Origin of the sequence: Actinacidiphila bryophytorum (assembly GCF_016916835.1) — a bacterium.
Lineage (GTDB): Bacteria > Actinomycetota > Actinomycetes > Streptomycetales > Streptomycetaceae > Actinacidiphila > Actinacidiphila bryophytorum.
This window is the reverse complement of sequence record NZ_JAFFIX010000005.1, coordinates 286277-342233: the sequence shown is the minus strand read 5'-3', so window position 1 is coordinate 342233 and position 55957 is coordinate 286277. Positions and strand designations below refer to the sequence as shown.

The following is a 55957-nucleotide window of genomic DNA, read 5'->3' as shown; positions in this document are numbered from 1 at the left end:
TCCCGCTGTCGGCCGTCGTGATCCTTCGCGACATGGGCCCGCTGCCGCAGGACAAGCTCAGGCACACCGCCTGGGCCAAGGGCAAGGCGCTGATCAATCCCAACACCAACAAGCCGTTGCGTCCCGAGGACATCCCGGTCGGCTCGCTCACCTTCGCCCAGCCCGAGGGGCTGAACGAGGAGGACGAGGACTTCCAGCAGCAGATCGCCAAGGCTGCCCTGATGGTGGTCCGGCTCAAGCCGGAGGACATCAAGGACAAGAAGGAACTCGACTGGTCGCACCAGGGCATCGTGGCCTTCTCCAAGATCTGCACGCACGTCGGCTGCCCGGTCAGCCTGTACGAGCAGCAGACACACCACGTACTCTGCCCTTGCCACCAGTCGACGTTCGACCTGTCCGACGGGGCCAGGGTCATCTTCGGCCCCGCCGGACACCGGCTGCCGCAGCTTCGGATCAGCGTCAATGGTGAGGGCAACCTCGTTGCGATGAGCGACTTCGAGGTTCCCGTCGGTCCGGCCTTCTGGGAGCGCGGATGAGTACTTCGACAGAGACCTCGACGACCACTCGGCGAGGCCCCAAACACCCCGGACAGCGCGTAGCAGAGTGGACTGACAGCCGAGTCGGTCTGTACAAGCTCGGCAAGTCCAACCTGCGCAAGATCTTCCCCGACCACTGGTCGTTCATGCTGGGTGAGGTCTGCCTCTACAGCTTCACGATCCTCATCCTCACGGGTGTGTATCTGACGCTGTTCTTCCACCCGAGCATGAACGAGGTCGTCTACAACGGCCCGTACGCGCCACTGCAGGGCGTGCGGATGTCGGACGCCTACGCGTCCACGATGCACATCAGCTTCGAGGTCCGCGGCGGTCTGTTGATCCGGCAGATCCACCACTGGTCCGCGCTGATCTTCATCGCGGGCATGATCGTGCACATGATGCGGGTGTTCTTCACCGGCGCCTTCCGCAAGCCGCGCGAGCTGAACTGGCTCTTCGGCTGGACGCTGCTCTTCATCGGCATGTTCGAGGGCTTCACCGGCTACTCGCTCCCCGACGACCTGCTGTCCGGCACCGGTGTCCGCTTCACCGAGGGCGCGATCCTCTCCACGCCGATCATCGGCACCTACCTGTCGATGTTCCTGTTCGGCGGGGAGTTCCCCGGCCACAACTTCGTGCCGATCTTCTACTCGGCGCACATCCTGCTGCTGCCGGGCATCATGGCGGCACTGCTGGTCACCCACCTGATCCTGGTCTTCTACCACAAGCACACCCAGTTCCCGGGTGCGGGCAAGACCGAGAAGAACGTGGTCGGCATGCCGTTCTTCCCGATCTACACCGCGAAGGCCGGCGGCTTCTTCTTCCTGGTCTTCGGTGTCATCGCGGCCATCGCGGCGATCGCCACCATCAACCCGATCTGGACCATGGGTCCGTACCGGCCGGACCAGGTGTCCACCGGTGCGCAGCCCGACTGGTACATGGGCTTCTCCGAGGGCCTGATCCGGGTGATGCCAGGCTGGGAGATCAACGCCTGGGGCCACACCCTGGTCCTCGGCGTGTTCATCCCGCTCATGATCTTCCCGCTGGTGCTCGCGGCCATCGCCGTCTACCCGTTCATCGAGTCCTGGGTCACCGGTGACAAGGGCGAGCACCACCTGCTGGACCGCCCGCGCAACCGCCCGGTGCGCACCGGCTTCGGTGTCGCCTGGCTGACGCTGTACTTCACGCTGCTCATCGGTGGCGGCAACGACCTGTGGGCCACGCACTTCCACCTGTCGATCGAGACGATCACCTGGTCGGTGCGGGTCGGCTTCTTCGTGCTGCCGACGCTGGCGTACTTCGCCACCAAGCGGATCTGCCTGGGCCTGCAGCGCCGGGACCGCGACAAGGTGCTGCACGGTCGCGAGACCGGCATCATCAAGCGGCTCCCGCACGGCGAGTTCATCGAGGTCCACGAGCCGCTGGACCAGGAGCAGCTGCACGTCCTGACCGCGCACCCGCAGCCCCAGCCGCTGGAGATCGGCCCCGAGGTCGACGAGAACGGCGTGGAGCGCAAGGTCAACCCGGTCACGAAGGTGCGGGCGAGGCTGTCCCGCAACTTCTACGGCGAGCACAGCCAGATCCCGAAGCCCACGGTCGAGGAGTACGACGAGATCACGAGCGGCCACGGCCACCACTGACTCGCCGTCCTGGCGTTGCACCTACGCCCCCGGGGCCGGCCGGTCACCCTTCGCAGGGTGCCCGACCGGCCCCGGCGGCATTTAAGGGGCGCGGGGAACTGCGCGCTCAGCCCCCACCGGCCGGTGGTCCGTCTCCGACAGAAACAGCCCCTTCGGGTCGGTGACGACCCGCGCCCCGGTGGGGGCTGGGCGCGCCGTTCCCCGCGCCCCTGGTGGTTGCCCCCTTGCGTAAGGGGAGCCGCGGAACCATCGCGCCCCCGACGGCGGCAGCCGACTAGGCTGGGGCCGCTGAGACCCTTACACACACCAGGAGGGTGGACCATGAGTGGTGCGGACCCCGCGGGCAGCGGTGGGCTGCGGACGTGGCCCGATGTGCTGTCGATGCTCATTGCGGGGCGGGACCTGGGGGTCGAGGACACGGCATGGGCGATGGACGCCGTCATGCGCGGGGCGGCCACCGACGTGCAGATCGCCGGATTCGCGGTGGCGCTGCGGGCCAAGGGCGAGACCGTCGAGGAAGTCACCGGCATGGTGCGGGCGATGTACGCGCACGCCAACACCATCGACGTGCCCGGCGAGACCGTGGACATCGTCGGCACCGGCGGCGACCGGGCCAAGACCGTGAACATCTCCACCATGTCCGCGATAGTCGTCGCCGGCACCGGCGCGAAGGTCGTCAAGCACGGCAACCGGGCGGCGTCCTCGGCCAGCGGGGCGAGCGACGTGCTGGGCCACCTCGGGGTGAACCTGGACCTGACGCCCGAGCGGGTCGCGCAGGTCGCGGAGGAGGCCGGCATCACCTTCTGCTTCGCGGTGCGGTTCCACCCGGCGCTGCGCCATGTGGCCACCGCCCGGGCCGAGCTGGGGGTCGCCACGACCTTCAACTTCCTCGGCCCGCTGACCAACCCGGCCCGGGTGCGTGCGCAGGCGACCGGTGTCGCCGATCCCCGCATGGCCCCGATCATGGCGGGCGTGCTGGCCGAGCGCGGCTCGTCCGCGCTGGTCTTCCGCGGTGACGACGGCCTGGACGAGCTGACCACGACCGCGACCTCGCAGGTGTGGGTGGTGGGCGACGGCAAGGTCACCCAGCACGCCTTCGACCCGCGGGACATCGGCATCGACCTGGTGCCGGTCGAGGCTCTGCGCGGCGGCGACCCCGCCCACAACGCCGACGTCGCCCGCCGGCTGCTGGCCGGCGAGACCGGCCCGGTACGGGATGCGGTGCTGCTGAACTCGGCCGCCGCGCTGGTCGCGCTGCACCCGGGCACGGGCACCCTGGAGGACCAGCTGGCGGCGGGAGTTGCCCGGGCGGCGCAGTCCCTGGACTCCGGCGCCGCCGCGGCCGCGCTGGAGCGGTGGGCGGCCGCCACCAACGCCTGACCTGCGGGCCTTCGCACCGCAAGGCGCCGTCCGCACTGCGGACGGCGCCTTGCGCATACGGCGGCCTGTGGCAGAATCCTTCCCAGGTCACGAGTGACAGCGCAAAGGCCCCGGCTCGCTGTCCGGCAACCCTCCGTCCGAGGCGGGGTGCCCCGGGTGATGACCGGGCTGTGGGCAGCAAGGCTCGCAGCAAGCCGGACTCGGGAGTTCTTCCATGCGCAAGCGAATGCGATAGGGCCTTTCGGCCCCGGTTCCGCCGTACCGCGGTGCCGCAGTGCACCGGTCCTTTCCCACTCCGCTGCCGTCCGACCGCCCCGTAGCGCCGCTGCCGGCGCACGCCGCTGTCGCCTGCCTTCGTGCCAGGAGCCCGCCATGACCGTTTCCCTCGCCGGCAACCCCGTGACCTGCGACCTCCCGCCGCTTCCGGTGCTCGGCCGGGACGTGACCGTGCCGCTGGTCACCGGTGGTGAAGTCACCTACGCCGCCCTCGACTACGCCGCCAGCGCGCCCGCGCTCCAGCGGGTGTGGGACGACGTGGCCGCGTACGCCCCCTATTACGGCAGCGTGCACCGCGGTGCCGGGTACCTGTCGCAGCTGTCCACCGAGCTGTTCGAGCAGAGCCGGGCCACCGTCGCCGGCTTCCTCGGCTGCCGGCCCACCGACGAGGTGGTCTTCACCCGGTCCACCACCGACTCGCTGAACCTGCTGGCCGCCGCACTGCCGGAGGGCACGCAGGTCTTCGTCTTCGAGACCGAGCACCATGCGGCGCTGCTGCCCTGGCAGCGGGCGAAGGGCGCCCGGGTGACCTGTCTTGCGGCGCCCCGTACGCCGGAGCAGGCGGTCGCCGCGCTCGACGTGGCGCTGCACGGGGCGCCCAAGGGACCCAAGCTGGTGTGCGCCACGGGCGCGTCCAACGTGACCGGGGAGCTGTGGCCGGTCCGTGAACTGGCCGCGGCGGCGCACCGGCACGGCGCCCGTATCGTGCTGGACGCCGCACAGCTCGTACCGCACCGGGCGGTGGACATCGGCGAACTCGACGTCGACTGGGTTGCCTTCTCCGGCCACAAGCTCTACGCGCCCTTCGGCGCCGGCGTCCTCGCGGGCCGCCCCGACTGGCTGCGCGACGCCGAGCCCTACCTGGCCGGCGGCGGCGCCACCCGTACGGTGGTGCGCCGGGCCGACGGCGAAGTCGAGGCCGAGTGGCAGGAGTCGGCCGCCGCCCGGCACGAGGCCGGGTCGCCGAACGTCATCGGGGCGTACGCCATCGCCTCCGCCTGCAAGGCGCTGACCGAGGCGGGCTTCGACCGGCTGGACGAGCACGAGGCGCAGCTGCTCACCCTGCTGCGGGACGGGCTCGCCGAGATCCCCCAGGTGCGGGTGCTGTCCCTCTTCGGCGCCGACGCCGACCGGGTCGGGGTGCTCAGCTTCGTCGTGAGCGGCTGGAACAGCTCCCATCTGGCGGCGGCGCTGTCCGCGGAGCACGGCATCGGTGTGCGCGACGGGCTCTTCTGCGCGCACCCGCTGGTCAAGCACCTGCTGGGCGGCCGTCCCGAGGACCCGGGGGCCTGCGGTTCGCCCGAGGACCTGTCCTTCAACGCCGTCCGCATCAGCTTCGGCGCCGGCACCCCGCCCGAGCACGTCACGCGCTTCGTCGAGGCCCTGGCCACGCTGGTCCGCGAGGGCGCCTCGTGGACCTACCACACCCGGAACGGCCGCTGCGTGCCCGCGCCTTCCGCTTAGGGGAGCAGGCGGGCCAGGAGTCTAGGAGTCCAGGCCGATCGCGAAAGCCGCCTCCAGGTCGTGCTGGGAGTAGGTGCGGAAGGCGACGTGGGTGTCGGTCACCTCGACGCCGGGGATCTTGCTGATCCGGCCCGGGATGATGTCCGCCAGGTCGTCGTGCCGGGCCACCCGCACCAGGGCGACCAGGTCGTAGGTGCCGGTCACCGAGTACACCTCGCTGACGTGGTCCAGCGCGGCGATCGCCTCGGCGATCTCCGGGATCCGGTCCACGGTGGTCTTGATGAGCACGATCGCGGTGATCACGGCTGAGCGTCTCCTTGGGTCGTCCCGGCAACGACGCCCAGCTTAGACCTGGGGCGATAGCAGGCCCACGCCCAGCAGAAGCCGAAGGCGAAGCCGACCACGTGCGCCAGGTAGGCCACCCCCGGGCCGCCGGCCGCGGTCTGCGCGGCGAACCACTGCAGCACGAACCAGAAGCCGAGTACGAGCCACGCGGGGAAGCGCAGCGGGACGAAGAAGAGGAAGGGGAAGAGGCTGGTCACCCGGGCCTTGGGATAGAGGTAGAGGTAGGCGCCGAGCGCCCCGGAGATCGCCCCCGACGCACCGACCAGGCTCTGCGTGTCGTCGGCGTGCGCGAAGGCGAAGCCGTACGTGGCGAGGCACCCTGCGGCCAGGTAGAAGAGGGCGAAGCGCACCCGGCCCATGCGGTTCTCGACGTTGTCGCCGAAGACGTAGAGGAAGAGCATGTTGCCGATCAGGTGCAGCCAGCTGCCGTGCAGGAACATCGAGGTGAGGACGGACAGGAAGGGCACCTTGCCGTAGGAGGCGGGCGCGTGGCACCCGGCGGGCAGCGGCAGGCCCGCGGGCGGGAGGCGGCCGTGCACCAGCTCGGCGGGGATGACGCCCCAGCGGTCGAAGTACAGCGCCTGCTCGCACGCCAGGCGGTGCCCGGTGCCGTACACCGGGGTGAAACCCGACAGCGGCCCGAGCAGGAAGACCGCGGTGCACACGGCGATCAGCCCGTACGTGACGACCGGCGTACGGCGGACCGGGTTCTTGTCGTACACCGGGATGACCATGCACTGATCATGACGCAGCGGTCGTAACGGACATAGGCCGCCTCGCCGCAGCGCGCCGGACCTCCGAGGCCTTAGGGTGACCGGGACGCACGTCCCACGGTGGACCCCAGAGGAAGAGGTACCCGCGATGCCGGTTCCGCTGCCGACCGCGACGACGCGATGGCGCTGCACCCTGTGCGGAAACCTGACCCGTTTCGACGTGACCCGCTCCTCGCGGGTCGTGGAGTACGTCCACCTCGACCTCGGCGGTGAGCCGTCGGTCGAGGAGACCGAGGTGCTGGCCGAGACCGTGGAGTCGGTGCGCTGCCGCTGGTGCAACGCGGTGGACCGGATCGAGCTGGTCGACCGGCCCGGCGCCGGCGGCGACCAGAACGGCAGTGCGGAAAGCGCCACCGGGAGCGGTTCCGCGTCGGGCTGACCGCCGGGCGGGGACAATGGAAGCAAGCAGGGCGGCGGGCCGGAGGGATCGAAGGGGGCCGGGAGGACGCCGAGGAACCGGACGGGAGTGACTGGTGGACGGTATCGGCGGTTTTCCGCATGCCGGGGCGAGCGGCGCCGCGGCGGAGCCCGCCGGACCCCCAGGCCCGGCCGGCTCGGAGGACGAGGCCCGGGGTGAGGCCCAGGACGGGGCTGACGACGCGGCGGGCGCGGAACCCGCGCTGGACCGGCCGCTGCCCGAGGGCGTACGCCACCGGGTCGTCGCCATCGCGGCCGAGGCCTTCGGCGGCTTCACCTACCAGGAACTCCCGGTCTCGCTGCGGCCCTACGCCCGTTTCACCCCGACCCGCCGGGTGAAGTACGCGGGCACCGCGCTGGCCGCGGCGCTCGAACACGACCCGGCCTTCCGGCAGAAGGTCGCCGGGCGGCTGCGGGAGACCCAGGCGGAGCTGGCCGGGGCGCTGGAGGGCGGCACCCCGCCGCCCGCCGCCGACCCGCTGGACGTCGCGGCGGCCGCGTATCTGCTGCGCCCCGCGGGCTGGGCCAAGCTCGTCGCGACCGCGGGCGAGGAGGCCCAGCGGGCCGACGCCGAGCGCGCCGACGAGGAGGCGCTGCGCGAACTGGCCGCGCTGCGCGACGAGGTGGCGGCCCTGCACGAGCACGGCAGGGCCGAGGCGGCCAGGGCCAGGGCCGAACTGGACGCGGTGCGCAAGGAGGGCGACGCCCTGCACCGCAAGCTGCGCAGCGCGCTCAGCGACGTCAAGCGGGCCGAGGCGGCGCAGCGCCGACTCCAGGCGGAGGTCGAGGAGTTGCGGTCGGCCGCCGCCCACGACAAGGCCGCTGCCGACAGCGAGGCGCGGCGGCTGCGCACCCGGCTCGCGGAGGCCGAGGCGGTCATCGAGACCGGGCGCAAGGCGGCCCGCGAAGGGCGCAGCATCGAGGACGTACGGCTGCGGCTGCTGCTGGACACCGTGCTCGACGCGGCGTCCGGCCTGCGCCGCGAACTGGCCCTGCCGCCGCGGGACACCATGGCGGTGCGGCCCGCGGACACCGTGGACGCGGTGGCGCCCGGCGCCTTCAGCGCCCGCGACATCGCCACCCGCGCCCTGTCGGAGACCGACCCGGCGCTGCTCGACCAGCTGCTGGCCCTCCCGCAGGCGCATCTGGTGGTCGACGGCTACAACGTCACCAAGACCGGTTATCCGGCACTGCCGTTGGAGAAGCAGCGGCTGCGGCTGCTCGGCGGGCTCGCGGCGCTGGCCGCGCAGAGCGGCGCCGAGGTCACCTGTGTCTTCGACGGCGCCGACCTGGACATGCCGGTGCTGCTCGCGCCGCCGCGCGGGGTGCGGGTGCTGTTCAGCAAGGCTGGTGAGACCGCTGACGAGTTGATCAGGCGGCTGGTGCGGGCGGAACCGCCCGGCCGGCAGATCGTGGTGGTCTCCGCCGACCGCGAGGTCGCCGACGGCGTTGCCAAGGCCGGCGCCCGCCCGGTCGCCTCGACGCTGCTGCTGCGCCGCCTCGCGCGCGTCTGACGGCCCGCCGCGGCAGGGCAGTTCGGCCGTTCGGCACCCGCGCATGCGTTCACTAGCGCACACGTGCGCACGCAGCGTGCGGTGCTCATCACTGCACGTATGAAGCGTGTAAAGAAAACCCGAACCGGTCGAGATTTTGCCTTCAAGGATTTGAACCGATCACGGAAAGGTCACTAGGGTCAGGCCTCGAACCTCCGCGCAGTCGATCATCCAATCCGGATGGCGCGTCGGGGGCCGCCCACCAGTGGTCAACCGGTAGGCGGCTGAAGGAAGAAGGAGCTCGCCTTCGTGGCGTCCCACCGTCGTCCCAAGCCGGCAAGCCGCACGCGCGTGACCGTGCTCACCGCGACCGCCGCAGCCGCGGTCGCGCTCTCCGCCCAGGCGGCCAACGCCGCCCCCGCCAAGCCCAGCAAGCCCACCTCGGTCAAGGACGCCAAGGCCCAGGTGGACGCGCTCTACACGCAGGCGGAGCAGGCCACGGAGAAGTACAACGGGGCCAACGAGAAGCTCAAGTCGCTGCAGACCGAGGCCGGCACCCTGCAGGACCAGGTGGCACGCCAGCAGCAGCACCTCAACACGCTGCGGGACAGCCTGGGCACCATCGCGGCCTCGCAGTACCGCACCGGCGGAATCGACCCGTCGCTGCAACTGTTCCTGTCCTCCAACCCGGACAGCTACCTGGACCAGGCCACCGCGCTCGACCAGATCAGCTCCCTGCAGGCCAGTGCCCTGCAGCAACTCCAGGACGCCAAGCGGACCCTGGACCAGGAGCGGGCCGAGGCCACCGCCAAGCTCGCCGAACTCCAGGCCACCAAGACCGAACTGGGCAACCGCAAGACCGAGGCCAAGAACAAACTGGCCCAGGCGCAGGCGATCCTGAACTCGCTGACCGCAGCCCAGCGCGCCCAGATAGCCGACGACGCGGCCCGCGCCAACCGCTCCACCGGCCGCGCCCCGATGGGCGGCAGCTCCGCCACCGGACGCGCCGCCGCGGCCTTCGCCGCCGCCAAGACCAAGCTCGGCAAGCCGTACGTCTACGGCGGCTCGGGCCCCAGCTCCTTCGACTGCTCCGGGCTCACCTCCTGGGCCTACCGCCAGGCCGGGGTCAGCATCCCCAGGACCGCGGCCGAGCAGGCCAACGCGGGCACCCACCTCAGCAAGTCGGAGCTGGCGGTCGGCGACCTCGTCATCTTCTACGGCGACCACCACCACGTCGGCTTCTACGCCGGCGACGGCATGGTGCTGCACGCCCCGAAGCCCGGCACCGTCGTGCGCTACGAGTCGATCGACAACATGCCCTTCCAGTTCGGCGTCCGCATCTGACCCTCCCGGAGGGCGCGGGACTGCCGGACCGCCGGACACCGGAGAATACGGCGTTCGGGTGGTGCCGCGGGCCGCACCGCAGCCGCAGGGCACCGATGACCTGCGGCGGGACCATGGGCGCGCACGCGTACGGATCAAGACGTCTTTGAACTGAGCGTGCCCGGCTGGCTACTGTCGGCGGCTGTGGCATCCCATCGACGTGCACCGCAGCCGGGCCTCGCCGTCCGCACCACCAGGGTCACCGTGCTGTCCGCGGCGGCCGCGGCGACCGCGGCACTGTCCGGCGGCACCGCCCAGATCGCCGCGGCCGACCCCGCACCCGCCGCGGGCCAGGACACCGCGACCCGGCTCGACGCGCTCTACCAGCAGGCCGAGCAGGCCACCGAGCGCTACGACGCGGCCCAGGAGCGCGCCACCCGGCTGCGCGCCGACCTCGCCACCCTCCAGGACCGGGCCGCCCAGGGCCAGCAGCGCGTCAACGAACTGCGCGACGACCTCGGCGCCCTCGCAGCCGAGCAGTACCGCGGCGGCGCCCTCGACCCCTCGCTCGCCCTGCTGCTGTCCGACGACCCCGAGCGCTCCCTCGACCAGGCCGCGGCCCTCGACCGGCTCGGCGCACGGCAGACCCAGCAGCTGCACCAACTCCAGGCAGCCGAAAGGGCGCTGGACGGGCAGCGCAGCCAGGCCGCCGGCAAACTCGCGGAACTGACCCAGACCACCGCCGAGTTGGGGCGGCGCAAGGCCGCGGTCCAGCGGGCGCTGGCCGCCGCGAACCGGGCGCTGACGGCCCTGTCGCCCGCCCAGCGGGCCGGCTACACCCCCGGCGCGGGCGACCGCGCCTCCCGCGACCGCGCCCTGCTGCCCGACCTGCCGGACCTGCCCGCAGCCTCGGGGCGGGCCGCCCTCGCCGTCGCCGCCGCCCGCCAGGTCCTCGGCGCGCCCTACGTGTGGGGCGCCACAGGCCCGCACGCCTTCGACTGCTCGGGCCTGATGCAGTACGCCTACGGCCGCGCCGGCGTCGCCCTGCCGCGCACCTCCCAGGAGCAGATGAACGCAGGCCGCCGCGTCCCCCTCGACCAGGCCCGCCCCGGCGACCTGGTCATCTACCGCGGCGACGCCAGCCACGTCGCCATGTACGTCGGGGGCGGCCGGGTCATCCACGCGCCCTACCCCGGCGCCCGGGTCCGCTACGACCCGGTCGGCATGATGCCGATCACGGCGGTCACCCGCCCATAGGGCTGCCCGCGCGCCCGGGCCGTACGATCGGGCGCATGACCGCGGTGCACCCACGACGCCCGACGCGCGGCGCGCTGTGCGCCGTCCTCGCCCTCCTCGGGCTGCTCGCCGCGCTCACCGGGTGCGGAGCAACCGCGCCCAAGGCCGCCAAGCCCGCCGCCGACACCGCCGTACAGCAGCTGCTCGACCGGCAGGCCGCCGCGGTGCGTGGGCACGACCAGCAGGCCTACCTCGCCGGGATCGACCCCCGCTCCACCCGCTTCCTCGCCGCCCAGCGCAAGACCATCGGCAACCTCGCCCAGGTGCCGCTCGCCGACTGGACCTACCGCCTGGTGCGTACCGGCGCCTTCCCGCTGCCGCCCGAGGCCGCCGCCGACGGCACCCGCAGGACCGCCGCCGAGGTCCAGCTGAGCTACCGGCTGCGCGGCTACGACGCCGAGCCCGTCGTCTCCACCTCCTACCTCACGCTGACCGAGCGCGCCGGGCGCTGGTACGTCGCCGCGGACGACGACGGGGCGTCCGCCGGGCGGCGCAGCGCCGTCCAGCTGTGGGACCAGGGCAAGGTCACCGCGGTGCGCGGCGCGCACAGCCTGGTGCTCGGCCTCGGCGACAGCAAGACGCTGCACGGCTACGCGGCCGACGCCGACGCGGCGGTGCCGCAGGTCCAGCACGCCTGGGGCCGGGCCGGCTGGCCCGGCAGCGTCGTCATCGAGGCACCCGCCACCCTCGACCAGCTCGGCGCGCTGCTCGCCGCCGACCCCGCCGACTACAAGGGCATCGCCGCCGTCACCACCGGCGAACTCGGCGGCAGCGCCCGGGCACCCGCCGACCGGGTCATCGTCAACCCGGCCGCCTTCGGCGAACTGTCCGCCTTCGGACGGCAGGTCGTCCTCACCCACGAGACCACCCACGTGGCCACCCGGCTCGCCACCACCTCGCACACCCCGTTGTGGCTGTCCGAGGGCTTCGCCGACTGGGTCGCCTACCGCGACTCCGGCCGCACCGCCCCCGAGGTCGCCCCGGAACTCGCCCACGACGTCACCGCGGGCCACCTCCCCGCGGCCCTCCCCGCCGCCGCCGACTTCCGCCCCACCGCCCCCGCCCTGGCCCAGGCCTACGAGGGCGGCTGGCTCGCCTGCCGCATGGTCGCCGACCATTGGTCGCCCGCCACCCTCACCGCCCTCTACCGGGCCGCCGGCACCGGCACACCGCTCGACACCGTCCTGCGCACGACGCTGCACCTCTCCCTCGCCGACTTCACCGCCCGGTGGCGGCAGTATGTCCAGCAGGAGCTGGGGTGAAGGGGGACGGCATGAGCGGGACCGCGGTGGACGAGGAGGACTTCAGCGCCGAGTACGTCGCCCGGGCGCGGGCGCTGCGGCAGGGGGTGTGGCCCGTCGCGCTCGGCGGGCGGGCCGCGGGGCTCGCGCTGCTGCTCGCGCTCGGCCTGACCCACGCGGGCGCCGGGCTCGTCGCCGGCTTCGGGGACACCTGGGCCGGGCGCGTCGCAGGCGGCGCCCTCACCCTCGTCCTGCTCCCGCAGCTGCTCGCCCTGCCCTTCGCCGCCCGCACCCGGGTCGTACGCTCCCGCTTCGGCCTGGTCACCCAGGGCTGGGGAGGCTGGGCCGCGGACATCGCGCGCGGCCTGCTGATCTCGCTGCCGCTCGTCGGCGGCGCCCTCTTCGCCGTCTACGCCCTGGCCGGCGTGACCCGCTGGTGGTGGGCGTGGGCCGCGCTCGGCGCCGCGGGCGCCACGGTCGTCCTGTCCTGGGCCGCGCCCGTCCTCTTCGAACCCCTCTTCAACCGCTTCACGCCCATGCCCACGGGGCCGCTGCGGGACGCCCTGCTCGCGCTGGCAGAGCGCGACGGCGTCACCGTACGGGACGTCCTCGTCGCCGACGCGTCGCGGCGCACCACGGCGCTCAACGCGTACGTCTCCGGCTTCGGCCGCACCCGGCGCATCGTCGTGTACGACACGCTGCTCGACACGGCCGAGCCGCGGGAGGTCGAGCTGGTCGTCGCGCACGAACTCGGGCACGTCGTGCACCGCGATGTGCCGCGCGGGACCGCCCTCGGGGCGCTGGGGGCGGCGCTCGGGGTGTGTGTGCTCGCCGCGGTCGTCAGCCGGCGACCGCTGCTCGACCTTGCCGGCGTCGGGCACGTCGCGGACCCGCGGTCCGCGTGGCTCCTCGCCGCGGTCGCCTCCGTCGGCGGGGCGGTGGCCGGGCCGCTCGGTTGCGCCGTCAGCCGGCGCGTGGAGGTGCGGGCCGACCGGCACGCGCTCCTGCTCACGCAGGACCCCGGGCAGTTCGTCGCCATGCAGCGGCGGCTCACCGTCGCCAACGTCGGTGAGCCCAGCCCACCGCGGGCGTTGCACGCCCTCTTCGGCACCCACCCGACTCCCGTCGAGCGCATCACCATGGCCCGGGGGGCCACCCCCCACCCTTGACCCGCCCCTTGCGGTGGGCGGTCGCCTTTCCCCCGGCGGGGGGGGGTGGGCCAGGTGATTGCCCCTTGCGGTGGGCTCGCACCTTCCGGTGCGTTGTGATTGGCCGCGCAGTTCCCCGCGCCCCTGGGTGATTGCCACCTGCGGTGGGCTTGCACCTTTCGGTGGGTGGGTGGCTGGTCGCGCAGTTCCCCGCGCCCCTGGTGGTTGCCCTCTGCGCGCAGAGTCGGCGCTTTCAGGCGGTGCCGTCTGCCTGCGGGGGTGAGCGTTTTTCTCAGGGGCGCGGGGAACTGCGCGACCAGCCACGATGCAGCCGCAGCAAGCAACGCACCGCAGGTGGCAATCACCCAGGGGCGCGGGGAACTGCGCGACCAGCCCCCACCGGGGGAGAGGTGGGCGTGAGGGGCACAGGGGCGGACGCGGTCCACAAGCGGTGGGAGGCGAGGATGGCGGAGGTCAGGAGGAGGGCGTTGCGGGTCAGGATGAGGGCGACGCCCAGAAGGTCACTGCTCACGACGTGGGCGAAGTAGACCGGGAACTCCAGCGTCGTCAGGAGCGCCGCAGGCAGCAGAAGGAGGACCGGGAGCCGCATCACGCTCTCCCGCCTGGACAGGCACACCGCCCCGACGCCGACGAGCCACACCAGGTACTGGGGGCTGATCACCCGGCTCGTGGTGGTGAAGAGCAGGACGCCGGCGAAGCCGGCGTCGTATGGCGTGGCCGCCGTGAAGACCCGCGCCCGTACCCGCCACAGCAGCAGCCAGCCGAAGGCGAGCAGGCTCAGCGCCAGCGCAGTGTCGCTGACCGCCTCGACGCCGGGGCCGAGGAATTCGATCGAGCCGTAGTGGAGTGCGGTGACGCCGTGCCAGCCGGTGTGCCGGGCGAGGTGGAGGGCGAGTCCGCCGAGGGACTCGATCTCGGTGCCGCGGTCGCGCTGGAAGGTGAGGAAGGAGAAGGCGCCGGGCATGGCGGCCAGGAAGAGCAGGGCGCCGCCCGCGACGGCGGCACCGGCCGCGGTCCAGGCGCGGCGGGTCGCGCGGCCGGGGCGCGTACCGATGAGCAGGAGCAGCGGCCAGAGCTTGACCAGGGCGCCGGCCCCGGCGGCGATCCCGCCGGCGGTGGGGCTGCGGCGCAGGAGCAGGAGTGCGGCGACGCCGACGGCCGTCGCCATGATGTCGTAGCGGGCGTAGACGATGGGGCCGAGCAGGGCGGTGCCTGCGACCCACACCCATGCCCCGTCGAGCCGCCAGGAGCGGCGTGCCGCGTCGTGCAGGAGCGCGGCGAAGACGGCGGCGTCGGCGAGGAAGGCGAGCCAGAAGAAGGCGGCGGTGTAGTCGAGGAAGGGCAGTGCGCCGGGCGCGACGAGGACGGCCGCGGCGCCCGGCGGGTACTGCCAGGTCACGTCGTGTGCGGGGAAGGCCCCGTGCAGCAGCGTCGGGTACCAGTGCCGGTAGACCGCGGACACGTCGTAGACGACGGCCTGCCCGGGGAAGGGGACGAGCCCGAAGACGAGGAGCAGCAGCATCGTGCGGCTGAGCACCCACACGACGGCCACCGGCACCGGACCGCTGATATGCCGACATCTCACGTCTTGCATCTTGCGGCCCGCGGCGGCCCGCGGGCGGGAGGGACGCGCTGGGAGGGCCACGTGCCACGTGGGGAGGGGCGCGCGGCGGAGTAGTCTCGGCGGCGATGGAGAAGACCTTGATCGTCACCAATGACTTCCCGCCGCGCCAGGGCGGTATCCAGTCCTTCGTGCACAACATGGCGCTGCGGCTGGACCCGGACCGGGTCGTGGTCTACGCCTCGACGTGGAAGGACGGCTCCGCGGTGGCGCGCTTCGACGCCGAGCAGCCCTTCACCGTGGTCAGGGACCGGACGAAGATGCTGCTGCCGACACCGCGGGTGACGCGGACGGCCGTGCGGCTGCTGCGGCAGTACGGCTGCTCGTCGGTGTGGTTCGGTGCGGCGGCCCCGCTGGGCCTGATGGCGCCGGCGCTGCGCAAGGCGGGCGCGCTGCGTCTTGTGGGCACCACGCACGGCCACGAGGCGGCCTGGGCGCAGCTGCCCGCGAGCCGGCAGCTGCTGCGCAGGATCGGCGAGGGCACCGACACCCTCACCTATCTGGGTGAGTACACGCGGTCGCGTATCGCCTCGGCGCTGACCGAGCGGGCCGCGGACCGGATGGAGCAACTGCCGCCCGGCGTCGACGAGAAGACCTTCCACCCGGGGTCGGGCGGTGCGGTGGTACGGGCGAGGCTCGGGCTCACCGACCGGCCGGTGGTGGTGTGCGTGTCGCGGCTGGTGCCGCGCAAGGGGCAGGACACGCTGATCCTGGCGATGCCGCGGATCCTGCGCGAGAAGCCGGACACGGCGCTGCTGGTCGTCGGCGGGGGGCCGTACCGCAGTGAGCTGGAGGCGCTCGCCGAGCGCACCGGTGTCGCGGGTGCGGTCCGCTTCACCGGTCCGGTGCCGGAGGACGAGCTGCCGGCGCACTTCGGTGCGGGTGACGTCTTCGCGATGCCGTGCAGGACCCGCAGGGGCGGTCTGGACGTGGAGGGCCTCGGCATCGTCTACCTGGAGGCGTCGGCGACCGGGCTGCCGGTCGTCGCGGGCGACTCGGGGGGCGCCCCGGACGCGGTCCTGGACGGCGAGACCGGCTGGGTGGTGCGCGGCGGCTCTCCCGAGCAGGCGGCGGAGCGCATCCTGACGCTGCTGCGGGACGCCGACCTGCGCCGCCGGATGGGCGAGCGCGGGCGGGCGTGGGTGGAGGAGACCTGGCGCTGGGACCTGCTGGCCCAGCGGCTGCGCGACCTGCTCTGAGCCCGCGGGGGCCCGGGTCCGCGGGCCGGGTCAGGCCGTGGGGACGCGCAGGGCGGCGAGCACCGGCAGGTGGTCGGTGGCCGCGTGCAGGTCGGCGTCGGTGACGCCGGGGAGTGCGTGCGGCACCCCGCAGCCCAGCACCTCGACGGACTCGGTCGTGAAGACCGCGTCGATGCGCTGGAAGGGTGCCCGCACGTTGGTGACCTCGCCGCCCCAGGGGGCGACGGCGAAGCCGTCCTGGAGGTGCTCGGCGATACGGGCGAAGCCGGGGCGGTCGGGCGGCTCGTTGAAGTCGCCGCCGACCACCACGTTCTGCTCGTCCATCGCGGCCACCCGGTCCAGCAGCAGCCCGGCCTGGTCGTACCGTTCGGCCGGGCTGAGGCTGAGGTGGGTGCTGATCACGCCGAGCCTGGCGCCGCCGATCCGCAGCACCGCGGTGGCGAAACCGCGCTGGTGCAGCGGCGGGTGGTGCGGCAGCAGGACGTCCTCGGTGCGTTCGACGTGCGCGCGCAGCGAGGACAGGACCATCGGCCCCGCCGCGGTGGCGCCGCCGGTGACGTGGACGAGTCCTGTGGCGTGTGCGAGGCGGGCCGCGGCCTTGCGCCATCGGAAGAACCGCGGGGCCTCCTGGACCAGGACGAGGTCGGGGGCGCAGGCTCGGATCACCCGGGCCAGCGCCGCCGTGTCGTCCCGCATCGAGCGGATGTTGTAGCTGAGCACGCGGACGACCGCCGAGGCCGGCTCGGTGCGTGAACCCGGCAGATCCTCCACGGTCATCGTCGCCTCAGCCCTGTCGTGCCAGGTCGGCCGCGCCGACGAGTCCCGCCTTGCCGCCGAGCTGCGCGGCGAGGACCTGGGCGTGCGGCCGCCACTCGCCGCCGATCAGCCAGCGCCGGAACGACTTGCGGATCGGGTCGAGGACCAGTTCGCCCTCGTCGGCGACGCCGCCGCCGACGATGAAGGCGGACGGGTCGAAGAGCGACGCCAGGTCGGCGAGCCCCGCACCGGCCCAGCGGGCCAGTTCGCGGAAGGAGTCGACGGCGACCGGGTCGCCCTGCCGGGCGGCGGCGCTGATGTGCCGGCCCTCGATGCCCTCCACGGTCCCGTCGCCCAGCGCGAGCAGCGCCTGTGCGTTCTCCGGTGTGGCGTTGGCGCGCTGCTTGGCGTAGCGGACCAGGGCGCGCCCGGAGGCGTACTGCTCCCAGCAGCCCTGGCTGCCGCAGCCGCACAGCAGGCCGTCGGGCACCACCCGGATGTGGCCGAACTCGGCTGCGACGCCGAACCGGCCGCGGCGCAGCTTGTTGCCGATGATGATGCCGCCGCCGAGACCGGTGCCGAGCGTGATGCAGATCACATCGGAGTGACCCTGCCCGGCGCCGAAGCGGTACTCGCCCCAGGCCGCCGCGTTGGCGTCGTTCTCCACGACGACGGGGAGTCCGACGCGCTGTTCGACCTTGTCCTTCAGTGCCTCGTGCCGCCAGTTGATGTTGGGCGCGAACAGCACGGTGGCACGCTTGTCGTCGACGTAGCCGGCGGCGCCGATGCCGACGGCCTCGATCGTGTGACCGGTGCTGACCTGGCGCACCGCCTCCACGATCGCGTCCACGATGCCTTCGGGAGTCGGCGGCGTCGGCACCTTGACGGTCTCAAGAATCGAGCCTTCCTCGTCGACCACTCCGGCCGCGATCTTGGTGCCGCCGATGTCGACGCCGATGGTGAGTCCCATGTGTCCCTCAGTTTTCGGTCGATCCCCGCTAAGAGAACCGTACCGGAGAGGGGGTCAGTCGAGGTCGATGTGTTCAGCCGTTGAACGCGCGGAGCCCTCGCGCGAGGTCCAGCGCGATTCCGCTCCCGCCACTGCGGACCGGTATGCCGCCAGCAGTTCGGCCCCGGCAGCCGTCAGGTGGTCGAAGACGTCCGGGTTCCGCTCCTTGATGGGTTCGACAACGGAACGCACCTGGGACAGGACGCCCTGCGCGGCGAGCTGCACCGCGGGGTTGCGCAGCGCGGCGAGCCGGTCACCGACCGCGTCGCCCACGGCCTCGGCCAGCCGCCGCAGTTCCTCGCCGGGGCTGGGCTGGCCCGCCTGTTCGCGCCGCCTGGCGTGCTCCGCGGCGATGTCCTCCGCGCTGGCCTTCGCCCATGCGTCGGCGTCGGGACGGTCGGTGGCTTCGCTCATGGTCGGCTCCAGGAAGGCGCGGCAGTCGGTCCTTACGACGGTACTCGAACGGCCCGCGGGAACGTCCGGTCAGCGCGGCCAGAGCCCGGGGTCGGGCGTGAACCGCACCCGCAGCGCTCCGTCGCGCAGCGCGGCACCCTCCACCGTGCAGCGCCGCAGCGCCGACGGCAAGGGCAGGATGCGCCGGAAACCCCCGGCGTCCACCACGAGTTCGTCCCCCCGCCGCACCAGGTCAAGACCGTCCTTGGCCGCCCCGGGCAGCGGCAGCGACCACACGAAGTGGCCCTCGTCGCGCAGCCGGTCCTCCACCGACCAGGGGTCGCCGCCGGCCGCGGCGGGCAGCGCCTCGTGCGGCACCGCGAGCGCCTCCTCCGGCAGTTGCGGCTCCCGCCCCAGGTGCGGGAGTTCGTGCAGCGCGGCACCGTCGGCGGCGCAGATGTCGGCCAGCGCCTTGAGGTGGTCCTGCTGGGCGCCGGACAGGGCGGCGAGGAAGGGGTCGGCGGAACCGGTGGGCAGCAGCCGGTTGGCGACCAGCGCAGCGGGGGCCAGCCCGTGCAGCGCGAGACCCGTTCGCGCGGTACGGACGACGTCCGCCGCGTGCGCACCCGGCTCCACCACGACCGCCACCGACGTGCCCGGGTCGTGGACCACCGCCTGGACGGCGGCCAGTTCGCGGTCCGCGCGGGCGGCCGCCTCGTACGCCCACTCGGTGGGCATCGGCACCCCGGCCAGCTGCGCCAGCACCGGCCGCAGCGCGCGGGCCGCCTGCCGGTCGGCGGGCAGCAACCTGCCCAGGTAGCGCCGCAGTTGCTCGGGCAGCGCCAGCAGCGCCACCGCCTCGCGCACCGGCGGCAAATCCACGACCGCCAGCTCCCACGTGCCGTCGTGGGCCGCGCGCACCGCCCGCAGCAGCGCGAGCGCCTCCGCGCCGGGCAGCGGCGTCAGCTCCTCCGGGTCCAGCGGCGCCGCGCCGAGCAGCGCCAGCAGGGTGCCGCCGCGGCTCTGCAGGTCCAGCAGCGCGTCCTGGAAGGCGGCGCCCGGGTCGACGGAGGCGACCCCGAGCCCGGGGACGGCGCCGGCCAGCGCGGCGGCGGCGCCCCGGTCGTAGGTGAGCAGCAGGGTGCGGGTGCCGGCCCTGGCGGCGGCGGCCGCGGTGGCGGCGGCGACCGCGGTGCGCCCGGCGCCGCCGGCCCCGGTGATCAGCAGCGTGCGTACGGGTGCCGCGGGCATCAGCCCGCGGTCTCGGCGTCGGCCCCGCCGGCGGGCGCGGCCTCGACCCGCTTCTTCAGCCCGGCGAGCGCCCGGTCGATGATGACCTTCTCCGCCTTGCGCTTGATCATGCCCAGCATGGGAATCTTGACGTCCACGGTGAGCTGGTAGGTGACCTCGGTGCGCCGGCCGCCCTCCAGCGGGGCGAGCGCGTAGGAGCCGTCGAGGGTGCGCAGCATCTGCGACCTGACCAGCGACCAGCGCACCTCGTCGGCGCTGATCCAGGTGTAGGCCAGGGTGTGGTCGTCCTTGATCGCGCCGGCGTCGAGCAGCAGCCGCACCTGCTGGGCGCGGCCCTCGTCGTCGCGGGAGAGCACCTCGGCCTCCTTGACCTCGCCGGTCCACTCCGGATAGCGGTCGAAGTCGGCGATGACGCCCATGACGGCGGCCGGTGCCGCCTCGATCGTGATGCTCGACCGTGTGTGTTCCGCCATCGCCGTGGCCCTCCGGACTACTGGTGCAGGATGCTGCGTGACGTGTGCGCAGGAGTGTGCTGAGAGGCTATCGCGCCCAGGTGGCGGGGCCGTCACCACGGCGGGTCGGGATCGCTGCGCGCCTCACCACTCCAGTACCCACGGGGTGCGGGTGTGGTTGAAGTGGCCGACGTTGACGCATTCGGTGCGGCCCACCCGGGTCCGGGCGATCAGCGGCTGGTGGACGTGGCCGAACAGCGCGTACTTCGGCTGGATGCTGCGGACCGCGTCCAGCAGGGCCTGGCTGCCGCGTTCGAAGCGGCGGGCGGTGGTGTCGTAGCACAGCTCGGGGATGGCCGGCGGGATGTGCGAGCACAGTACGTCGACCGGGCCGAGGGCTGCGACCTTGGCCGCGTAGTCCTCCTCGCTGACCTCGTAGGGCGTGCGCATCGCGGTGCGCAGGCCGCCGCCGACGAAGCCGAAGACCCGGCCGCCGATCTCCGCGGTCGTCCCGTCGAGGACCGTGGTCCCGGGAGCCGCGTACTCCTGCCACAGGCCGGGGACGTCGACGTTGCCGTACGTGGCGTACGTAGGGGTCGGGAAGGCGGCGAAGAGTTCGGCGTACTGCTTGCGCACCGCGCTCTCGATGGCGCCGCGGCGGTCGATGCCCTCCCACAGCTGCCGGTCGAGGATGCGGGCGTCCTCGAAGCGGCGGGCGGTGCGCAGTTCGACCATGCGGTCGGCGTTCTCGACGCCGAAGAGGTCGGGGAAGATGCCGCGGGAGTGGTCGGCGTAGTCGAGGAAGAGCACCAGGTCGCCCAGGCAGACCAGCGCGTCGGCTCCCTCGCCGGCCCTGGCCAGGGCCTCGGCCGCACCATGGACGTCGCTCACCACATGCACCCGCATACGGTCACTTTATAGCGCCGTCCGCGGGCCGCCCCGCGCGCGGGTCACCTGCGGACCGGCCGCGCTCTGGTCTAGTCTTCCGGGCATCGGTGCCCCGGCTCCGCCCGATGTGTGATGCTTAAAACATCTTGTCGTGCCCCTCTACCGCCGGAGCTTTACCGATGGGTAACGTCCAGCCCGTCCATCACCTTCCCTCCGGGTGCGCCGCGGCACCGATGAGGAGCAGTCGCCTTGCGTGAGTTCAGCCTTCCGGCCCTGTACGAGGTCCCCGCTGACGGCAACCTGACGGATCTGATCCGCCGCAACGCCGCCCAGCACCCGGACACTCCGGTCATCGGCCGCAAGGATTCCGCCGGCCACTGGCAGGACATCACCGCGACGCAGTTCCTCGCCGAGGTGCGCGCCGCCGCCCGCGGACTGGTCGCCGAGGGCGTGCAGCCCGGCGACCGGGTCGCCCTGATGTCCAGGACGCGCTACGAGTGGACGCTGCTGGACTTCGCGATCTGGAGCGCGGGCGCGGTCACCGTGCCGATCTACGAGACCTCCTCCGCCTCCCAGCTCGAATGGATACTCGCCGACTCCGGCGCGGTCGCGGTCGTCGTGGAGTCCGGCGCGCACGAGACGTCGGTGGAGTCGGTACGCGAACGGCTGCCGCAGCTCAAGCACGTGTGGCGGATCGACACCGGCGCCGTCGAGGCGCTGGTCTCCGTCGGCGGCGACATCTCGGACGCGGTCCTGGACGAGCGCGGCGCCGCCGCGAACGCCGACTCCCCGGCCACCATCGTCTACACCTCCGGCACCACCGGCCGCCCCAAGGGCTGCGTGCTCAGCCACCGCAGCTTCTTCGCCGAGTGCGGCAACGTCCTGGAACGCCTCGCCCCGCTCTTCCGCACCGGCGACTCCTCGGTGCTGCTCTTCCTGCCGCTGGCCCACGTCTTCGGCCGGCTCATCGAGGTCGCCAGCGTCATGGCGCCGGTCCGGCTCGGCCACGTCCCCGACATCAAGCACCTCACCGACGACCTCCAGGGCTTCCGGCCCACCCTGATCCTCGGGGTGCCGCGGGTCTTCGAGAAGGTCTACAACACCGCGAGGGCCACCGCGCAGGCCGGCGGCAAGGGGAAGATCTTCGACCGGGCCGCGGCCACCGCGATCGACTACAGCCGCGCCCTGGACACCCCGGCGGGACCCTCGGTGCGGCTGCGCTTCACCCACAAGGTCTTCGACCGGCTCGTCTACGCCAAGCTGCGCGCCGTCCTCGGCGGCAGGGCCACGCACGCGGTCTCCGGCGGCGCCCCCCTCGGCGAGCGCCTCGGCCACTTCTACCGCGGCATCGGCTTCACCGTCCTTGAGGGCTACGGCCTGACCGAGTCCTGTGCGGCCACCGCCTTCAACCCCTGGGACCGCACCAAGATCGGCACCGTCGGCCAGCCGCTGCCGGGCTCCACGATCCGGATCGCCGACGACGGCGAGGTGCTGCTGTACGGCGAGCACCTCTTCACCGGCTACTGGAACAACGAGCAGGCCACCGCGGAGGCCATGGCCGACGGCTGGTTCCACACCGGCGACCTCGGCACCCTCGACGAGGACGGCTACCTGTCCATCACCGGCCGCAAGAAGGAGATCATCGTCACCGCGGGCGGCAAGAACGTGGCGCCCGCGGTGATGGAGGACCGGATCAGGGCCGACGCGCTGGTCGCCGAGTGCATGGTCGTCGGCGACGGCCGCCCCTTCGTCGCCGCGCTGATCACCCTGGACGAGGAGTTCCTGCCCCGCTGGGCCGAGCAGCACGGCAAGTCCGGGCGCACGGTCGCGGAACTCGCCGCCGACCCCGACCTGCTGGCCGCCGTCCAGCACGCGGTGGACGAGGGCAACGCGGCGGTCTCGCAGGCCGAGTCGGTCCGCAAGTTCCGCATCCTGCCCGCGCAGTTCACCGAGGAGTCCGGACACCTGACGCCCTCGATGAAGCTCAAGCGCAACGTCGTGCTCGCGGACTTCGCCGCCGACGTCGAGGCGCTCTACACGCGCTGACCCGCCCGCGCCCGGCCGCCCGCCAGGGAGGCGCCGCCACCCCTGGCGGGGCTCAGACGACGGCGCCGCGCCCCGGATCGTCGTCGTCGTCCTCGTCACCGGTGCGCATCCGCGCCACCAGCGTGGCGAAGCCGCCGAGGAAGCCGCCCACGCCCACCGTGACCGCCCACCAGGTCAGTTCGATCTGCAGCAGCACGAACGCGAGCAGCAGCAGCGGCCCGCCCAGCACCGCGATCCAGGCGAACTTCGTCGTCACGTCCGCCTCGGGCAGCGGCGGCGGCTCGGGCGGCACGAAGTGCGCGTCCTCGTCGTCCTCGACCAGCTCGTAGTCCCGCGGACCGCTGATCACCGGATGGATCACGATCGTGCGGTCGGCGGGCGGCGGCGCCGTGTTCACCGCCGCGGGATCGGTCGGGTCCGGGTCCGGCGGCTGCACGGGTACGTTCTCGGCCTCGGGCCAGGCCGCGGCCGTACCCGGGTCCACCTCGTCGTCGTAACCGGCCACCAGCGCGGCCCAGGCCGCGTCCTCGTCCAGCGGCGGGCGCGGCGGCTCCTCCTCGTGCGGGGCGGTGCCCTCGTCCTCGCGGTCAGCCACCGGCCGTGCCCTCCTTCACCGCGTCTCCCGCCAGGCCCGCACCGGCCGACAGCCGCCGGACGAAGGCGTAGGACTCCTCGAAGATCCGCTCCGCGTCGTTGTCGAGCGTGGCCACGTGGAAGCTGCGCTCCAGCACCTTCTCCGTGACGTCGGTGGACGACACGGAGCCCAGCACCACCGCCGAGTTCGACGGGTGCACCACATGGTCGACCCGGCTGTGCAGCAGCAGGATCGGCTGCGTCACCTGCGGCAGCCCCGCCCGCGCCACCTGCCACAGCTTCGTCAGCGAGTGCACCGCGTGCAGCGGCGTGCGGTCGTAGCCGATCTCCGCACCGCCCTCCTTGGCGATGTCGCTGGCGATGCCCTTCACCGACGGCACCGCATGGCGCAGCACACCCACCGCCTTCAGCGCCGGGCTGTCGGCCTTCACCGACGGGTTGACCAGGACCAGGCCGCTGATCTGCGCTCCGTGCCGCGCCGCCAGCCGCAGCGCCAGGGTGCCGCCCATCGACAGGCCGCACACGAAGACCTGCGAACAGGAGTCGGTCAGCTCCCGCAGCGCCCGGTCCACCTCGGCGTACCAGTCCTGCCAGCCGGTGACCTGCATGTCCTGCCACCGGGTGCCGTGCCCCGGCAGCAGCGGCAGCGACACGGTCAGGCCGCGCTCGGCCAGATACTCGCCCCAGGGGCGCATCGACTGCGGCGAACCGGTGAATCCGTGGCAGAGCAGCACGCCGATCTCGCCGCCGTCATGGCGGTACGGCTCGGCTCCTGGCATGAGCGGCACCGTGGGTCTCCTGTTCGGGGGCGTGGAACCGCGTACGCGGGTACACGAAGTACACGGAGGTCGGACGTTCAGCGTACGCGGCTGCGATACCAAGCGGTAAGCCCCATCGGAACCAGCCTGAGCGGTCCGCTGGCGTTAAGGTCGGTGCGTCGGCTACAGGAGGTCCGAGGTTGTTCTACGGCGCGATGAAGATCGCCATCGGCTCGCCCCTCAAGGCGGCCTTCCGACCCTGGGTCGAAGGCATCGAGCACATCCCGAACGAAGGTCCCGCGATCCTCGCGAGCAACCACCTGTCCTTCTCGGACTCCTTCTTCCTGCCCGCGGTCCTCGACCGCAAGGTCACCTTCATCGCGAAGGAGGAGTACTTCACCTCGCCCGGGGTGAAGGGCAAGCTGACCGCCGCCTTCTTCAAGGGCGTCGGGCAGCTCCCCGTCGACCGCTCCGGCGCCCGCGGCGCCGGTGAGGCCGCCGTCAAGAGCGGGGTCGCCGTGCTGGAGCGCGGCGAACTCTTCGGCATCTACCCCGAGGGCACCCGCTCGCCCGACGGCCGCCTCTACCGCGGCAAGCCCGGCGGCCTCGCCCGGGTCGCACTGGCCAGCGGGGCGCCGGTGATCCCGGTGGCGATGATCGACACGGAGAAGGTGCAGCCGGTGGGGAAGGTCGTGCCGAAACTGTCGATTCGGCCCGGCATCCGGATCGGGCGCCCGCTCGACTTCTCCCGCTACCACGGGATGGAGGGCGACCGCTTCATCCTGCGGTCGATCACGGACGAGGTCATGTACGAGATCATGAAGCTGTCGGGGCAGGAGTACGTAGACATCTACGCGACGGCGGCCAAGCGGCAACTGGCAGAAGCGGCCAAAGCGGCGGCCGACCCCCACTGACCCCCGACCGCCCGGGTAGGGCGTTCCCGCTTGCGCAGGGGGGCGACCCCAGGGGCGCGGGGAACTGCGCGCGCAACCCACCACCCGCCGGTGGTCCGGCTCCGGACCGAACAGCCCCTTTCGGACGGTGACGACCCGCGCGTGGTGGTGGGCTGGTCGCGCAGTTCCCCGCGCCCCTGATGTGGTGGCGGTCCGTCGCCACGTGACGGTGAGTGGTGGGTTGCGCGCGCAGTTCCCCCCGCCCCCATGGGCTCGGCCCTGCCGAAGGGGCACTCCGGCGGCCGATAAGGGGGCGCCCTGCGGGCGCAGGGTGCGGGCTAGGCTGGCGGCGGCCGGGAGGAGGGGGCGCGGATGCGCATGTCCGTTGAGCAGCCGCTGTGGCGGGCACTGGTGGCGTACCGGGTGCTGACGGCGGGCTACGCGGTGGCGCTGTACTGCTACGCGTACGACGAGCTGCGGCACCCGCTGCTCGGCGGCGTGTACGTGGGGACGCTCGCGGTGTGGACGCTGGCCACGCTCGGCCGGGTGATGTCCGCCCGCCGGTGCACCAAGCGCTTCCTGACCGCCGACCTGACGCTGGCGATCACCGGCATACTGCTCACCGCGGTCGTCGACACCCAGGCCCGTATCGACTCGGGCAACTTCACGCTGCCGTCCATCTGGACGGCCGGTTCCGTGCTGGCCTTCGCGATCAAGGGCGGCTGGCGGTGGGCCGCCGTCGCCTCCTCGCTGGTGGCCGCGGCCGACCTGGTCGAGCGGGGCAGCGCAGGGCGCGACACCCTGCACAACGTGCTGCTGGTGTGGGTCGCCAGCATCGGCATCGGCTACGTGGTCGAGGTCGCCAGGATCAGCGAGCGGACCCTTGCGCGGGCGCTGCAGATCGAGGCGGCGACGCGGGAGCGCGAGCGGCTGGCCCGGGACATCCACGACGGTGTGCTCCAGGTGCTGGCGATGGTGCAGCGGCGCGGAAACCAGGCCGGCGGCGAGGCGGCGGAGCTGGGCCGGATGGCGGGTGAGCAGGAGGCCGCGCTGCGCACCCTGATCAGCGGCGCCCCGATCCCGGCGCCGCGCACCGCCGAGGAGGACGGTCCGCCGGGGCCGCACGACCTGCGTACGCTGCTGGCGCCGTACGCCTCGGCCCGGGTGACGCTGTCCGCGCCGGGCACCCCGGTGCTGCTCGGCCCGGCGGCGGCGGGCGAGGTGGCGGCCGCGGTCGGCGCGGCCCTGGACAACGTGCGGCGGCACGCGGGCGACCGGGCGCACGCCTGGATCCTGGTGGAGGACGAGCCGGACGCGGTCCTGGTGACGGTGCGGGACGACGGCCCGGGCATCGCCGAGGGCCGGCTGGCCGCGGCGGCGGACGAGGGGCGGCTCGGGGTGGCCCAGTCGATCCGCGGCCGGCTGCGCGACCTCGGCGGTTCGGCCGAGCTGCTGTCGCTGCCCGGCCAGGGCACGGAGGTGGAGCTGCGGCTGCCCAGGGCCGCGCTCGTCAAGGACGCGGCGGCGCGGGCCGCCGGCACGGAAGGAGGCACCGCATGACGGTCGGCGACGACCAGGCGGCCCGGCAGGCGGTCACGGTGATGGTGGTCGACGACCACCCGATGTGGCGTGACGCGGTGGCCCGCGACCTGGCCGAGGCCGGTTTCCGGGTGGTGGCGACCGCGGGCGACGGCCCCGAGGCGATCCGCCGGGCCAAGGCCGCCCGCCCCCAGGTGCTGGTGCTGGACCTCAACCTGCCGGGCGCGTCCGGGGTGCGGGTGTGCAAGGAGGTGGTGGCCGGCGACCCCGCGGTGCGGGTGCTGGTGCTGTCGGCCAGCGGCGAGCACACCGACGTGCTGGAAGCGGTCAAATCCGGGGCGACCGGCTATCTGCTGAAGTTCGCGGCCCGCGAGGAGCTGGTGGACGCGGTCCGCAGGACCGCGGTGGGCGACCCGGTCTTCACTCCCGGCCTGGCAGGGCTGGTGCTCGGCGAGTACCGGCGGCTGGCGACCGTGCCGCCGCCGGCCGCCGAGGGCGGCGCCGCCGCGCCCCGGCTGACCGAGCGGGAGACCGAGGTGCTGCGGCTGGTCGCGAAGGGGCTGAGCTACAAGCAGATCGCCCAGCGCCTGGTCATATCGCACCGGACGGTGCAGAACCACGTGCAGAACACCCTCGGCAAACTCCAGTTGCACAATCGCGTCGAGCTTGTCCGATATGCGATTGAGGCCGGGTTGGACGGGGATCCGACCAACAGCACAGGCGGCGACATGTGACCCAAGTCACGCTAGCTTGGCGGAGGTTGCACATCCGGCACAGCTGGCTTGCGACGAAGGGAAGAGTCCATGCGAGTCGGAGTTCTGACCGGCGGCGGAGACTGCCCCGGCCTCAACGCGGTCATCCGCGGCATCGTACGTAAAGGCGTCCAGGAGTACGGCTACGACTTCACCGGCTTCCGGGACGGCTGGCGGGGTCCCCTGGAGGGGGACACCGTACGGCTCGACATCCCGGCCGTCCGCGGCATACTCCCGCGCGGCGGCACCATACTCGGCTCCTCGCGCACCAACCCGCTCAAGGTCGAGGGCGGGGTGCGCAGGGTCCAGGAGAACCTGGCGGCGGAGGGGATCGACGCGCTGATCGCGATCGGCGGCGAGGACACCCTCGGCGTCGCCGCCGCCCTCCACCAGGAACACGGCGTAAAAGTGGTAGGTGTCCCCAAGACCATCGACAACGACCTGTCGGCGACCGACTACACCTTCGGTTTCGACACCGCGGTCAACATCGCCACCGAGGCCATCGACCGGCTGCACACCACGGCCGAGTCGCACATGCGGGTCCTGGTGGTCGAGGTGATGGGCCGGCACGCGGGCTGGATCGCGCTGCACTCGGGCCTGGCCGGCGGCGCCAACGTGATCCTCATACCGGAACAGCGCTTCGACCTCGACCAGGTGTGCGCGTGGGTCGAGAGCCGCTTCAAGATCCGCTACGCGCCGATCGTGGTCGTCGCCGAGGGCGCGATGCCGAAGGACGGCGACATGGTGCTCAAGGACGGCACGCTCGACTCCTTCGGCCACGTCCGGCTGTCCGGCATCGGCGAGTGGCTTGCCAACCAGATCGAGAAGCGCACCGGCAAGGAGGCCAGGACCACCGTGCTCGGCCACGTCCAGCGCGGCGGCACCCCCAGCGCCTTCGACCGCTGGCTTGCCACCCGCTTCGGGCTGCACGCCGTCGAGGCGGTCAGGGACGGCGACTTCGGGAAGATGGTCGCGCTGCGCTCCACCGAGATCGTCCGGGTGCCGATCGGCGACGCGACCGCGCGGATCAAGACCGTCGACCCGTCGCTGTACGAGGAGGCGGGAGTCTTCTTCGGGTAGCCGCCGCAAGACGCACCCCGAGAGCGCTTGCCGCAGGTGAGCCCGGCGACCTATCCTCCCTCCACCCGGCTTGTCCGGCCGCTTCGTTTCCCCCTGTGAGCACATGAGGAGCGCCCGGTATGAAGGGTGTGGCGAGCGGGCTTCGCGTGCCCGTACTGGCGGTCGCCGGCGGCACCGCTTCCGGCAAGTCCACCCTTGCCGAAGCGCTGGCGCTGCACCACCCAGAGACCGTCGGACTGATCCACCTCGACGACTTCTACGTTCCCGCGCACGATCCGCAGCGCGGGGTCAGGACGCTCAGCGCTACCGGCGCGGAGACCCTGGACTGGAACCACCCGGGGTCCATCGACGGGACCGCGGTGACCGCCGCGATCGACGCCGCCGCCGGGTCCGGACGGCACCGCCTGGTGGTGGTCGAGGGCCTGTTCGCCCTGACCCTGCCCGCGGTCGCCGCCCGGGCCTCCTGGCGGGTGTACGTCGACACCCCCGACGACATCCGGCTGGCCAGGAAGATCCTGCGCAAGATCGAGGTCCAGCGCCAGGACCCGGCCCTGTCGCTGCGGAATTATCTGCTGTCCGGGAGGGAGCGCCATGCCGCGCACGTCGCCCCCTCCCGGTCGCTGGCCGACCTCGTGGTCGACGGCACCGCCGACGAGTACACGATGATCGCCGAGGTGCTGACCCTGATCGGTCCGCTGCTGGCCGAGCCGGTGCTCGCCGACTCGGCGCTGGACGCCAGCTACTACGGCGAGACGGCCTGAGGCCCGCGCGGCTCAGCGCACCGGCGCCAGCACCTGCGCCAGCAGATCCGCCGCGATCTGCGAGCCGTTCAGCGTCAGCACCGACTCCGGATGGAACTGCACACCCGCGAAGCCGGGGCCGCGCATCGCGTGGACGTCGCCGGTGCCCGGGTCGCGGCTCAGCTCGACCCGGTGCATCGCCAGCTCCTCGGCTGCGGTGTCGTCGCAGCGGGCGGTGAAGGAGTTGTAGAAGCCGACGGTCTCCTGGCGGCCGAAGAGGTCGATGGTGCGCTGCGCGCCCTGGAAGGGCTCGTCCTTGCGCACCAGGTCCAGGCCCAGTTCCGCCGCCAGCAGTTCGTGGCCCAGGCAGACCCCGAGCAGCCCGCGCCCGTGGTCGCGGACCAGGTCGGCGGCGAGCCCGCGCAGCAGGCGCATCTTGGGGTCGGCGGTGTCGGCCGGGTCGCCGGGTCCGGGGCCGAGCACCACAGGCCCCTCGTGGGCCAGTGCCGCGGCCCGCAGCTGCGGGTCGTCGTAGCGGCGTACCGTCACCGCGTGGCCCGAGGAGCGCAGCAGGTGGGCAAGCATCGCGGTGAAGGTGTCCTCGCCGTCCACGACCAGGGCGTGCGCGGTCGGCCGCGGGTGCTCGACCTGCATCCGCAGCCAGAAGGGCGCGAGCCCCGCCCGGCGGGCGTCGAGTGCGGCCCGCACCCGGATGTCGTCGGCCAGCCGGGGCCGCGGCGCCCCCGCGGCCCCGGCAGGCGCCGGGCGCACCCCGAGCGCGGTGAGCACACCTGCGGCCTTGGCGTGCGTCTCGGCGACCTCGGCGCGCGCCCTGGAGTGCCGTACGAGGGTGGCGCCGACCGGGACGCGCAGCGCGCCGCCGGGGGAGATGTCGGCGGTGCGGATCAGGATGGGCGAGTCCAGCGTCTGTGCGCCGCCCGCGTCCCGGCCGATCAGGGCCAGCGCACCGGCGTAGTAGCCGCGCCCGCCCGGCTCGTGGCGCTCGATGACCCGGCAGGCGTTCTGCACCGGTGAGCCGGTAACGGTGGCCGCGAACATCGTCTCGCGCAGCACCTCGCGCACGTCCAGCGTGGAGCGCCCGCGCAGTTCGTACTCGGTGTGCGCCAGGTGCGCCATCTCCTTCAGCCGCGGGCCGACGACGACCCCGCCCAGGTCGCAGACGGTGCACATCATCTTGAGTTCCTCGTCCACCACCATGGTCAGCTCCTCGGCCTCCTTGGGGTCGGCGAGGAAGTCCAGCAGCCCGGCCGCGCTCGGGCCTTCCGCCGGGTAGCGGTAGGTGCCGCTGATCGGGTTCATCACCACCGCGCTGCCCGACATCCGCACGTGCACCTCGGGGCTGGCGCCGACCAGGGTGCGCTCGGGGGTGTGCACCACGTACGTCCAGTAGGCGCCGCGTTCGCCGCGCAGCAGCCGGGCGAAGAGGGCCAGGGCCGCGGCGGGCCCGTAGCCGGGGATGGTGCCGCGGAAGGTGCGGCGGATCACGAAGTTGGCGCCCTCGCCGCGGCCGATCTCGTCCTCGATGACCCGTCCGACGATGCCGGCGTAGGCCTCGTCCGAGACGTCGAAGGCGCCGCCCTCGACGGTGACGGGAACGTCGGGGATCGCGTCCAGCAGGTCGGCGAGCGGGAGTTCCGCGGTCTCCTGCGGGTGCAGGACGGTCAGCGGGGTGCCGTCGTCGCGGACGTCGAAGCCGCGTTCGCGGATCTGCCGGAAGGGGATCAGGGCGAGCGCGTCGGTGCGGGGGCCGCCGCCGGTCGGGCCTGCGGGCAGCGCGATGCCGGCCAGCGTCTCGGCGGTCGTGACGGGTCCTGCGAGCACCTCCACGACCCCTTCGGGGCGCCCGGGGGTCCTGCGGTGCAGCAGGGCGAAAGGCGGGTGGCCGGGGGTGAGCAGGCGGGCGACGAGCCGGTGTGCTGCGGGGTTCGTGGGCACGGTCGGTGGTCCTTCCTTGACGGCGGGGGGAAGGGGCGGCGACCGGGCCGGGAAACGCCGAAGGCCGCCCCTGCGGGCGGCCTTCGCGAGGATCTGCTGATGCGCGAGTCAGTGGGCCGCCGGATGAGCGGTCCACCACCAGTCCTGGTGTGTCGTGGTCGGGTTCACTTGCGCGATCATGCCGACGACCTTAGCGCACCGGGACGCCGGGCGTCACAGCAATGTGTTGTAGATGTTCCATCCGCCGCCGACGCCGATCCTGGGCGTCGCGTAGGGAGCGGTCGCGCTGCCGGTGCCCTTGTAGTACCAGAGCTGCCCTGCGGAGTCCCTGGCCACCAGGTCGGCCTTGCCGTCGCCGCTGATGTCGCCGGTGCCGACGATCGAGGTGTAGCCTTGCCAACCGCCGCCGATCCTGGTACGGGTGGCGTAGGGGGCGGCGGCGTTGCCGGTGCCTTTGTAGACCCACAGGACGCCGGAGCTGTCGCGGCCCAGCAGGTCGGGCCTGCCGTCACCGGTGACGTCTCCCGCGGCGACGAGCGAAGTGTAGATCTTCCAGCCGGCCGCGATGGGGGTGCGTGCCGCGAAGGGCTTGGTGGCGTTGCCCGTGCCCTTGTAGAGCCAGAGGTAGCCGGAGCTGTCCATGCCTATCAGGTCCGGGTGCCCGTCTCCCGTGACGTCGCCCGCGCCCAGCAGCCGGGAGTAGATGTTCCAGCCGGGGCCGACGGTGACGCGGCTGAGCACCGGGGCCGAGGGCTTGCCGCTGCCCCGGTAGTACCAGAGCGTGCCGGAGGAGTCGCGGCCCACCAGGTCGCCCGTGCCGTTGGCGTTCATCGTGTCGAGCGCGCTGAGCACGTTGTAGATCTGCCATCCGGCGCTCGTCCTGAAGCGGGAGAAGAACGGCGTCGTGGCGCTGCCGGTGCCCTGGTACTGCCACAGGACGCCGGAGGCGTCGCGGCCGAGCAGGTTGTGCCGGCCGGCGGTGGAGACCGCCGCCACGCTGGTGGTCTGCTGCACGTCGCTCGCCCGGACCCAGGCGATGCGGTGGTTGTAGCGGATCGGATAGAAGAGGTTCGTGCCCTTGACCAGGGTGCGGTCACCGGTCGCGGTTCCTGCGTAGGTGCCCGCGTACCAGTAGTCGCCGGCCATCTCGGGGCCTGCCTGCGCGTAGGACTGGCCCGCAGCGATGCTGTACTTCGTCAGCGAGGCGGTGTTGCTGGGCTGCACCGGCACGTTGGTGCCCGTGTAGGCGGCGTCCTCGGGGTAGGCGCGGCCGTAGACCGGGATGCTGGTCTTTCCGGCGGCCGGGGTGATCACCTGCGTCGGTGCGACCACGGACGTGTACTGCCCGCCCGGGTTGTGGAACCACAGCTTCTGGTTCTGGTACCAGATCGCCGTCCAGTCGTTCTGCGCCCCGGCGACGACGTAGGCGCCGCCCGCCGGGACCTTGTCCGCCCAGTTCGCCCCGTCGCTCCACTTCACGGTGCCCAGGTACGGGTCCACCGGCAGTGCGCCCGAGGTGGACGGCGTGGTGTAGAGGTAGAGGAAGTTCGCCGGGTGCGCGGGGACCGCGGTCCCGCCGTTGGTCAGCGTCGGCTGGTTGTCCGTGGTGTACGGCGGCACCACCCGGACCAGCTGCCCGGCGCGCAGCGGGCCGCCCGCGCCGCCGGCGCCGTCGGGGGCGCCCAGCAGCGACATGTAGTGGTTCCAGTCCCAGTACGGCCCCGGGTCCCAGTGCTGCGTCTTGACGTTGGCGTCGAGCACACCGGGCACCTCGTCGTGGCCGATGACGTGCTCGCGGTCCAGCGGAATGCCGAATTTCTGGGCCAGGTATTTCACCAGGACGGCCGAGGAGTCGTACTCCTGCTCGGTGTACCAGTCACCGGCCTTGATCGCGTAGCCCTCGTGCTCCACGCCGACCGAGTGCATGTTCACGGTCTTGTTCGCCGCGTGCCAGGCCTCGTCCTTGAGCTGCACCATCTGGGTGACCCGGCCGTCGTCGGCGACCAGGTAGTGGGCGCTGGCGTAGGCGGCCGGGTTCTGGAACTCCTTGATGCTGCCGTCGTACGTGCCCTCCATGTCGTGGATGACGATGTAGCGCACGTCCTCCCCGTTGCCGGGGCGCTGCGAGACGTTGTAGTTGCCGAAGTCGTCCGGCGTGCTGCTGTTCTGCTTGTAGGCCGCGGCCACGAAGGCGCAGTTCAGCCCGGACGGGCACTCGGGGGCGGTGGCCGCCTCGACCGCGGGGGTCGTGGTGGTCGCCGCCAGCAGGACCTTCGAGGGCTCGACCGGGACCACCGACGGGTCGGCGGTCAGCGTCAGCGTCTGGCCGTCCGCGGTCACCCGCGTCGCGCCGGTCTTGACCGTGTCGTAGACCCGCTGCACGAACTGCTTGGCGCCGGCGCGGTCGGGGGACTGGCTGTAGCGGGCGATGCCCGCCCACCAGCGGCCCGGGTCGGCCGGCAGCGAGCCGACGGCTGCCTTCTCGTACTGCGCCAGCAGCGCCGCACCGGCCCGCACGCTCTGCCGCGGGTCGGTGCGCACCTCCGACGCGGAGGCGCCGATCAGCTTCGCCGCGGCGTCCAGGGTGTGCAGCCGCGGGTCGGAGGTGTCGACCTTGGTCTTGGCCCGGTCGGCGCTCAGCGCCCGCTGCGGGTTGAAGTGCTTGGAGACCGCGGGGTCGCCGCTCTGGTTCAGGTGAGCCAGCCGGTCGGCGTCCGTGGGCTGGTCGAGGTCGGCATCCGTGACCTGGGTGAGGCCCATCACGTTGTAGTTGCCGGTGGTGCTCGGGTGGCCCTGGTGGGACTCCCACAGGGTCTGGCGGTAGGACACCGCCATCAGGACGCTCTGCGGTACCTGGAACTCCCGTGCCGCTGCGGCGAAGTCCGCCTGCAGCTCGGTCTGCGACCGGCCCGCCTTGGCGTCCGTCGTGCTGCCGCCCGACGGGCTCGCCAGGGCGATCGTCCCGTAGGTCGCGGCGGTGGCGAGCGCGACCGCGCCCGCTCCGTAGGCGATCCAGGACTTCCGTCTGCGGTGTCTGCGTGTCAAAGTGCTGCCCTCGGCCTTCCCGCGCGCTTCGTGGGCGCGCCCTCCCGGGGAGCCTGCGCCCAGGCGGCGTCGGCTCTGAAGCGGGATGACGTTATCAGCCGCGAGTTCGGTTTCCCGCGTTGGGCACCGGACGGCATGTCTCATCCACTGAGCGGGGCGAAAAGCAGAAGACCCGACCCCGTAATGTGGGGCCTGTGACCGTGAACGCAGACATCCACGCCGGGGACAACACCTGGCATGATCTTCCCGCGGCGCAGCAGCCCGAGTGGCCCGACACCGAGGCTCTGCGCGATGTGATCGCCGACCTCGCCTCGTATCCGCCGCTCGTCTTCGCCGGGGAGTGCGACCAGCTGCGCACCCGGCTGGCGTCGGTCGCCAAGGGCGAGGCGTTCCTCCTCCAGGGCGGTGACTGCGCCGAGGCCTTCGACGCCGTCGGCGCCGACCAGATCCGCAACAAGCTCAAGACGCTGCTCCAGATGGGAGCCGTCCTCACCTACGCCGCCTCGGTGCCGGTGGTCAAGGTCGGGCGGATCGCCGGGCAGTACAGCAAGCCCCGGTCCAAGCCGACCGAGACCCGCGACGGGGTGACCCTGCCGACCTACCGCGGCGACTCCGTCAACGGCTTCGAATTCACCGCGAAGGCCCGCACCCCGGACCCCGAGCGGCTCAAGCGGATGTACCACGCGTCGGCGTCCACGCTGAACCTGGTGCGGGCGTTCACCACCGGCGGGTACGCCGACCTGCGCCAGGTGCACGCCTGGAACCAGGACTTCGTGAAGTCCTCGCCGTCCGGGCAGCGCTACGAGGCGCTGGCCCGCGAGATCGACAACGCGCTGAACTTCATGGCGGCCTGCGGCACCGACCCGGCCGAGTTCCGCACGGTCGAGTTCTACGCCTCCCACGAGGCGCTGCTGCTGGACTACGAGACGGCGCTGACCCGTACCGACTCGCGCACCGGCCGGCTCTACGACGTCTCGGGCCACATGGTGTGGATCGGTGAGCGCACCCGGCAGCTCGGCGGTGCGCACATCGAGTTCGCGTCCCGGATCAGCAACCCGATCGGTGTCAAGCTCGGCCCCGGCACCACGCCGGAGGAGGCGCTGACCTACATCGACCGGCTCGACCCGGACCGGGACCCGGGGCGGCTCACCTTCATCGTGCGGATGGGCGCGGACAAGGTCCGCGACAAGCTGCCCGAGCTGGTGGAGAAGGTCTCCGCTTCGGGCGCGCAGGTCGCCTGGATCAGCGACCCGATGCACGGCAACACCTTCGAGGCCGCCTCCGGTCACAAGACCCGGCGCTTCGACGACGTGCTGGACGAGGTCAAGGGCTTCTTCGAGGTCCACAAGGCGCTCGGCACCCACCCGGGCGGCATCCACGTCGAGCTGACCGGCGACGACGTCACCGAGTGCGTCGGCGGCGGCGACGAGATCTTCGTGGACGACCTGCACCAGCGCTACGAGACGGCGTGCGACCCGCGGCTCAACCGCAGCCAGTCGCTCGACCTGGCTTTCCTGGTCGCGGAGATGTACCGCGGGCAGTAGCCCGCACACTGCGGAGAAGGCGCGCGGCCAGGCGCGCGGAAGCGTTGCGGAAAGGGGCGCGGATCACATCGATCCGCGCCCCTTGTCGCTTTTCTCCGACCAGACCGCCAGGTAAGGTAAGGGTTACCTCAGCTCCCCAGGGACCCGGATCGGCGGTGACCGCGTGTACGTCTGCTCCTGCTTCGGCATCACCGAGCAGCAGGTCAAGCAGCACGCCGACGACGGTCGCTGCACTCCCCGGCAGATAGCCTCCGCCTGCAAGGCGGGCACCGACTGCGGGTCCTGCGTCAAGCGCATCCAGAGCCTGCTCGGCCGCGGCACCGGCTGCGCGACCCGGACCAGGCTGGAGCCGGTGCAGGAAGCGGCACAGGAGCAGGTCCCGGGCGTGACCGTCGTCGCGGACCCTGCCGAGGCACCCGGGACGCGCGCCGCCTGAGGCCTGCCGCCCGTGACTCAGCTGTCGGGCTGCTCGATCAGCTGCGCGATGTACAGCGCCTCGCCCAGCTTCTCCACCAGGTCCAGCTGCGTGTCCAGGTAGTCGATGTGGTGCTCCTCGTCGGCCAGGATCGATTCGAAGATGTTCTTCGACGTGAAGTCGCCCTTGGCGTGCATGACCTCGATACCCCGGCGCAGCCGGTCGATCGCCTCGACCTCGACCTGCTTGTCGGCCTGGAACATCTCCGTGACGGTCTGCCCCACCCGCACATGGAAGAGCCGCTGGTAGTTCGGCAGGCCTTCGAGAAGGAGAATGCGGTCGGTCAGCATCTCCGCGTGCTTCATCTCGTCGAACGACTCCGACCTGGTGTACTTCGCGAGCTTCACCCAGCCGAAGTTCTCCTGCATCTTCGAGTGCAGAAAGTACTGGTTGATCGCGGTCAGCTCAGCGGTCAGCTGTTCGTTGAGGAACTCGATGACCTCGGGGTCGCCCTGCATGGCAACGCCGTCCTTCCGTTCTGACGAGTGGTTGCGCGCATCCTCGCACCGCACATCGGCACGATCCAGTAAGCGGGTCCTTACATTCGGTGACCGGGGTGCACCTGCCGGGTCATAAGCACCTCTTCCGGTCTGTCACCATGGAGACATGGGTCGGTACGAGCGTCGCGAGGGGGAGCTGCCGCCGGGCCAGCGGCTCCAGCGGGGCTGGCCCGTCACCCACTACGGCCCGGTGCCGCGCTTCAAGCCCGACCGCTGGGAGTTCCGGGTGTTCGGCGCGACCGCCGACGGCGACAAGACCTGCTGGAATCACGCCGAGTTCTCCGCGCTGCCTTATGACACCGTCGTCGCCGACTTCCACTGCGTCACGAAATTCTCGATGCTCGGCATCGAATGGGGCGGCGTCGCGACCTCGACCGTGGTGAAGCTCGCGCCGCCCGCCGACGACGTGACCCATGTGATGGTGTGGGCCGAATACGGATTCAGCTCGAACCTGCGGATCGAGGACTTCCTCGACGACCAGTCGGTATTCGCCACCCACAAGGGCGGCCAGCCGCTCACCGCGGAACACGGCTTCCCCGTCCGGCTGATCGTCCCCCGGCTCTATGCCTGGAAAGGCCCCAAGTGGGTCCGCGGCATCGAATACATGACGGCGGACCGCCGCGGTTTCTGGGAGGAGCGCGGCTACCACAACATCGGCGACCCCTGGGGCGAGCAGCGCTACTCCTACCAGGAGGAACCGGGCGACGGGCCCGAGATCTAGGCCGTGTTTTGGAAGTCCCGCCTGCCCCGCGAGGCCTGGCACGCACGCTCGCTGCGTTGTCGGAGTCGTCCGAGTAGGCCCACTACGAGGACGACCCTCCGCCTTGCGATCGCACGCACCGGACGCCGCGGGGCCCGCCCTGTGGGCGGACGGCGCTACTTCCAAAACACGGCCTAGCCCCGCCGCCCTCCTGTCCCGCCCCTTCCCGGACTCTCCTCGGGTCAGCGCACCCAGAGGGTGACAGTCGCGCCCTTCGGGGCCTGGCTGCCGCCGTCGGGGGACTCGCTGAAGACGGTGTCCCCGAAGAAGATGTTGATCACCCGGACGTCGAAGCCGGCGGCCTTGAGGATCTGCTGCGCCTCGTCCTGCTTCTTGCCCTTGACGTCCGGCACCGGGAAGAGCTGCTGCCCCTTGGACACGGTGATCGTCACCGTGTCGCCCGCCGCCGCCTGGGTGTCCCGGTCGGGGGACTCCAGGGCCACCGTGTCCGCGTCGGCCTCGTCAGAGAAGACCTTCTCCGGCGCGAGGACCACCGTGAAACCGGCGTCCTGCAGCGCCTGCTGCGCGTCGGTGACCGACTTCCCGATCACGTCAGGCACGTCGACGGGCGAGCCGCGGGAGACGGTGAAGGTCACCGGGGTGCCGGGGGCGCGCTGCGTGCCCGCCACCGGGTCCGTGACGATGACCTGGCCCTGCGGGACGGAGTCGTTGAAGGACTTGGTGACCGTGCCCGGGGTCAGCCCCGCCGCCTTGACCTGCTGCTGGGCGTCGGCCAGTGTGCGGCCTTTGAGGTCGGGCACCCGGATCTCCTGGGGTCCCTTCGAGACCGTCAGGGTGACCGTGCCGTTGCTGCGGATGCGCTTGCCCGGGGCGGGGTCGGTGGAGATCACGCTGCCGCGCGGCACCGTCAGCGAGAAGTCCTGCCTGACCCGGGTGTCCAGGCCCGCCGACTTGAGCTTGTGCTGCGCCTGGTCCTGCGGCAGCGCCAGCACCCCGGGCACGTGGGTGAACTGGCCTTCGCTGATGTACCAGACCCCGGCGCCGACACCGAGGATCAGCAGCAGCGCCACCAGGACGGCAAGCGGCCCCCTGCGGCCCCTGCTGCCCCGCGCCTTCCCTCGGGGCGCGGCCGGCGGCACCGGGGCGCCGGCTCCGTGGTCCGGCAGGTGTCCGGGTACGTCGGAGGCGTCCGCCGGGTTCGGCGGCGGGAGCAGCAGCCGGGTCGTGCGGTGCATCTCGTCGTCGTCCGCGCCGTCCGTGGGGGCGGCGGGGGGCCTGGCCACGATGCTGGTCGGCTCCTCCGAGCCGGCCGGGGCGGCGGGAGCGGCGGTGCCGGCGGCGTCGGCCGGGACCGCGTCCTCGTACGGCCGGGCGTCCAGCTCCTGCGGGCTCAGCCCGGCGCGTACGCCCCGCACCTCGGCGAGCATCGCGACCGCGTCGTCCGGCCGCCCCGCGGCATCCCGCGACGTCGTGCGCGCCACCAGCGCGTCCAGCTGCGGTGCGAGCCCCGGTACGGCGGCGGAGGGCGGCGGCACGTCCTCGTTCAACCGCTGCACGATCACCTGCATCGGCGTGTCGCCGACGTACGGCTTGGCGCCGGTCAGCATCTCGTACAGCATGACGCCGCACGCGTACACGTCCGTACGCTGGTCGACCGTGCCGTGCCCGATCTGCTCGGGGGCCAGGTAGGACACCGTGCCGAGCAGCGCCCCCGACACGCTGGTCTGCGTGTCCACCGCCCTGACCAGGCCGAAGTCGGCGACCTTGACCCGGCCGTCGTCGCCGATCAGCACGTTCTCCGGCTTCATGTCCCGGTGTACGAGACCGGCGCGGTGGGCCGCCCCGAGCGCCGCGAGGACCGGTTCCAGGATGTCCAGCGCGGCCCGCGGCGACAGCGCCCCGCGCTCGCGCAGCACGTCCCGCAGGGTGCACCCGGCGACGTACTCCATGGCCAGGTAGACGTACGTGCCGTCGGTGCCCTGGTCGAAGACGGCCACGACGTTGGTGTGGGACAGCCGTGCGACGGCCTTGGCCTCGCGGATGAACCGCTCCACGAAGCCGGTGTCCGCCGCCAGCCCCGGGTGCATCACCTTCAGGGCGAGCACGCGGTCCAGGCGGGTGTCCACGGCCCGGTAGACCGTGGCCATCCCGCCGACGGCGATCCGCGCCTCGACGCGGTAGCGCCCGTCGAGCGTCTGCCCGACCAGCGGATCCTGCACGGTGGTGTCCACGATGGCCGATTCTACGATCAGCCCCCGACACGACCGGTGCCACGCGCCAGGACTGTGGCCGTTGTGTGGGGTTCCGGAACCAAACCGTGACGAAGGAACCCTTTCAGCGGACAACCGGTCTCAGAAAGCGGGTCTTTCCGGGTCGATGTCCGCCAGCCCCGTGGTGGGGGAGGAGGGCAGGGCGTGGCGGCGGCGGGGGATACGGCCCGCGCGGTGGGCGAGGCGGCCGGCCGAGACCGCGTCGCGCATCGCCTCGGCCATCAGGACCGGGTGCTGGGCTCGGGTCACGGCCGAGGCGAGCATCACCGCCGCACAGCCCAACTCCATGGCCAGCGCCACGTCGGAGGCGGTGCCCGCGCCCGCGTCCAGGACGACCGGGACGCCGGCCCGCTCGGTGATCAGCTGGAAGTTGTGCGGATTGCGGATGCCCAGGCCCGAGCCGATGGGCGAGCCGAGCGGCATGACCGCGGCGCACCCGACGTCCTCCAGCTTGCGGGCCAGCACCGGGTCGTCGTTGGTGTACGGCAGCACCGTGAAGCCGTCGTCCACCAACGTCTCGGCCGCGTCCAGCAGTTCCACCGGGTCGGGCAGCAAGGTGCGCTCGTCCGCGATGACTTCGAGCTTGACCCAGTCGGTGCCCAGCGCCTCCCTGGCCAGCCGCGCGGTCAGTACGGCCTCGCCCGCCGTGAAGCACCCCGCGGTGTTCGGCAGCGCCCGGATGCCGTGCCGGGCCAGCACCGACAGCACCGAGCCCTTGGTCGTCGGGTCCAGCCGCCGCATCGCGACGGTGGTCAGCTCGGTGCCGGACGCCAGCAGCGCCTGTTCGAGCACCTCCAGGCTCGGTGCCCCGCCCGTGCCCATGATCAGCCGCGAGGAGAACTCGACGCCGCCGATCAGCAGCGGATCGGCCGTACGGTGTGCCGTCGTCGTCATCGCCTCAACCCCCCTGGACCGCGGTCAGGACCTCGACCCGGTCGCCGTCGGCCAGCGCCGTGGCCGACCAGCGGGTGCGCGGGACGACCGTGTCGTTGAGCGCGGCGGCCACACCGGAGGGCGCCGCCGTCAGCGTGGCGACCAGCGCGTCCAGGGCCACGGGGGCGTCGACGGTGCGGGCGACGCCGTTGACGTGCACGGTGATCGTCATACGGTCTGCTCCTGCCGTGCGGCGGCGGCGAACCGCTGCGCTCCGAACGCACCGGCGTAGGCCGGGAGTTCACCGGTGTCCGAGGTCAGCACCTGGGCCATGACGTCCCCCGTGACCGGGGTGAGCAGCACCCCGTTGCGGTGGTGGCCGGTGGCCAGCAGCAGCCCGTCCAGGGCGGTGCGGCCCAGCAGCGGGGCGTTGTCGGGGGAGCCCGGGCGCAGCCCCGCCAGTGTCTCGGTCAGCGGCAGCTCGGTGATGCCCGGCACCAACTCGTGGGCGTCCCGCAGCAGTTCGTAGACCCCGCCGGCGGTCACCGTGGTGTCCCAGCCGAACTCCTCGCTGGTCGCGCCCAGCACCAGTTCGCCGTTCTCCCGCGGCACCAGGTAGACGTGGCTGCCGCGTACCACCGCACGTACCGTCCGCGACAGGAAGGGCGCGTGCGACGGCGGGATGCGCAGCCGCAGGATCTGGCCCTTCACCGGGCGTACCGGCGGCAGCACGTCCGCCGGTATGCCGGCGATACGGGCGCTCTCGCTGCCCGCCGCCAGCACCGTACGGCCGGCGGCCACCGCCGTGCCGTCGGCCAGCACCGCCCCGGTGACGCGGCCCGTGTCGCACTCCACGCGGGCCACCGCCGACCGCAGGAACTCCACCCCCGCCAGCTCGGCGGCCCGCAGCAGGGCCGCGGCCAGCCGCCGCGGGTCCACCTGGTGGTCGCCGTCCACCCGCAGGCCGCCGCGCACACCCGGCGCGAGCATCGGCTCCAGCCGGCGGCAGTCCCGCCCGCTCAGCCACTGCGCCTCAAGCCCCAGCGACGTCTGGAAGGCGTGCAGGTCGCGCAACTGCGCCCGGTCGTCGGCGTCCAGCGCAACCGCCAGCGTGCCGCACGGGCGGTAGCCGGTGTCCATCCCCGTCGCCGCGGTCAGCTCCGCGGTGAAGTCCGGATAGCGGGCCGCCGAGGCCAGGTTGAGGTCGAGCAGGGTCTGCTCGCCGTACTGCAGCTCCGTGACGGCCGCCAGCATGCCGGCCGCCACGTGGGCGGCTCCGCCGCCGGGTGCGGGGTCGGCGACGGCTGTGCGCAGGCCGTGCTGGGCCGCGCGCCAGGCCGTCACCAGACCGATGATTCCGCCGCCGACGATCAGTACGTCAGGGGCGTGCGAAGTATGCATGGAACTACCGCTCCTCCCTTCGCCGGCATGACCCGGATCAGGTTCTACGGTCGGCGGCCCCCAGCCGCCCTCTCAGCCCGGTCCGCCGGGCTCCCGCGAGTTCGCTTGCGCGGCTCACCTTATCCCCCCGCCCTGCCGCGCCGCGGCCGCCCCGGGACCTTCCCGCCGTTGTGGCTGGTCGCGCAGTTCTCCGCGCCCCTGGTTGTTGCCCTCTGCGCAGAGGGTGAGCGTTTTTAAGGGGCGCGGGGAACGGCGCGCGGAACCACGACGCACGGCAGGGGGAAAGAACTGGCGCGGGTCACCGCGCGTTACCGTGGCGGTGTGAGCGAGCGCAGCGCAGTCGTGATCGTCGGGGCCGGTATGGCCGGGGTGCAGACCGCCATGGCCCTGCGAGAACTGGGCTGGCGGGAGGACATCACGCTGCTCGGCGACGAACCGCACCCCCCGTACGACCGCCCGCCGCTGTCGAAGGCGGTCCTGCTGGACGCGGCGGCACCGGCCGGCGCGGGCGGCGCGGGCGTCGATGTCCGCTTCGACGTCGACTTCGACGCCCTGGGCGTCGACCTGCGCCTGGGCCTGCGCGCCCAGGCACTGCACGCGGCCGACCGCATCGTGGTCACGGAGGCCGGCCCGCTCCCGTACGACCACCTCGTGCTGGCCACCGGCGCGTACCCGGTCGCGCTCCCGGGGACCGCGGGCCTGCCCGGGGTCCACCTGCTGCGGACGCTGGACGACGCGGCGGCGCTGCGCCCGGTGCTGGACTCCCGGCAGCAGGTCGTGGTGGTGGGCGCCGGCTGGATCGGCGCGGAGTTCGCGACGGCGGCCCGCCAGGCGGGCTGCGAGGTGACGGTCGTGGAGGCGGCGGACCGGCCGCTTTCCGGTGTGCTGCCCGAGGTCGTGACCACCCCGATGCGCGGCTGGTACGCCGAGGCCGGTGTCGACCTGCGCACCGGCACCCCGGTGTCCGCGGTGGAGCCCGGCGCGGTGGTGCTCGCCGACGGCAGCCGGCTGGCGGCCGGCGCGGTCGTGGTGGGGGTGGGCGCACGGCCCGCGACGGGCTGGCTGGCCGGTTCCGGCGTGGAGCTGGGCGAGGACGGCGCGGTGGTGGCCGACGACCGGCTGCGGACGACCGCGCCCGGCGTCTTCGCGGTGGGCGACTGCGCGTCCTTCCCCTCGGCCCGCTACGGCGAGCGGATGCTGATCCACCATTGGGACAACGCTTTGCAGGGGCCGCGGACGGCCGCCGCGAACCTGCTGGGCGGGGACGAGCGCTACGACCCGGTGCCGTACTTCTGGTCCGAGCAGTTCGGGCGGTTCGTGCAGTACGCCGGGCACCACACCGACGCCGACACGCTGGTGCTGCGCGGCGACCCGGACAGCGCTGCCTGGTCGGTGTGCTGGCTGCGGGCCGACGGTGTGCTGGCCGCGGTGCTGGTGGTCGACCGGCCGCGCGACCTGGCGCAGGCGCGCAAGCTGATCGCCCGTTCCGCCGCGGTGGACCCGGCGCTGGCCGCGGACCCCACGGTGCCGCTGGCGGCGGCGGCCGCCCGGGCCTGAGCAGGGCGGGGGCCGGGGCCTGGGCCGGCATGGCCCGGCGCCGCCCGGACGGCGGCGCTCCGCAGCGCTTGTCGGCGGCAGGTGGCAGGCTTGTTCCGTGACAGTTTTCTCGTCGGTTGACGCACACATCGATGCACTCGTCCCCTCATGGCTCACCCTGCCCGAGGTCGCCGAGCGCCTGGGACTCGACATCACCCGGATCCGCCCGCTCATCAAGGAGGGCCAGCTCATCGCGGTCCGCCGCGGGGAGAACAAGGCGCTGATGGTGCCGAGCGACTTCATCGGTGACGGCAAGATCATCAAGGGCCTGTCCGGCACGCTCACCGTCCTCAAGGACGACGGGTTCTCGGACGAGGAGGCCCTGGAGTGGCTCTTCACCGCCGATGACACCCTGCCCGGCACCCCGGCCCAGGCGCTGCGCGAGAATCGCGGGACCGAGGTGAAGCGCCGCGCGCAGGCGCTCGCCGTGTAGCCCGCGGCGGCTCCAGGCCGCCGCCGCAAGCCCCCGGGAGCCGACCGTATGACCAGCAGCAGCACCGCCCGGGAGCAGATGGCGCAGGCCAGGCTGTATCTGTGCACGGACGCCAGGAGCGGACGCGGCGACCTCGCCGCGTTCGCCGACGCCGCCCTCGCCGGCGGGGTGGACGTGATCCAGCTGCGGGACAAGGGCATCGAGGCCCGCGAGGAGCTGGCGGCGCTCGCGGTTCTGGCGGACGCGTGCCGCCGGCACGGCAGGCTGCTGGCCGTCAACGACCGGGCCGACGTGGCGCACGCGGCCGGCGCCGACGTCCTGCACCTGGGGCAGGGCGACCTGCCGGTGCCGGCCGCGCGCGCCCTGCTGGGCGACGAGGTCGTCATCGGCCGCTCCTGCCACGCCGAGGCGGAGGTGGCGGCGGCCGCGGTGGAGCCGGGCGCGGACTACTTCTGCACGGGGCCGGTGTGGCCCACCCCCACCAAGCCGGGCCGCCCGGCCCCCGGCCTCGACCTGGTGCGGTACGCCGCCGCTCTGGGCACCGACCGCCCGTGGTTCGCGATCGGCGGTATCGACGCCGCCAACGTCGGGCAGGTGCTGGACGCGGGCGCCCGGCGGATCGTGGTGGTCAGGGCCGTGACCGAGGCCGCAGACCCCTACGCGGCAGCCAGGGAGCTGGCGGCGGCCGTCCGCTCCCGTGACTGAGCGGGGCCGAAGCAGGAAGGATGCCCGGCCGACACCACCTGTCCACAGGGTGGACGGGAAACGGACGTAGCCGGGCATAATCGCAGGCATGGTTACGCACGGTCGCCGACCACGGTTAGCCTGCATTCATGGCCCTCGGAATCTCGTCCACGCGACCCGACCGAGCAATCACCATCCGTGAGCTGCTCGCCTCGGGTCACAAGTCGTACTCGTTCGAGTTCACCGCGCCCAGGACCGAGAAGGGCGAGCGGACGCTGTGGAACGCCATCCGCCGGATCGAGGCGGTCGGGCCGACCTTCGTGTCGGTCACCTACGGCGCCGGCGGCTCCTCCCGGGAGGGCACGGTCCGTGCCACCGACCGGATCGTCTCCGACACCACCTTGACCCCGTGCGCGCACCTGACCGCGGTGAACCACTCGGTCGCCGAGCTGCGCAACATCATCGGGCAGTACGCGGACGCCGGCATCCGCAACATCCTCGCCGTCCGCGGCGACCCGCCCGGCGACCCGCTCGGCGAGTGGATCCCGCACCCGCAGGGCCTGACCTACGCGGCGGAACTGGTCTCGCTCATCAAGGAGTCCGGCGACTTCTGCGTGGGCGTCGCGGCCTTCACCGAGATGCACCCGCGCTCCACCGACCCGGCACAGGACACCCGGCACTTCCTCGACAAGTGCCGTGCGGGCGCGGACTTCGCGATCACCCAGATGTTCTTCGACGCGGACGACTACCTGCGGCTGCGCGACCGGGTGGACGCGGCAGGCTGCAGCACCCCGATCATCCCCGAGGTGATGCCGGTCACCAACGTCAAGCAGATCGAGCGGTTCTCGCAGCTGGGCAACGCCCCCTTCCCGCCCGACCAGGCCGCCCGCATCCTCGCTGTCCAGGACGATCCCGCCGCGGTCCGGGCGGTCGGCATCGAGATCGCCACCGAGATGTGCCGGCGTCTGATGGCCGAGGACATTCCGGGGCTGCACTTCATTACTCTTAACCACTCCACCGCATCGCTGGAGATCTACGAGAATCTGGGGCTGCACAAGCGGGCGTGACGCGCTGCGCGGCTCCCGGGTGAGGAAGTGGGCACATGGGCTACTCGGTGCTCTACATCGCGTTCGGCATCGTCGCGCTGTGGCTGCTCGGAGAAGTGCTGCTCCAGTACAAGGCGCGGCTGCGCTGGCGGCTGCTGGCCTTCTGCGGCTTCCTCGGGGTCGTCGTCGGCGTCGCGTCCGGACAGATCGCGGTGATCGTGCTGGGCGCCCTCGCCTTCGGCGCCGGGCAGTCCTTCGTCACCCTGTCGTACAAGCGCGGCTTCTCCACCGGCTGGGCGCTGGGCGGCCGGCCCGGCTCCAGCCGCCGCCGCAAGGGCGCCGCCCCGCGCAGCGAGCCGGTCATCGAGGTCGGCCCGGTCGAGCAGGACGACTTCGCCCCGGCCGGCGACGGCCAGGACCAGGCCGTCGCCGCCGAGCAGATCGCCGACCCGGCAGCCGCCCGCGAGGACGTCTACCAGCCCGTCCCGCTGCACGAGGACAGCGGCGAATACCCGCAGTACGACGGCCGCCAGCCCTACGCGGCCGACCCGTACTCCGGCGGCTACGACGGCTACAGCTCCCAGGGCTACCAGGAGTGGGGCACCGAGGCCCCGCAGCCCGCCGCGGCCTCCTACGGCTACCAGAACGGCCAGGACGGCGGTTACGGCGACACCGGCGGCTGGGGGGCGCCAGGCGCCGGCCAGGACTCCGGGCCGTACGCGGGCCAGCAGCAGGGCTACGGCTACGACACCGGCGGCTACCAGCAGCCCGCCGCCGGCTACGACTACGGCCAGACCACCGGCGACTGGACCCCGCAGCCCCCGCCGCCCGCCGACCCGTACGGCTACGGCTACCCCTACCAGCAGGACCCCTCGCAGCAGCCCTACATCCCCCAGCAGCAGTCCTACGGGTCCGACCAGCAGCAGGACTACCAGCAGCCGCAGCAGGACCAGCAGGCGTACGGCCAGCAGTCCTACGACCAGCAGCAGCAACCGCAGTACGCCGACCCCTACGACCCCTACCGCTACTGACCGGCCCGAGCCGGCGCCGTCAGCGCGCCAGCCGTAAGGCCAGCCGGGCCGCGGACGTGCCGAGCCCGGTGGCGCCGCCCCAGGACGGGCCGGGCACCGGTGCGGGCACGGCGGCCGCCGCCGGCAAGGCCGCCGCTGCCGCGACCGCGGGGAAGTGCCGCAGCAGCGCCTCCTCGTCGTAGCGGTGGCAGCCGCGGTGCCAGGTCAGGATGCCGGCCATCCAGTCCCGCAGCTCCCGCACATACCCGTCGAGCGCCGCCCGCGCGTCCTGGCCGAGTTCGAACTCCTCCAGGAGCGCGGGCAGTTGCGTCTCGGTGATGTACTGGAACTCCGCCATCCGCTCGGCCATCAGGCCGCCCACCACCCGCATGCCCTCCTCGGGCCCGCAGTCCAGGAAGTTCTGCACCACCAGCACCCCGTTGTGGATCTCCCCCTCGAACTCGATCTCCTTCCGGTACGAGAACACGTCGTTGAGCAGGCAAGCGAAGTCCGCCGCCGCGGCCTCCATGGCGCGCACCGGCCGGGCGCGGCAGACCTCGGGCGGCAGGGCGGCGCCGTGGCCGATCCTGGACAGGCTCATGGTCAGGTCGGAGCCGAAGGTCCTGCGGCGCATCTCGATGTAGTCCACCGGGTCCGGCACCCGGTTCTGCTTCTGGTTCGCCAGCTCCCACAGCCAGCTCTCGGTCATGTCCTCCACGGCCGTTCGGAAGCCGAGCCGGGCGCCGGGCGCCATCGGCCCCGCGGTGCGCCGCCACAGGTCGGCCAGGCCCTTCTCCAGCGCGGTCAGCGGCTCCGGCACCGGCCCCGCATCCAGCGGCATGAACAGGGCGAAGCGGTCGGTGGTGTGCCGGGCGGCGCTCATGTCGGGGGCGCGGCCGAAGACCAGCGGGTAGTAGTCGTCGCCGTAGGTACCCCAGGCCAGCCAGTCGGTGGTCAGGCCGAGGTCGTCCTCGCCGGCGTCCGGGTGGATGCCGGCCGCGCACAGCGCGAAGTCGTAGTCCGCAAGCTTCCCGGCGTCCCACAGCCCGCCGGGGACGGCGAAGCCGGGCTCGGCGTCCAGCATCCCCATCCGCCCGCACCACTCGGCCCCGTGCGCGCGGGCGGCCGCCATATGCGGGCTCAGCCGGGTCTCGAACGGCATCGGGATCTCCGGCAGCGGCACCGCCCCCACCCGCCGGTAGGGCGGATGGCTGAAGCTGCGCAGCCGCTGCGGCATGGTCGCGGCCAGCGAGCGCAGCGCCCCGGCCGTCGAGGCGCGAAGACCGGCCGCGGCGGCCCCCGCCCCTGCCGCCGAGGCGGAGGCGCTGAGGCCGGCCGCCGAGGTGCCGATCCCGGTCGGTCCCGCGAGCCCGCCGAGGCCCCGGGGAGCGGTCTGCTCCGCGCCGCCCGCCGCGTTGCCGGTCACCGCGCCCGCGGCGCCGTCGCCCGCCCCGTTCATGTAGCGGCTGGAGCGCATGTGCCACTCGTGGCCGCCGGACTGCCAGTCCTGCAGGCCCTTGACGTAGGCGAGGACGGCGCCCCGCTCCTCCGGCCCCAGCGCGTGCCGGTCGGCCAGCGGCTCGACCTCGGTGAAGGCGGTGTGCTCGAACTGGTGCAGCCGGGACGTCAGCAGCTGGTTGACCCGCTCCGCGGCCTCCTGGGGGCCGATGCCCAGGAAGCGTTCGAGCACCAGCACCGCGTTGGCCAGCTCACCTTCCTGCTCGGTCTCCCGCTGGTAGGAGAACAGGTCGTTGCGCAGGTGGACGCCGTCCGCGAAGGCGTCCCGCAGCACCCGCATCGGGCGGCTCGCGGCGATCACCGCGGGCACCTCCGCCCCCGCCGCGTGCTCGATCAGGTTCGCCGACCACGGGGCGCCGCCCACCTTGCGGCGCATCTCGATGTACTCGATCGGATTGGAGACCCGGCCCGCGCTGATGTTGTCCAGCTCCCACAGCGACTCCTCCAGCAGCGACTTCGTGCTCTCGAAGAAGCGCTGCCGCCAGCCCTGCGACATGGTCGGGACGGTGCGCGCCCACAGGTCGGCGAGACCTGCCTCCACCTGGTTGGCCGGCTCGGGCACCGGCACGGACAGGTCGACGGGCATGAAGGCCGGCAGCCGGTCCAGATAGGCCTTCGCGCCCGCCATGTCCTGGCTGCGCTTGTAGATGTCCAGGAAGTGGTCGTCGAAGAAGAACACCCACACGTACCAGTCGGTGACCAGGTCCAACTCCGGTGCGGAGGCGTCGGGATGGGTGTAGGCGCACAGCAGCGCGTAGTCGTGCGCGTCGAGGTCGGACTCCTCCCAGATGCCCGAGCCCTCCAGCATGTCCATCTCGCGCGCCCACGCTTTGGTGTGCAGGCGCGCACCTTCCAGGTGCGGGTTGAGGCGGGCCGGGTACGGGACGTAGAACTGCGGGAGCTCGAAGGGCTGAGACATGGTCGGCAGGGCCTTCCGTGCGGAGATCAAAGGGCCTGTGATCACGCTAAGTGATCGGCCGGTCGCTCCGGGAGGGCCTGCGGGCACAACCGCCCGATGAGCTGAATTCGGGCGGCCGTCCGATTAACGATCTTGGGAAACGGCCATGAGTGCAGCCGAACCGTCAGCGGCTGCCGCCGGGGCCGCCGAAGACCAGGTCGGACGCGATCGCGGCCGACATCCCCGCGTGCGGCAGCCCGCCGCCGGGGTGCGCCCAGCCGCCGACGCAGTACAGGCCGGGAAAGGGCGACCGGTTCGCCGACCGCAGCAGGATGCCGCCCGCCCCGGCCAGCGACGGTGCCGGCACCGCACCGCCCGCGACACCGGTGTCCCGCTCGACGTCCACCGGGGTGCGCACCTCCCGCCACAGCTCGCGCGACCGCAGCCCCGGCACGGCCGCCTCGGCCGCCGCGACCATCAGGTCGGCGAAGGAGTCGGCGGCCCCCGGAGCGTTCCAGTCGACCGTCCGCACCAGCTTGCGGGCCGGCTCGTGCGCGGGCACCACCGCGGTCAGCGTCACCGCCTCGTGGCCCTCGTCGGGGCGCGTCGCCGGGTCGTCGGGCCGCAGCACCGTCACGGTCAGCGCGCCGGGCGGCGGCAGCTGCGCGGGGCGGCGGGCGGTGAGCCAGTCAAGCGCCCGGTCCCGGTCCGCCGCGTGCACCAGCGTGCGGTGCGCGGTCCCTGAAGGGCGCGAGCCGCGCAGCGCCAGATGCACCGTCAGGCGGCTGCCCTCGCTGTGCGGCCCGGTGAATGGCCACGGCGAGCTGTCGGTGTCCCAGCCCCCCATGTCGGAGTAGAAGGCCGGCACCGGCGACCCGGCCACCACGATGTCCGCGGCGACCTCGCTGCCGTCGGCCAGCCGCACACCCGCCGTGCGGCCTTCGGCCACCAGCAGGTTGGCCACCTCGGCCTCGAAGCGGAAGTCCACCCGCCGCTCCAGGCACCGCTCGTGGACCGCCCGCGCCAGCTCCCGCACCCCGCCGCGCACGTACCAGACGCCGAAGGTCTCCTCCAGGTACGGCAGCACCGCCGCGGACGCGGGACCCTCGCGCGGGTCGATGCCGTGTGCCAGCAGATGGCTCTCGAGCAGCGCGGCCATCCGCGGGTCGCGCAGCTCGGCCGCCGCGACCTTCGCCAGCGACGGCTTGCTGCGGCCCGGGCCGAAGCCGCGCCTGACCATCGGGTACGGGTCGCGGCCGAAGGGCCAGGGGTCCTCAGGCAGCGCGTCCTCCAGCATGGGCCGCCGCATGACCTCCCAGGTCTCCCGCGCCCTGACCATCAGCTCGCTCCAGCGCTCACCGCTGCCGGGGCCGAAAGCCGCGTCCATCGCCGCGATCGTCCCCGAACGCGAGGCGTTCGGCAGCACCAGGTCCGTACCGTCGGCGAAGACATGGCGGCTGGCGGGATCCACCTCGACCAGCTCCACGCACTCCTCAAGGGGCCGCCTGCCGGTCTTCACGAACAGGTCGCGGTAGACCGCGGGCAGCGTCAGCAGGCCGGGTCCTGTGTCGAAGGCGAAGCCGTCCCGCGCCAGCCGGCCGACCGCCCCGCCGTAGGTGCCGGTGCGTTCGAGCACCACCACCTGGTGGCCGCCCACCGCGAGCCGTGCCGCCGCCGCCAGCGACGCCATGCCCGCGCCGATCACCGCAATCCGTGCCATGCCAGGGACTGTAGCGGCGGACGCGGCCTCAGACGGCGGCCGGGGTGCCACCGCCCGCGCGGGCCGCCCTGCGCTCCTTACGGCGCCGCCAGAAGCGCCGGATGCGGGAGAAGAGGAAGACCACCGTCGCGATGCCGAGCGCCAGCAGAGTGCCGGCGATCAGCGCCGCCGCCAGCGGGTGGAAGAGCGCGAAGACCACGAGCGCGGCCACCCCCAGGTCCTCCACCAGGCTCAGCGCGATGTTGGTGACCGGCTCGGGCGAGGTGTTGACCGCCATCCTGGTGCCGGCCTTGACCAGATGGCTGGCCAGCGCCGTGGAACCGCCGACCGCGGCCGCCGCCAGCTGCGGCAGCGAACCGTCGTGGCCCGCAAGCAGCGCGGCCACCACCGCCCCCGCGACCGGCCGGACCACGGTGTGCACCGCGTCCCACACCGTGTCGACGTAGGGGATCTTGTCGGCGACGGCCTCGCACAGGAAGAGCAGTGCGGCGACCACCAGCACATCGGTGCGCTGGAGCGACAGCGGGACCTCGTCGCTGCCTCCTGTTGCGCCCATCAGGCCCAGGAGCAGCACGACGGCGTAGGCGTTGATCCCGCTCGCCCAGCCACTGGTGAAGACCAGCGGGAGTACGGACATGACCGGAACTCTAGCCAGAACCTGCCGCGCGGTGAGCGGAAGCGGGGGAAGGTGAGTGAAAGCGCCCGGAAGTGAGTATCACTACCTAGACGCACCGTTGAGTACCCGCACGGATGGCTGACGTCCCGCGGGACAGGGAGAGTGGAGCCGCGGACGGGCACGCCACCCGCACCGCCGACACGGGGCGGCGGTACGGCGGCAGGCCCGCTCGTCAACGGGGGTTGCATGGGGGAGGCGCTGTCCCGGCACGGCTCGGTGGGGGACCGGTCCATGCCAGGACAGCGCACTCGACTCGACCTGGCGCCTCCGGGCCGCCCCCGGCTTCCCCCGGCTGTCAGGGCCGTGGTGCCGCCGCGCCCAGCGCCGCGCCGCCGACCCGGCCCTGGAGCAGCCGCGACAGTGTCGCGTGCACGTCGTCGATGCTGCGTTCCGGCTGGAACGCCTGCCAGTCGAGGGCCGCCACCAGCACCATTCCGAACAGCGCGGACGCCGTGAGCTGGACGTCGATGTCCTCGCTCAGCTCGCCCTCCGCCACCGCAGCGGTCAGCACCTCCTCGACCACCGAGACGGCCTGCCGCCGCACCATCATCAAGGTGTCCTGCCAGGCCCTGTTGGTCCGCCACAGCTCAGCGACGTAGAGCTGGGTGAAGGACGGGTAGCGGACGATGAAGCCGAGGCCGGCGTGGACCATCGCGTCCAGCGCGTCCAGCCCCCCGCCGCCACGCGCCCTCGCCTGCGTCGCGGCCTGCCGCAGCGCGTCCCGCAGCCGCCCCACACCGTCCCGCAGCAGCTCCTCGAACAGGTCGTTCTTGCTGGCGAAGTTGTAGTAGACGGTGCCCTTCGCGACCCCGGCCCGCTCGGCGATCTCGTCGACGGTGGTGGCGGAGAAGCCCTGCTCGGCGATGAGAGTGACGGCCGCCGCGTAGAGCTTGCGGCGGGTGGCCTGGCGTCGTGCGGTGCTCATGGCTCCGATTCTGCCCGCACGCGGCGGGCCGACGTGACCCGATCTTCGAGGAAGAGGCGATATTCGCAGGTCAGAGCCGATTGTCAGTGGTCGGCCCCAGTATGGGGCGTACGGACACACGTACGGAGAAAGTGAGGCTCGCCATGGCAGTTCCGGTCAGCGACGTCCACCCTGTGCTGCGCCGCGCCACCGCTTCACCCGCCGCCCTCGACCTGCTCACCCAGGCGCACCTCGGGCTCACCGAGGCCGCCGCGCTCGACGCCCCCCACGAGCGGTACGCCACCGCCCACCTCGCCGCCCTGCGCACCGCCGCCGCGGTGCTCGCCGCCCGGGGCAGGCCCGAGGACACCCCGCGGCGGCGGCGCAGGATCCGCAGCGTCTGGGAGGTGCTGCCGGAGATCGCACCCGAGCTGTCCGAATGGAGCGCCCTGTTCGCCGCCGGCGCCGAGCGCAGGGCCAGGGCGGAGGCCGGCATATCCACCGCGGCCGGGTCGCGGGAGGCCGACGACCTGGTCCGTGCCGTCAGCATGTTCCTGCGGCTGGTGGAGCGCATGCTGCTGCTGCGCCCCGCCCTCGACGGCGCCGCGCCGCTGATACCCGCCCCCTCGGCCGACTGACCGGCGGCGCGGCCCCGCTGCCCCTCCCCGCCACGGCTTAGAGTTGGAGCCGCACCAGTCACCCGCAGCTGCGAGGAGCCGTCCGCCATGTCCCGTCAAGGAGGGGTGGACCCGATGCGCCCCCGAGCCAGCCTGCGTACCGCCGTGGTCTGGGAGGTGCTGCGCGACGCGCTGGAGCGGCGGGTGAAGGCCGCGGACACCCCCGTCCTCGACGTACTGGACACCGGCGGCGGCACCGGAAACTTCGCGGTGCCCGTCGCACGGCTCGGCCACCGCGTCACCGTGGTGGACCCCAGCCCCGACGCGCTGTTCGCCCTGGAGCGGCGGGCCGCCGAGGCCGGCGTCACCGAGCGGGTCAGCGGGGTGCAGGGCGACGCCCAGGGGCTGCTGGACGTGATCACCCCCGGCTCCTACGACATGGTGCTCTGCCACGGGGTGCTCGAATACGTCGACGACCCGGCCGAAGGCGTCCGCCACGTCGCCGGGGCGCTGCGCCCGGCCGGCGCCCTCAGCCTGCTCGCCGCGGGCCGCGGCGGCGCCGTCCTGGCCAGGGCGATCGCCGGGCACTTCGCCGAGGCCCAGCACGCGCTGGGTGACCCGGACGGGCGATGGGGCGAGGGGGACTCGCTGCCCCGCCGCTTCACCGCGGACGAGCTGACCCGGCTCGTCGTGGACGCCGGGTTGCGGGCCGCCGCCGTGCACGGGGTGCGGGTCTTCGCCGACCTGGTGCCCGGGGTGCTGGTCGACACCGAGCCCGGAGCGCTGGACGCACTGCTGCGGCTGGAGCTGGCAGCCGCCGAGGACCCCGGTTTCCACGCCGTCGCCACACAGCTCCACGTGCTCGCCGAGCGCGACTGAGAGGGCGCCGTACGAGACCGCGGGCGGGGACTGCGTCACAGCCCGCCCGTCGCGCCATTCCTGACCGTATGCTGGCATGACGCGACAGCGGACGGGGAATGAAGGACCCGTCGGGTTGGCGCACAGGGGTGGGTTTCACGGGGACGATTCCCTGCCTATCCTGAAAGGGTCGGACCGGTCGCCTCCCGCGACCGACGAGTAGGAGGTCTCCGTGCCGCTCTCGGAGCACGAGCAGCGAATGCTCGAGCAGATGGAGCGAGCGCTGTACGCCGAAGATCCCAAGTTCGCGTCGGCGCTTGAGGGAACCGGGCTGCGCACGTTCACCCGGCGCCGGGTCTACCAAGCGGTCGCAGGGTTCCTGGTCGGTGTCGCGCTGCTCATGGGCGGCATGATCGCCAAGCTGACATGGGTCGGCGTGGCAGGCTTCCTCGTCATGCTCGCCTGTGCGGTGCTCGCCGTCACGGGCTGGCGCAAGGCCGGCAGGCCGGCGGAGGCCGTGCCCCCCGGCCGGCAGGGGCGGCTGGCCCGCCGCCACCAGCCCCGCAAGGGGAAGGTCATGGACCGTATCGAAGAGCGGTGGCAACGTCGCCGCGACGAACAGGGGCAGTAGCCCCTTTTCACCCCTACCCCCGGGTCCCCCGGCCCCTTCCCGCCTGCCGGCGTTGTGCGGCTCCCTTGCGCATGGGGCGCCCTCTGCCGGCCGCGGTGGCTGTACGGCTCCCCTTCGGCAGGGGGTGCCCATCAGGGGCGCGGGGAACTGCGCGCTCAGCCCACCACCGGCGGGTGGTCCGTCTTCGGACCGAAGAGCCCCTTTGGGTCGGTGACGACCCGCCGCCCCGGTGATGGGGGTACCTCCCAGGCGAAGCTCTGGGGGAGGGTCGCGCAGTTCCCCGCGCCCCTGATGGTTGCCCCCTGCGGCAGGGGCACCCCTGAAAAGCGCTGGCGCAGGGGGCGCCCCCACCGGGCTAGGCCGTGTTTTGGAAGTAGCGCCGTCCGCCCACAGGGCGGGCCCCGCGGCGTCCGGTGCGTGCGATCGCAAGGCGGAGGGTCGTCCTCGTAGTGGGCCTGCTCGGACGACTCCGACAACGCAGCGAGCGTGCGTGCCAGGCGCCGCGGGGCAGGCGGGACTTCCAAAACACGGCCTAGGTGGTCGTGCGGCGGCGGAGGGGGGTGGTCACGCGGTCGAGACCGCGTGACAGCCGCTCGGACGCGGCTGTCACGCCGGCCGAGATCCGCCAGAGGACGCGGGCGAAGGACCGCGGGAAGAAGCGGGCACGGAACCTGGCGCCGCGCGTGGCGGAACCGTGCAGGCCCACCCGCACGGCGTGGACCGCGTCCGCGAGCCCCGTGGCGGCCTGCGGCCTGGGCGCGTACAGCGTGCGCTCCACCGCCGTGGCCAGCGCGGTCGCCCCCGCGGCAGCGGACCCGCTGAGCCGGCCTTCGGTGACCAGCCGGGCCATCGCCCGCCGCGGCGTCTCGGACTCGTCCGGCGGGATTCCGTAGTCCCACCCGGTGTCGAGCACCTCGCGCCAGGCGGACAGCACGAGTCCGCCGCCCTTCTCCCTGCCGCCGCCCAGCCGTGCGGCCCGCACCCGGCTGCGCCACAGCAGTGGCAGCGTCGGCAGCAGCAGCACCAGCAGGGCGATCAGCGCGATGCCGGCCAGCCGCAGCCCGCCGATGCCGGAGCCGCCGGACCCGCCGCTGCCCGCGGCGGCGGCCGAGCCGCACGCGGCCGGGCCGAGGTTGTGCTGCTCGGCGCACTGCGAGGAGGTCGACGGCGTGGGGCGGGCGGTGGAGCCCGGGCCGTGCTGGGTCGGGTCGGGGGTGTCGCCGCCGGCCGAGGGGTTGGTGGCCAGCGTGTAGGAGGGGG

At 72.9% G+C, this 55957-nt stretch carries 52 protein-coding genes and 2 riboswitches (2 of these 54 cut by a window edge); of the genes, 28 read left to right on the top strand and 24 right to left on the bottom strand.

What is annotated here, in order from left to right:
* From qcrA to JT723_RS10730, 4 genes are all read left to right on the top strand, one after another.
* Nucleotides 1-536, top strand: partial view of a cytochrome bc1 complex Rieske iron-sulfur subunit gene (qcrA, locus tag JT723_RS10745; protein ID WP_205044294.1) — the 3' portion only. Its footprint begins 535 nt before the window's first position; 536 of the gene's 1071 nt are visible here — the last part of the coding sequence; its start codon lies beyond the left edge, outside the window; the stop codon is at nucleotides 534-536.
* Nucleotides 533-2173, top strand: a complete 1641-nt coding sequence (gene qcrB, locus JT723_RS10740; protein ID WP_205044293.1) for a cytochrome bc1 complex cytochrome b subunit — start codon at nucleotides 533-535, stop codon at nucleotides 2171-2173. Before qcrA ends, qcrB begins: the two co-directional genes overlap by 4 nt.
* A 321-nt stretch (nucleotides 2174-2494) precedes the next feature.
* Nucleotides 2495-3553, top strand: a complete 1059-nt coding sequence (gene trpD, locus JT723_RS10735; RefSeq protein WP_205044292.1) for an anthranilate phosphoribosyltransferase — start codon at nucleotides 2495-2497, stop codon at nucleotides 3551-3553.
* An 85-nt stretch (nucleotides 3554-3638) separates the two neighbouring features.
* Nucleotides 3639-3755: riboswitch (SAM riboswitch) on the top strand.
* A 170-nt stretch (nucleotides 3756-3925) separates the two neighbouring features.
* A complete protein-coding gene (locus JT723_RS10730) occupies nucleotides 3926-5293 on the top strand; it encodes an aminotransferase class V-fold PLP-dependent enzyme (protein ID WP_205044291.1) in 1368 nt (455 codons plus the stop codon).
* A 21-nt stretch (nucleotides 5294-5314) separates the two neighbouring features.
* Here JT723_RS10730 and JT723_RS10725 read toward each other — a convergent pair whose 3' ends face one another.
* Together JT723_RS10725 and JT723_RS10720 are read right to left on the bottom strand one after the other, a co-directional pair.
* Nucleotides 5315-5596 carry an Lrp/AsnC family transcriptional regulator gene (locus JT723_RS10725; protein WP_205044290.1) on the bottom strand — a complete coding sequence of 94 codons (282 nt, stop codon included), beginning with the start codon at nucleotides 5594-5596 and terminating at the stop codon, nucleotides 5315-5317.
* The gene (locus JT723_RS10720; protein ID WP_205044289.1) at nucleotides 5593-6372 is read right to left on the bottom strand and encodes a rhomboid family intramembrane serine protease; all 780 of its coding nucleotides are present in this window, start codon (nucleotides 6370-6372) and stop codon (nucleotides 5593-5595) included. The genes JT723_RS10725 and JT723_RS10720 overlap by 4 nt, the downstream gene beginning before the upstream one ends.
* A 127-nt stretch (nucleotides 6373-6499) precedes the next feature.
* Here JT723_RS10720 and JT723_RS10715 point away from each other — a divergent pair, with 127 nt between their 5' ends.
* The 6 genes from JT723_RS10715 to JT723_RS10690 all read left to right on the top strand — a co-directional run bounded on the left by JT723_RS10715 (nucleotide 6500) and on the right by JT723_RS10690 (nucleotide 13350).
* Nucleotides 6500-6790, top strand: a complete 291-nt coding sequence (locus tag JT723_RS10715) for a hypothetical protein (protein ID WP_205044288.1) — start codon at nucleotides 6500-6502, stop codon at nucleotides 6788-6790.
* A gap of 241 nt (nucleotides 6791-7031) precedes the next feature.
* Nucleotides 7032-8342: an NYN domain-containing protein gene (locus JT723_RS10710; RefSeq protein WP_240165440.1), complete on the top strand. Its 1311-nt coding sequence runs from the start codon at nucleotides 7032-7034 to the stop codon at nucleotides 8340-8342.
* 288 nt (nucleotides 8343-8630) lie between these two features.
* Nucleotides 8631-9665 (top strand): C40 family peptidase, encoded by a 1035-nt coding sequence (locus JT723_RS10705; protein WP_205044287.1) that lies wholly within the window; start codon nucleotides 8631-8633, stop codon nucleotides 9663-9665.
* 183 nt (nucleotides 9666-9848) lie between these two features.
* Entirely contained in the window at nucleotides 9849-10901 is a 1053-nt protein-coding gene (locus JT723_RS10700) for a C40 family peptidase (protein WP_205044286.1), read from the top strand.
* Between the two features lie 35 nt (nucleotides 10902-10936).
* Nucleotides 10937-12202 carry a hypothetical protein gene (locus JT723_RS10695; RefSeq protein WP_205044285.1) on the top strand — a complete coding sequence of 422 codons (1266 nt, stop codon included), beginning with the start codon at nucleotides 10937-10939 and terminating at the stop codon, nucleotides 12200-12202.
* 11 nt (nucleotides 12203-12213) lie between these two features.
* Nucleotides 12214-13350, top strand: coding sequence for a M48 family metallopeptidase (locus tag JT723_RS10690; RefSeq protein ID WP_205044284.1), 1137 nt, complete (start codon nucleotides 12214-12216; stop codon nucleotides 13348-13350).
* 340 nt (nucleotides 13351-13690) lie between these two features.
* On the opposite strand, the gene JT723_RS10685 is transcribed toward JT723_RS10690, so the two are convergent.
* Complete coding sequence (locus JT723_RS10685; protein WP_205044283.1) at nucleotides 13691-14944, bottom strand: glycosyltransferase 87 family protein; 1254 nt, start codon at nucleotides 14942-14944, stop codon at nucleotides 13691-13693.
* Nucleotides 14945-15039: 95 nt separating this feature from the next.
* On the opposite strand from JT723_RS10685, the gene JT723_RS10680 reads away from it, so the two are divergent.
* On the top strand, nucleotides 15040-16170 hold the full coding sequence (locus JT723_RS10680) for a glycosyltransferase family 4 protein (protein ID WP_205044282.1): 1131 nt from the start codon (nucleotides 15040-15042) through the stop codon (nucleotides 16168-16170).
* Between the two features lie 30 nt (nucleotides 16171-16200).
* On the opposite strand, the gene JT723_RS10675 is transcribed toward JT723_RS10680, so the two are convergent.
* The 6 genes from JT723_RS10675 to JT723_RS10650 all read right to left on the bottom strand — a co-directional run bounded on the left by JT723_RS10675 (nucleotide 16201) and on the right by JT723_RS10650 (nucleotide 20937).
* A complete protein-coding gene (locus tag JT723_RS10675) occupies nucleotides 16201-16947 on the bottom strand; it encodes an endonuclease/exonuclease/phosphatase family protein (protein WP_205044281.1) in 747 nt (248 codons plus the stop codon).
* A 7-nt stretch (nucleotides 16948-16954) separates the two neighbouring features.
* Entirely contained in the window at nucleotides 16955-17896 is a 942-nt protein-coding gene (locus JT723_RS10670) for an ROK family glucokinase (protein ID WP_205044280.1), read from the bottom strand.
* A gap of 54 nt (nucleotides 17897-17950) precedes the next feature.
* Nucleotides 17951-18349 carry a DUF5304 family protein gene (locus JT723_RS10665; protein ID WP_205044279.1) on the bottom strand — a complete coding sequence of 133 codons (399 nt, stop codon included), beginning with the start codon at nucleotides 18347-18349 and terminating at the stop codon, nucleotides 17951-17953.
* Between the two features lie 69 nt (nucleotides 18350-18418).
* Nucleotides 18419-19579: an ArsA family ATPase gene (locus JT723_RS10660; RefSeq protein WP_205044278.1), complete on the bottom strand. Its 1161-nt coding sequence runs from the start codon at nucleotides 19577-19579 to the stop codon at nucleotides 18419-18421.
* Entirely contained in the window at nucleotides 19579-20052 is a 474-nt protein-coding gene (locus JT723_RS10655) for an SRPBCC family protein (protein ID WP_205044277.1), read from the bottom strand. Before JT723_RS10655 ends, JT723_RS10660 begins: the two co-directional genes overlap by 1 nt.
* Before the next feature lie 123 nt (nucleotides 20053-20175).
* Nucleotides 20176-20937: a metallophosphoesterase family protein gene (locus JT723_RS10650; RefSeq protein WP_205044276.1), complete on the bottom strand. Its 762-nt coding sequence runs from the start codon at nucleotides 20935-20937 to the stop codon at nucleotides 20176-20178.
* Nucleotides 20938-21168: 231 nt separating this feature from the next.
* On the opposite strand from JT723_RS10650, the gene JT723_RS10645 reads away from it, so the two are divergent.
* A complete protein-coding gene (locus JT723_RS10645) occupies nucleotides 21169-22965 on the top strand; it encodes an AMP-dependent synthetase/ligase (protein WP_205044275.1) in 1797 nt (598 codons plus the stop codon).
* Nucleotides 22966-23017: 52 nt separating this feature from the next.
* Here the strand turns inward: JT723_RS10645 and JT723_RS10640 are convergent, their stop codons facing one another.
* Both JT723_RS10640 and JT723_RS10635 read right to left on the bottom strand, forming a co-directional pair.
* Nucleotides 23018-23560, bottom strand: coding sequence for a hypothetical protein (locus JT723_RS10640; RefSeq protein WP_205044274.1), 543 nt, complete (start codon nucleotides 23558-23560; stop codon nucleotides 23018-23020).
* Nucleotides 23553-24347, bottom strand: coding sequence for an alpha/beta hydrolase (locus JT723_RS10635; RefSeq protein ID WP_205044273.1), 795 nt, complete (start codon nucleotides 24345-24347; stop codon nucleotides 23553-23555). The genes JT723_RS10640 and JT723_RS10635 overlap by 8 nt, the downstream gene beginning before the upstream one ends.
* Nucleotides 24348-24517: 170 nt before the next feature.
* On the opposite strand from JT723_RS10635, the gene JT723_RS10630 reads away from it, so the two are divergent.
* From JT723_RS10630 to JT723_RS10610, 5 genes are all read left to right on the top strand, one after another.
* Nucleotides 24518-25231 (top strand): lysophospholipid acyltransferase family protein, encoded by a 714-nt coding sequence (locus JT723_RS10630; protein WP_240165368.1) that lies wholly within the window; start codon nucleotides 24518-24520, stop codon nucleotides 25229-25231.
* A gap of 351 nt (nucleotides 25232-25582) precedes the next feature.
* On the top strand, nucleotides 25583-26770 hold the full coding sequence (gene macS / locus JT723_RS10625; protein ID WP_372441266.1) for a MacS family sensor histidine kinase: 1188 nt from the start codon (nucleotides 25583-25585) through the stop codon (nucleotides 26768-26770).
* Nucleotides 26767-27483 (top strand): response regulator, encoded by a 717-nt coding sequence (locus tag JT723_RS10620; protein ID WP_205044272.1) that lies wholly within the window; start codon nucleotides 26767-26769, stop codon nucleotides 27481-27483. The genes macS and JT723_RS10620 overlap by 4 nt, the downstream gene beginning before the upstream one ends.
* 69 nt (nucleotides 27484-27552) lie before the next feature.
* A complete protein-coding gene (locus JT723_RS10615; protein ID WP_205044271.1) occupies nucleotides 27553-28581 on the top strand; it encodes a 6-phosphofructokinase in 1029 nt (342 codons plus the stop codon).
* Nucleotides 28582-28700: 119 nt separating this feature from the next.
* Nucleotides 28701-29342 carry a uridine kinase family protein gene (locus tag JT723_RS10610; protein ID WP_205044270.1) on the top strand — a complete coding sequence of 214 codons (642 nt, stop codon included), beginning with the start codon at nucleotides 28701-28703 and terminating at the stop codon, nucleotides 29340-29342.
* A gap of 12 nt (nucleotides 29343-29354) precedes the next feature.
* Here the strand turns inward: JT723_RS10610 and JT723_RS10605 are convergent, their stop codons facing one another.
* From JT723_RS10605 to JT723_RS10600, 3 genes are all read right to left on the bottom strand, one after another.
* Entirely contained in the window at nucleotides 29355-31277 is a 1923-nt protein-coding gene (locus JT723_RS10605; RefSeq protein WP_205044269.1) for an anthranilate synthase family protein, read from the bottom strand.
* 108 nt (nucleotides 31278-31385) lie between these two features.
* The gene (locus JT723_RS36585; protein ID WP_491697036.1) at nucleotides 31386-31457 is read right to left on the bottom strand and encodes a trp operon leader peptide; all 72 of its coding nucleotides are present in this window, start codon (nucleotides 31455-31457) and stop codon (nucleotides 31386-31388) included.
* A gap of 33 nt (nucleotides 31458-31490) precedes the next feature.
* The gene (locus JT723_RS10600; RefSeq protein WP_240165367.1) at nucleotides 31491-34322 is read right to left on the bottom strand and encodes an N-acetylmuramoyl-L-alanine amidase; all 2832 of its coding nucleotides are present in this window, start codon (nucleotides 34320-34322) and stop codon (nucleotides 31491-31493) included.
* A gap of 194 nt (nucleotides 34323-34516) precedes the next feature.
* Between JT723_RS10600 and JT723_RS10595 the strand changes: the two genes are divergently transcribed.
* Complete coding sequence (locus JT723_RS10595; RefSeq protein WP_205044267.1) at nucleotides 34517-35866, top strand: class II 3-deoxy-7-phosphoheptulonate synthase; 1350 nt, start codon at nucleotides 34517-34519, stop codon at nucleotides 35864-35866.
* Nucleotides 35867-36029: 163 nt separating this feature from the next.
* Nucleotides 36030-36302, top strand: a complete 273-nt coding sequence (locus tag JT723_RS35010; RefSeq protein WP_251512840.1) for a (2Fe-2S)-binding protein — start codon at nucleotides 36030-36032, stop codon at nucleotides 36300-36302.
* A gap of 17 nt (nucleotides 36303-36319) precedes the next feature.
* On the opposite strand, the gene bfr is transcribed toward JT723_RS35010, so the two are convergent.
* Entirely contained in the window at nucleotides 36320-36799 is a 480-nt protein-coding gene (bfr, locus tag JT723_RS10585) for a bacterioferritin (RefSeq protein ID WP_205044266.1), read from the bottom strand.
* A gap of 148 nt (nucleotides 36800-36947) precedes the next feature.
* Here bfr and JT723_RS10580 point away from each other — a divergent pair, with 148 nt between their 5' ends.
* Nucleotides 36948-37562: a sulfite oxidase-like oxidoreductase gene (locus JT723_RS10580; RefSeq protein ID WP_205044265.1), complete on the top strand. Its 615-nt coding sequence runs from the start codon at nucleotides 36948-36950 to the stop codon at nucleotides 37560-37562.
* Between the two features lie 221 nt (nucleotides 37563-37783).
* Here the strand turns inward: JT723_RS10580 and pknB are convergent, their stop codons facing one another.
* From pknB to thiO, 4 genes are all read right to left on the bottom strand, one after another.
* Complete coding sequence (pknB, locus tag JT723_RS10575) at nucleotides 37784-39793, bottom strand: Stk1 family PASTA domain-containing Ser/Thr kinase (RefSeq protein ID WP_205044264.1); 2010 nt, start codon at nucleotides 39791-39793, stop codon at nucleotides 37784-37786.
* Between the two features lie 120 nt (nucleotides 39794-39913).
* Entirely contained in the window at nucleotides 39914-40726 is an 813-nt protein-coding gene (locus JT723_RS10570) for a thiazole synthase (protein WP_205044263.1), read from the bottom strand.
* 4 nt (nucleotides 40727-40730) lie between these two features.
* Nucleotides 40731-40937: a sulfur carrier protein ThiS gene (gene thiS, locus JT723_RS10565; RefSeq protein ID WP_205044262.1), complete on the bottom strand. Its 207-nt coding sequence runs from the start codon at nucleotides 40935-40937 to the stop codon at nucleotides 40731-40733.
* Complete coding sequence (gene thiO / locus JT723_RS10560; RefSeq protein ID WP_205044261.1) at nucleotides 40934-42106, bottom strand: glycine oxidase ThiO; 1173 nt, start codon at nucleotides 42104-42106, stop codon at nucleotides 40934-40936. Before thiO ends, thiS begins: the two co-directional genes overlap by 4 nt.
* A riboswitch (TPP riboswitch) is annotated at nucleotides 42104-42212 on the bottom strand. (Overlaps the previous gene by 3 nt.)
* A 215-nt stretch (nucleotides 42213-42427) precedes the next feature.
* Here thiO and JT723_RS10555 point away from each other — a divergent pair.
* The 5 genes from JT723_RS10555 to JT723_RS10535 all read left to right on the top strand — a co-directional run bounded on the left by JT723_RS10555 (nucleotide 42428) and on the right by JT723_RS10535 (nucleotide 46896).
* Nucleotides 42428-43663, top strand: coding sequence for an NAD(P)/FAD-dependent oxidoreductase (locus tag JT723_RS10555; protein ID WP_265934426.1), 1236 nt, complete (start codon nucleotides 42428-42430; stop codon nucleotides 43661-43663).
* A 97-nt stretch (nucleotides 43664-43760) separates the two neighbouring features.
* Entirely contained in the window at nucleotides 43761-44135 is a 375-nt protein-coding gene (locus JT723_RS10550; protein WP_205044260.1) for an Rv2175c family DNA-binding protein, read from the top strand.
* Nucleotides 44136-44183: 48 nt separating this feature from the next.
* Nucleotides 44184-44840 carry a thiamine phosphate synthase gene (gene thiE, locus JT723_RS10545; RefSeq protein ID WP_205044259.1) on the top strand — a complete coding sequence of 219 codons (657 nt, stop codon included), beginning with the start codon at nucleotides 44184-44186 and terminating at the stop codon, nucleotides 44838-44840.
* Nucleotides 44841-44968: 128 nt separating this feature from the next.
* Nucleotides 44969-45886, top strand: coding sequence for a methylenetetrahydrofolate reductase [NAD(P)H] (gene metF, locus JT723_RS10540; RefSeq protein WP_205044258.1), 918 nt, complete (start codon nucleotides 44969-44971; stop codon nucleotides 45884-45886).
* A gap of 35 nt (nucleotides 45887-45921) precedes the next feature.
* Nucleotides 45922-46896, top strand: coding sequence for a hypothetical protein (locus JT723_RS10535; RefSeq protein WP_205044257.1), 975 nt, complete (start codon nucleotides 45922-45924; stop codon nucleotides 46894-46896).
* 19 nt (nucleotides 46897-46915) lie between these two features.
* On the opposite strand, the gene JT723_RS10530 is transcribed toward JT723_RS10535, so the two are convergent.
* The 4 genes from JT723_RS10530 to JT723_RS10515 all read right to left on the bottom strand — a co-directional run bounded on the left by JT723_RS10530 (nucleotide 46916) and on the right by JT723_RS10515 (nucleotide 52612).
* Entirely contained in the window at nucleotides 46916-49312 is a 2397-nt protein-coding gene (locus tag JT723_RS10530; RefSeq protein ID WP_205044256.1) for a terpene synthase family protein, read from the bottom strand.
* Nucleotides 49313-49475: 163 nt separating this feature from the next.
* On the bottom strand, nucleotides 49476-51011 hold the full coding sequence (locus tag JT723_RS10525) for a phytoene desaturase family protein (RefSeq protein WP_205044255.1): 1536 nt from the start codon (nucleotides 51009-51011) through the stop codon (nucleotides 49476-49478).
* A 28-nt stretch (nucleotides 51012-51039) separates the two neighbouring features.
* Nucleotides 51040-51648: a DUF4126 domain-containing protein gene (locus JT723_RS10520; protein WP_205044254.1), complete on the bottom strand. Its 609-nt coding sequence runs from the start codon at nucleotides 51646-51648 to the stop codon at nucleotides 51040-51042.
* Between the two features lie 334 nt (nucleotides 51649-51982).
* Nucleotides 51983-52612 carry a TetR/AcrR family transcriptional regulator gene (locus JT723_RS10515; RefSeq protein ID WP_205044253.1) on the bottom strand — a complete coding sequence of 210 codons (630 nt, stop codon included), beginning with the start codon at nucleotides 52610-52612 and terminating at the stop codon, nucleotides 51983-51985.
* Between the two features lie 101 nt (nucleotides 52613-52713).
* On the opposite strand from JT723_RS10515, the gene JT723_RS10510 reads away from it, so the two are divergent.
* The 3 genes from JT723_RS10510 (at nucleotide 52714) to JT723_RS10500 (ending at nucleotide 54697) form a co-directional block, all read left to right on the top strand.
* A complete protein-coding gene (locus JT723_RS10510) occupies nucleotides 52714-53229 on the top strand; it encodes an SAV_6107 family HEPN domain-containing protein (protein WP_205044252.1) in 516 nt (171 codons plus the stop codon).
* Nucleotides 53230-53316: 87 nt separating this feature from the next.
* Entirely contained in the window at nucleotides 53317-54087 is a 771-nt protein-coding gene (locus JT723_RS10505) for a methyltransferase (RefSeq protein ID WP_205044251.1), read from the top strand.
* Between the two features lie 211 nt (nucleotides 54088-54298).
* Nucleotides 54299-54697, top strand: a complete 399-nt coding sequence (locus JT723_RS10500) for an SCO2097 family morphological protein (RefSeq protein ID WP_205044250.1) — start codon at nucleotides 54299-54301, stop codon at nucleotides 54695-54697.
* Nucleotides 54698-55229: 532 nt separating this feature from the next.
* Here the strand turns inward: JT723_RS10500 and JT723_RS10495 are convergent.
* On the bottom strand, nucleotides 55230-55957 hold the 3' portion of the coding sequence (locus tag JT723_RS10495) for a transglutaminase TgpA family protein (RefSeq protein WP_206248460.1). It continues 1678 nt past the right edge of the window; 728 of the gene's 2406 nt are visible here — the last part of the coding sequence; the start codon falls outside the window, past its right edge; the stop codon is at nucleotides 55230-55232.

What these genes read in the sequence shown, in the direction of transcription:
- JT723_RS10715 (WP_205044288.1), top strand. Translation starts at nt 6,500, where the DNA reads ATGCCGGTTCCGCTGCCGACCGCGACGACGCGATGGCGCTGCACCCTG.
- JT723_RS10510 (WP_205044252.1), top strand. Translation starts at nt 52,714, where the DNA reads ATGGGGCGTACGGACACACGTACGGAGAAAGTGAGGCTCGCCATGGCA.
- JT723_RS10730 (WP_205044291.1), top strand. Translation starts at nt 3,926, where the DNA reads ATGACCGTTTCCCTCGCCGGCAACCCCGTGACCTGCGACCTCCCGCCG.
- JT723_RS10620 (WP_205044272.1), top strand. Translation starts at nt 26,767, where the DNA reads ATGACGGTCGGCGACGACCAGGCGGCCCGGCAGGCGGTCACGGTGATG.
- JT723_RS10615 (WP_205044271.1), top strand. Translation starts at nt 27,553, where the DNA reads ATGCGAGTCGGAGTTCTGACCGGCGGCGGAGACTGCCCCGGCCTCAAC.
- JT723_RS10695 (WP_205044285.1), top strand. Translation starts at nt 10,937, where the DNA reads ATGACCGCGGTGCACCCACGACGCCCGACGCGCGGCGCGCTGTGCGCC.
- JT723_RS10515 (WP_205044253.1), bottom strand. Translation starts at nt 52,612, where the DNA reads ATGAGCACCGCACGACGCCAGGCCACCCGCCGCAAGCTCTACGCGGCG.
- JT723_RS10580 (WP_205044265.1), top strand. Translation starts at nt 36,948, where the DNA reads ATGGGTCGGTACGAGCGTCGCGAGGGGGAGCTGCCGCCGGGCCAGCGG.
- JT723_RS10660 (WP_205044278.1), bottom strand. Translation starts at nt 19,579, where the DNA reads ATGCCCGCGGCACCCGTACGCACGCTGCTGATCACCGGGGCCGGCGGC.
- JT723_RS10530 (WP_205044256.1), bottom strand. Translation starts at nt 49,312, where the DNA reads ATGTCTCAGCCCTTCGAGCTCCCGCAGTTCTACGTCCCGTACCCGGCC.
- thiS (WP_205044262.1), bottom strand. Translation starts at nt 40,937, where the DNA reads ATGACGATCACCGTGCACGTCAACGGCGTCGCCCGCACCGTCGACGCC.
- macS (WP_372441266.1), top strand. Translation starts at nt 25,583, where the DNA reads ATGCGCATGTCCGTTGAGCAGCCGCTGTGGCGGGCACTGGTGGCGTAC.
- JT723_RS10655 (WP_205044277.1), bottom strand. Translation starts at nt 20,052, where the DNA reads ATGGCGGAACACACACGGTCGAGCATCACGATCGAGGCGGCACCGGCC.
- trpD (WP_205044292.1), top strand. Translation starts at nt 2,495, where the DNA reads ATGAGTGGTGCGGACCCCGCGGGCAGCGGTGGGCTGCGGACGTGGCCC.
- JT723_RS10650 (WP_205044276.1), bottom strand. Translation starts at nt 20,937, where the DNA reads ATGCGGGTGCATGTGGTGAGCGACGTCCATGGTGCGGCCGAGGCCCTG.
- thiO (WP_205044261.1), bottom strand. Translation starts at nt 42,106, where the DNA reads ATGCATACTTCGCACGCCCCTGACGTACTGATCGTCGGCGGCGGAATC.
- qcrB (WP_205044293.1), top strand. Translation starts at nt 533, where the DNA reads ATGAGTACTTCGACAGAGACCTCGACGACCACTCGGCGAGGCCCCAAA.
- JT723_RS10680 (WP_205044282.1), top strand. Translation starts at nt 15,040, where the DNA reads ATGGAGAAGACCTTGATCGTCACCAATGACTTCCCGCCGCGCCAGGGC.
- JT723_RS10610 (WP_205044270.1), top strand. Translation starts at nt 28,701, where the DNA reads ATGAAGGGTGTGGCGAGCGGGCTTCGCGTGCCCGTACTGGCGGTCGCC.
- JT723_RS10535 (WP_205044257.1), top strand. Translation starts at nt 45,922, where the DNA reads ATGGGCTACTCGGTGCTCTACATCGCGTTCGGCATCGTCGCGCTGTGG.
- JT723_RS10520 (WP_205044254.1), bottom strand. Translation starts at nt 51,648, where the DNA reads ATGTCCGTACTCCCGCTGGTCTTCACCAGTGGCTGGGCGAGCGGGATC.
- thiE (WP_205044259.1), top strand. Translation starts at nt 44,184, where the DNA reads ATGACCAGCAGCAGCACCGCCCGGGAGCAGATGGCGCAGGCCAGGCTG.
- JT723_RS10690 (WP_205044284.1), top strand. Translation starts at nt 12,214, where the DNA reads ATGAGCGGGACCGCGGTGGACGAGGAGGACTTCAGCGCCGAGTACGTC.
- JT723_RS10525 (WP_205044255.1), bottom strand. Translation starts at nt 51,011, where the DNA reads ATGGCACGGATTGCGGTGATCGGCGCGGGCATGGCGTCGCTGGCGGCG.
- bfr (WP_205044266.1), bottom strand. Translation starts at nt 36,799, where the DNA reads ATGCAGGGCGACCCCGAGGTCATCGAGTTCCTCAACGAACAGCTGACC.
- JT723_RS10685 (WP_205044283.1), bottom strand. Translation starts at nt 14,944, where the DNA reads ATGCAAGACGTGAGATGTCGGCATATCAGCGGTCCGGTGCCGGTGGCC.
- JT723_RS10670 (WP_205044280.1), bottom strand. Translation starts at nt 17,896, where the DNA reads ATGGGACTCACCATCGGCGTCGACATCGGCGGCACCAAGATCGCGGCC.
- JT723_RS10720 (WP_205044289.1), bottom strand. Translation starts at nt 6,372, where the DNA reads ATGGTCATCCCGGTGTACGACAAGAACCCGGTCCGCCGTACGCCGGTC.
- JT723_RS10570 (WP_205044263.1), bottom strand. Translation starts at nt 40,726, where the DNA reads ATGACGACGACGGCACACCGTACGGCCGATCCGCTGCTGATCGGCGGC.
- JT723_RS10675 (WP_205044281.1), bottom strand. Translation starts at nt 16,947, where the DNA reads ATGACCGTGGAGGATCTGCCGGGTTCACGCACCGAGCCGGCCTCGGCG.
- metF (WP_205044258.1), top strand. Translation starts at nt 44,969, where the DNA reads ATGGCCCTCGGAATCTCGTCCACGCGACCCGACCGAGCAATCACCATC.
- JT723_RS10505 (WP_205044251.1), top strand. Translation starts at nt 53,317, where the DNA reads ATGTCCCGTCAAGGAGGGGTGGACCCGATGCGCCCCCGAGCCAGCCTG.
- JT723_RS10665 (WP_205044279.1), bottom strand. Translation starts at nt 18,349, where the DNA reads ATGAGCGAAGCCACCGACCGTCCCGACGCCGACGCATGGGCGAAGGCC.